This window comes from Streptomyces sp. NPDC017993 (genome assembly GCF_044328065.1).
Lineage (GTDB): Bacteria > Actinomycetota > Actinomycetes > Streptomycetales > Streptomycetaceae > Streptomyces.
In genome coordinates, this window is record NZ_JBIRGO010000027.1 from 55,403 (window position 1) to 98,255 (window position 42,853).

Annotated in this window: 34 protein-coding genes and 1 pseudogene (1 of these 35 only partly in view); 24 read left to right on the forward strand and 11 right to left on the reverse strand. The window is 70.3% G+C overall.

Annotated elements, in window-relative coordinates:
- Positions 1-958: the 3' portion of an APC family permease gene (locus ACH4FH_RS34450; protein ID WP_398559889.1), read on the forward strand. Its footprint begins 512 nt before the window's first position; the window shows 958 of its 1,470 coding nt (coding positions 513-1,470); the start codon falls outside the window, past its left edge; it ends in the stop codon at positions 956-958.
- 225 nt (positions 959-1,183) lie between these two features.
- Here ACH4FH_RS34450 and ACH4FH_RS34455 read toward each other — a convergent pair whose 3' ends face one another.
- A complete protein-coding gene (locus ACH4FH_RS34455) occupies positions 1,184-1,555 on the reverse strand; it encodes a hypothetical protein (protein WP_398559890.1) in 372 nt (123 codons plus the stop codon).
- Between the two features lie 519 nt (positions 1,556-2,074).
- Between ACH4FH_RS34455 and ACH4FH_RS34460 the strand changes: the two genes are divergently transcribed.
- The 5 genes from ACH4FH_RS34460 to proP all read left to right on the forward strand — a co-directional run bounded on the left by ACH4FH_RS34460 (position 2,075) and on the right by proP (position 9,082).
- Positions 2,075-4,765: a SpoIIE family protein phosphatase gene (locus ACH4FH_RS34460; RefSeq protein WP_398559891.1), complete on the forward strand. Its 2,691-nt coding sequence runs from the start codon at positions 2,075-2,077 to the stop codon at positions 4,763-4,765.
- A gap of 352 nt (positions 4,766-5,117) precedes the next feature.
- A complete protein-coding gene (locus tag ACH4FH_RS34465; RefSeq protein ID WP_398559892.1) occupies positions 5,118-5,981 on the forward strand; it encodes an oxaloacetate decarboxylase in 864 nt (287 codons plus the stop codon).
- 56 nt (positions 5,982-6,037) lie between these two features.
- On the forward strand, positions 6,038-6,334 hold the full coding sequence (locus ACH4FH_RS34470; protein WP_398559893.1) for a hypothetical protein: 297 nt from the start codon (positions 6,038-6,040) through the stop codon (positions 6,332-6,334).
- Positions 6,335-6,545: 211 nt separating this feature from the next.
- The gene (locus tag ACH4FH_RS34475; RefSeq protein ID WP_398559894.1) at positions 6,546-7,271 is read left to right on the forward strand and encodes a Mut7-C RNAse domain-containing protein; all 726 of its coding nucleotides are present in this window, start codon (positions 6,546-6,548) and stop codon (positions 7,269-7,271) included.
- A gap of 218 nt (positions 7,272-7,489) precedes the next feature.
- A complete protein-coding gene (proP, locus tag ACH4FH_RS34480) occupies positions 7,490-9,082 on the forward strand; it encodes a glycine betaine/L-proline transporter ProP (RefSeq protein WP_398559895.1) in 1,593 nt (530 codons plus the stop codon).
- 338 nt (positions 9,083-9,420) lie between these two features.
- Here the strand turns inward: proP and ACH4FH_RS34485 are convergent, their stop codons facing one another.
- Positions 9,421-9,603 (reverse strand): hypothetical protein, encoded by a 183-nt coding sequence (locus tag ACH4FH_RS34485; RefSeq protein WP_398559896.1) that lies wholly within the window; start codon positions 9,601-9,603, stop codon positions 9,421-9,423.
- A 424-nt stretch (positions 9,604-10,027) separates the two neighbouring features.
- Positions 10,028-11,262: pseudogene (locus ACH4FH_RS34490) on the reverse strand (MFS transporter).
- Positions 11,263-11,322: 60 nt separating this feature from the next.
- Between ACH4FH_RS34490 and ACH4FH_RS34495 the strand changes: the two are divergent.
- The 4 genes from ACH4FH_RS34495 to ACH4FH_RS34510 all read left to right on the forward strand — a co-directional run bounded on the left by ACH4FH_RS34495 (position 11,323) and on the right by ACH4FH_RS34510 (position 16,634).
- A complete protein-coding gene (locus ACH4FH_RS34495) occupies positions 11,323-12,330 on the forward strand; it encodes an ArsR/SmtB family transcription factor (RefSeq protein WP_398559897.1) in 1,008 nt (335 codons plus the stop codon).
- A 605-nt stretch (positions 12,331-12,935) separates the two neighbouring features.
- Positions 12,936-14,405, forward strand: coding sequence for a UDP-N-acetylmuramoyl-L-alanyl-D-glutamate--2,6-diaminopimelate ligase (locus tag ACH4FH_RS34500; RefSeq protein ID WP_398559898.1), 1,470 nt, complete (start codon positions 12,936-12,938; stop codon positions 14,403-14,405).
- Between the two features lie 208 nt (positions 14,406-14,613).
- The gene (locus ACH4FH_RS34505) at positions 14,614-15,354 is read left to right on the forward strand and encodes a TetR/AcrR family transcriptional regulator (protein ID WP_398559899.1); all 741 of its coding nucleotides are present in this window, start codon (positions 14,614-14,616) and stop codon (positions 15,352-15,354) included.
- Positions 15,351-16,634, forward strand: coding sequence for a cytochrome P450 (locus ACH4FH_RS34510; RefSeq protein ID WP_398559900.1), 1,284 nt, complete (start codon positions 15,351-15,353; stop codon positions 16,632-16,634). The genes ACH4FH_RS34505 and ACH4FH_RS34510 overlap by 4 nt, the downstream gene beginning before the upstream one ends.
- Before the next feature lie 310 nt (positions 16,635-16,944).
- On the opposite strand, the gene ACH4FH_RS34515 is transcribed toward ACH4FH_RS34510, so the two are convergent.
- Positions 16,945-17,022 carry a 50S ribosomal protein bL37 gene (locus tag ACH4FH_RS34515; RefSeq protein ID WP_370443954.1) on the reverse strand — a complete coding sequence of 26 codons (78 nt, stop codon included), beginning with the start codon at positions 17,020-17,022 and terminating at the stop codon, positions 16,945-16,947.
- 381 nt (positions 17,023-17,403) lie between these two features.
- On the opposite strand from ACH4FH_RS34515, the gene ACH4FH_RS34520 reads away from it, so the two are divergent.
- The 3 genes from ACH4FH_RS34520 (at position 17,404) to ACH4FH_RS34530 (ending at position 22,467) form a co-directional block, all read left to right on the forward strand.
- Positions 17,404-18,237, forward strand: a complete 834-nt coding sequence (locus tag ACH4FH_RS34520; protein ID WP_398559901.1) for an NmrA family NAD(P)-binding protein — start codon at positions 17,404-17,406, stop codon at positions 18,235-18,237.
- A gap of 242 nt (positions 18,238-18,479) precedes the next feature.
- Positions 18,480-19,703, forward strand: coding sequence for a beta-ketoacyl-[acyl-carrier-protein] synthase family protein (locus ACH4FH_RS34525; protein WP_398559902.1), 1,224 nt, complete (start codon positions 18,480-18,482; stop codon positions 19,701-19,703).
- 250 nt (positions 19,704-19,953) lie between these two features.
- Positions 19,954-22,467: a SpoIIE family protein phosphatase gene (locus tag ACH4FH_RS34530; protein WP_398559903.1), complete on the forward strand. Its 2,514-nt coding sequence runs from the start codon at positions 19,954-19,956 to the stop codon at positions 22,465-22,467.
- Positions 22,468-22,607: 140 nt separating this feature from the next.
- Here the strand turns inward: ACH4FH_RS34530 and ACH4FH_RS34535 are convergent, their stop codons facing one another.
- Complete coding sequence (locus ACH4FH_RS34535) at positions 22,608-23,255, reverse strand: DUF5701 family protein (protein WP_398559904.1); 648 nt, start codon at positions 23,253-23,255, stop codon at positions 22,608-22,610.
- Between the two features lie 106 nt (positions 23,256-23,361).
- Between ACH4FH_RS34535 and ACH4FH_RS34540 the strand changes: the two genes are divergently transcribed.
- Complete coding sequence (locus tag ACH4FH_RS34540) at positions 23,362-24,000, forward strand: TetR/AcrR family transcriptional regulator (protein WP_398559905.1); 639 nt, start codon at positions 23,362-23,364, stop codon at positions 23,998-24,000.
- A 213-nt stretch (positions 24,001-24,213) separates the two neighbouring features.
- Entirely contained in the window at positions 24,214-24,918 is a 705-nt protein-coding gene (locus ACH4FH_RS34545; protein WP_398559906.1) for a hypothetical protein, read from the forward strand.
- Positions 24,919-25,102: 184 nt separating this feature from the next.
- Here ACH4FH_RS34545 and ACH4FH_RS34550 read toward each other — a convergent pair whose 3' ends face one another.
- Positions 25,103-25,480 carry a hypothetical protein gene (locus ACH4FH_RS34550; protein ID WP_398559907.1) on the reverse strand — a complete coding sequence of 126 codons (378 nt, stop codon included), beginning with the start codon at positions 25,478-25,480 and terminating at the stop codon, positions 25,103-25,105.
- A gap of 1,071 nt (positions 25,481-26,551) precedes the next feature.
- Here ACH4FH_RS34550 and ACH4FH_RS34555 point away from each other — a divergent pair.
- The 4 genes from ACH4FH_RS34555 to ACH4FH_RS34570 all read left to right on the forward strand — a co-directional run bounded on the left by ACH4FH_RS34555 (position 26,552) and on the right by ACH4FH_RS34570 (position 30,735).
- Positions 26,552-27,061: a hypothetical protein gene (locus ACH4FH_RS34555; protein ID WP_398559908.1), complete on the forward strand. Its 510-nt coding sequence runs from the start codon at positions 26,552-26,554 to the stop codon at positions 27,059-27,061.
- Between the two features lie 242 nt (positions 27,062-27,303).
- Entirely contained in the window at positions 27,304-28,266 is a 963-nt protein-coding gene (locus tag ACH4FH_RS34560; protein WP_398559909.1) for a DMT family transporter, read from the forward strand.
- 184 nt (positions 28,267-28,450) lie between these two features.
- Positions 28,451-28,960, forward strand: coding sequence for a hypothetical protein (locus ACH4FH_RS34565; RefSeq protein WP_398559910.1), 510 nt, complete (start codon positions 28,451-28,453; stop codon positions 28,958-28,960).
- A gap of 332 nt (positions 28,961-29,292) precedes the next feature.
- Positions 29,293-30,735, forward strand: a complete 1,443-nt coding sequence (locus ACH4FH_RS34570) for a flotillin family protein (protein WP_398559911.1) — start codon at positions 29,293-29,295, stop codon at positions 30,733-30,735.
- A 280-nt stretch (positions 30,736-31,015) separates the two neighbouring features.
- Here ACH4FH_RS34570 and ACH4FH_RS34575 read toward each other — a convergent pair whose 3' ends face one another.
- Complete coding sequence (locus ACH4FH_RS34575) at positions 31,016-31,624, reverse strand: TetR/AcrR family transcriptional regulator (protein WP_398559912.1); 609 nt, start codon at positions 31,622-31,624, stop codon at positions 31,016-31,018.
- 65 nt (positions 31,625-31,689) lie between these two features.
- Here ACH4FH_RS34575 and ACH4FH_RS34580 point away from each other — a divergent pair, with 65 nt between their 5' ends.
- Positions 31,690-32,691, forward strand: a complete 1,002-nt coding sequence (locus ACH4FH_RS34580; protein WP_398559913.1) for a DMT family transporter — start codon at positions 31,690-31,692, stop codon at positions 32,689-32,691.
- Between the two features lie 145 nt (positions 32,692-32,836).
- Here the strand turns inward: ACH4FH_RS34580 and ACH4FH_RS34585 are convergent, their stop codons facing one another.
- Positions 32,837-33,454, reverse strand: coding sequence for a hypothetical protein (locus ACH4FH_RS34585; protein WP_398559914.1), 618 nt, complete (start codon positions 33,452-33,454; stop codon positions 32,837-32,839).
- Between the two features lie 111 nt (positions 33,455-33,565).
- Positions 33,566-34,708 carry a LacI family DNA-binding transcriptional regulator gene (locus tag ACH4FH_RS34590; protein ID WP_398559915.1) on the reverse strand — a complete coding sequence of 381 codons (1,143 nt, stop codon included), beginning with the start codon at positions 34,706-34,708 and terminating at the stop codon, positions 33,566-33,568.
- A gap of 241 nt (positions 34,709-34,949) precedes the next feature.
- Between ACH4FH_RS34590 and ACH4FH_RS34595 the strand changes: the two genes are divergently transcribed.
- The 4 genes from ACH4FH_RS34595 to ACH4FH_RS34610 all read left to right on the forward strand — a co-directional run bounded on the left by ACH4FH_RS34595 (position 34,950) and on the right by ACH4FH_RS34610 (position 39,975).
- Positions 34,950-36,275 (forward strand): ABC transporter substrate-binding protein, encoded by a 1,326-nt coding sequence (locus tag ACH4FH_RS34595; RefSeq protein WP_398559916.1) that lies wholly within the window; start codon positions 34,950-34,952, stop codon positions 36,273-36,275.
- Between the two features lie 71 nt (positions 36,276-36,346).
- Complete coding sequence (locus ACH4FH_RS34600; RefSeq protein ID WP_398559917.1) at positions 36,347-37,303, forward strand: carbohydrate ABC transporter permease; 957 nt, start codon at positions 36,347-36,349, stop codon at positions 37,301-37,303.
- Positions 37,300-38,154, forward strand: coding sequence for a carbohydrate ABC transporter permease (locus ACH4FH_RS34605; protein ID WP_398559918.1), 855 nt, complete (start codon positions 37,300-37,302; stop codon positions 38,152-38,154). The genes ACH4FH_RS34600 and ACH4FH_RS34605 overlap by 4 nt, the downstream gene beginning before the upstream one ends.
- 147 nt (positions 38,155-38,301) lie before the next feature.
- Positions 38,302-39,975: an alpha-amylase family glycosyl hydrolase gene (locus tag ACH4FH_RS34610; protein ID WP_398559919.1), complete on the forward strand. Its 1,674-nt coding sequence runs from the start codon at positions 38,302-38,304 to the stop codon at positions 39,973-39,975.
- A 186-nt stretch (positions 39,976-40,161) separates the two neighbouring features.
- On the opposite strand, the gene ACH4FH_RS34615 is transcribed toward ACH4FH_RS34610, so the two are convergent.
- Both ACH4FH_RS34615 and ACH4FH_RS34620 read right to left on the reverse strand, forming a co-directional pair.
- Positions 40,162-41,478 carry a glycosyltransferase gene (locus tag ACH4FH_RS34615; RefSeq protein WP_398559920.1) on the reverse strand — a complete coding sequence of 439 codons (1,317 nt, stop codon included), beginning with the start codon at positions 41,476-41,478 and terminating at the stop codon, positions 40,162-40,164.
- On the reverse strand, positions 41,475-42,275 hold the full coding sequence (locus ACH4FH_RS34620; RefSeq protein WP_398559921.1) for a MerR family transcriptional regulator: 801 nt from the start codon (positions 42,273-42,275) through the stop codon (positions 41,475-41,477). Before ACH4FH_RS34620 ends, ACH4FH_RS34615 begins: the two co-directional genes overlap by 4 nt.
- Between the last annotated feature and the right edge of the window lie 578 nt (positions 42,276-42,853).

The window sequence follows — 42,853 nt, forward strand, 5'->3', positions numbered from 1 at the left end:
CATCTTCCTCCTGCTCGAGATCGTGGCCTGCGCGGTCGTCGCCTTCCTCGGCTTCACCCACACCAACCGCTCGGCCTCCGTACTCGTCCACCCGGTGATCGACGCGGGCCACGGGCACACCACAGCCATCACCGCAGGCTTGATCGTGACCGGCCTGGCGACCGCGCTCTTCATCCTGCAGGGCTTCTCCACCGCCGTGTACCTGGCCGAGGAGATGGACAACCCGCGCCGCAACGTCTCGCGCACCGTGCTGTGGACGCTCGGCATCGGCGTGGCCGTCGTCCTCATCCCCGTCGTCGCGATCACCCTCGGCGCCCCCGACCTGGCGACCCTCGGCGCCGGCGACGTCGCGGGCATGGTGGAGTCCTGGAGCAACTCCGGCGTCGGCGCGTTCGTCAGCCTCTGCATCGCCCTGGCGATCATCAATGCCGCCATCGTGATGGTCATCCAGAACTCCCGCGTGGTCTTCTGCTCCGCACGTGACGCGGCCTGGCCGAACCCCGTCAACCGGGTCTTCTCCCACGTCGGCCGGCGCTTCGGCTCCCCGTGGGCGGCCACGCTCGGAGTGGGTGTCCCCGGAGCGGCCCTGTGCTTCGTCAACCTCGACACCCTGAGCGAGGTGACCGGCGTGGCCGTCGCCGCGATGTACGTCTTCGTCGCGCTCGGCGCCCTGGTCTCGCGCCGTGAGGCCCACAAGCACCGCCCGGCCTGGCGGATGCCGCTCTGGCCGGTGGTTCCGGCGCTGCTCGTCATGGTGCTGGCCTGGGTCCTCTTCCAGCAGAGCACCAAGAGCCTGGTGATCACCGGGGCCATCGTCGCCGGTGCCGCCGTCTACTGGGCGTGCTATCTGCGTCCGCGCCAGGACACGCACTGGGTGATCACGGTTCCCGAGGACGAGCAGGCTCCCGATGCGCGGACGGCTCGCGGTGACGAGCCTGCCGCGCCGGTGAGCGTGTAGCGAGCCTCCGGGCCAGGCCCGGCCGTGACAGGCCGGGGCTGAGCCGCCGAGGGCGTCTGCGCCCGCAGGAGACGTACAGACATACAGAGGGCCGAAGGGCTCCCGCCAGTCCGGCGGGAGCCCTTCGGCCCTCTGTATGCATGTCAGCAGGGGCGGGGAAGACGCCGAAGCGCGTGCCGCTCCGTGGAGCGCCTGGCGGACCTTCCCGAGCCTCGGGGGCGTGGGCTAGCGGCTTGCGTGCCCGGAGAGGGCGACAGCGTCCAGCAGAAGGCACACGTGGTCGATGGCGTCCCGCCCGGCGGACCCGTCGGCCACGTCCGGGTGGTCGAGCAGACCGGCGGCGGAGCGCAGCAGGCCCAGCAGCCCGTCGCCGGAGCCGGGCGCGGTCACCGGCTCCAGGGGAGCGGGGTCGTTCGTCTGCTCCGCGGTGGCGAGTGTGGACCGGATCTGCTCGCCCGAGAGGGGCATGCCGGTTTCGAGGAAACGGAAGAGCGCCATGGCCGCGCGCCGGTCAGCGGCGTGCGGCTTCCACAGCCCGAGCGCGTGGTGGTCGATGAGCGCGGCCGCCTCGGCACGGATCTCCTCTGGAACATGCATGTCCACGAACGTCTCACACCCGTTCGGCGGCATGTAGGAGGGGCAATTGGGTGCGACCCGCGCTTCCGCGCGGTCCCGGAGTGCCGCTTCGACCGGGCTGACCAGGCACGTTCCTGCTGCAGCCCGCGCCGTGCGACCGCCCGACGGGCATTTTTCGCAGATCAAACCTGTGGCAAGAGTTACATAGGAGGGCCGGGGGTGCGAGCCGGCCAGGGGGTGGTCCGGGGTGCGCCGAGGGCACAAACCTACCCGCGGGTTTGTCGGTCCTCTGGTGCACGAGGCCGGACTGGGGGAACATCGGACCATCCTTGCGGACCCACCGTGAGCGCGGCCGTCACGATCTCGACGGGGCGAGGGCGACGCCCTCGCTCGCCGGCCGAGGGCACGGGGGCCCGCGAGGACCGGTCCCGCGGCCGACCTGCCGGGCGCGCGAACCGGGTCCGGCAGGGTCGACGAACGGCTGCTGCGCTCCGCATCGTGCGGGTCGCCCACCGTATGCGGGAGGTGTAGAAAGAGGACATGGCCGGACGCTACGGCCGCCCGCGTTCGGTTCTGAGAATGCGAACTGTCGCAGGTCAGGTCTTTCTCCTGCAGGTGGCGATCGTGGTGTTGCTCGTCGCCGCCGCCATCACGGCGCTCGTTCTGCAGTCGAGGACGGACGGAGAGCGCGAGGCCACCAACAGGTCGGTCGCCGTCGCCGAGACCTTCGCCAACGCGCCCGGCATCGAAGCGGCACTCCGGAGCCCCGACCCGACCGCGGTCCTGCAACCGCGGACCGAAGCCGCCAGGAAGCTCTCCGAGGTCGACTTCATCGTCGTGCTGAACACCGACGGGATCCGCTACACCCACCCGATCCCCAACCGGATCGGCAAGAAATTCGTCGGCAATCTGGGGCCCGCGCTGGCCGGCGACATCGTCACCGAGAAGATCACCGGCACCATCGGACCGCTCGTCCAGGCCGTGGTCCCCGTCAAGGGCCGCGACGGCAGCGTCATCGGCCTGGTGTCCGCCGGCATCACCATCGACCGCGTGAGCGGCGTCGTCGACGATCAGTTCCCGCTGCTCTTCGGTTCCGCCGCGGGCGTGCTGCTGCTCACCACCGGCAGTACGGCACTGGTCAGCAGACGACTGCGCCGGCAGACCCACGGTCTGGGCCCCGCCGAGATGACGCGGATGTACGAGCATCACGACGCGGTGCTGCACGCGGTGCGCGAGGGCGTGATCATCGTCGCGGGTGACGGTCGTCTGCTCCTCGCCAACGACGAGGCGCGCCGGTTGCTCGACCTGCCGGCGGACGTGGAAGGACGCCAGGTGTCCGAACTGGGGCTGGACCCGGCCACCGGTCGTCTGCTGGCCTCCGGGCGGATCGTGACCGACGAGGTGCACCCGGTCGGGGACCGGCTGCTCGCCGTCAACCAGCGGACGACGGACCAGCACGGCGGGCCGGCGGGCAGCGTCACCACCCTGCGGGACACCACCGAGCTCCAGGCGCTCACCGGCCGGGCCGATGTGGCGCGTGGCCGGCTGAAGCTGCTCTACGACGCCGGCACCGAGATCGGCACCACCCTCGACGTGGTGCGCACCTGCGAGGAGCTGGCGGGGTTCGGCGCCGCCCGGTTCGCCGATATCGTCACCGTCGACCTGTCCGAGGCCGTACTGCGCGGCGAGGAGCCGACGTCCGCCGCCTCGGTCGCCGAGATGCGGCGCATCGCGGTCAGCGGCGACCGGGAGGGCAACCCGCTCTACCCGCTCGGCAAGCACATCACCTTCGACCTCTCCACACCGCTGGGCGAGGGACTCATCAGCGGCGAGCCGGTGCTGCAAGCAGACCTGGCGGCCTTCTCCGGCTGGCAGCAGCAGGACCCCGAGCGCGCCCGGAGGGTCGTCGAGCGCGGCATCCACTCGATGATCGCCGTTCCGCTGCGGGCCCGCGGCGTCATTCTGGGCGTCGCCCTCTTCTGGCGCGCGGAGAAACCCGAGCAGTTCGAGGAGGAGGACCTCTCCCTCGCCGAGGAGATGGTCGCCCGCGCCGCGGTGAGTGTCGACAACGCCCGCCGCTACACACGCGAGCACAACATGGCGGTGACGCTGCAGCGCAGCCTGCTGCCCCGAGGTCTGCCGGAGCAGAGCGCCGTCGAGGCGGCGTACCGGTATCTGCCCGCGCAGGCGGGCCTCGGTGGGTTCGGAGGCGTCGGTGGGGACTGGTTCGACATCATTCCGCTGCCTGGCGCCCGGGTGGCGCTCGTGGTGGGCGATGTCGTCGGCCACGGACTGCACGCCGCCGCCACCATGGGGCGGCTGCGTACGGCGGTGCACAACTTCGCCAACCTCGACCTGCCGCCCGACGAGCTGCTCTGGCACCTCGACGAACTGGTCACCAGGATCGACCAGGACGAGGCCGTCGACGACGGGGAAGGCGCGGTCACCGGGGCCACCTGTCTGTACGCGATCTACGATCCGACGTCCGGGCACTGCACCATGGCGCGCGCCGGCCACGTCCAGCCCCTTGTCCTGCGGCCGGACGGCAGCGCCGAGTACATCGAGGTGCCGGGCGGTCCGCCGCTCGGGCTCGGTGGCCTGCCCTTCGAGACGGCTGAACTGGAGCTGCCGGAGGGCAGCCGTCTGGTGCTCTACACGGACGGGCTCGTCGAGGACCGGGACCGGGACATCGACGAGGGCCTCACGCTCCTCCAGCACACGCTGACCGGCCATCCCGAGCTGACGCCGGAGGAGACCTGCGAGGCGGCGCTGCGCGTGCTGCTGCCCGATCGCCCGAGCGACGACATCGCGCTGCTCGTCGCCCGCACCCACGTCCTGGACAGCGCTCATGTGGCCGACTGGGACGTGCCGCCCGACCCCTCGGCCGTCGCCGAGGTGCGTGCCGCCGCGGTGCGCAAGCTGGCCGAGTGGGACATGTCCGAGGAAGCCTTCACGGCCGAGCTGATCCTCAGCGAGCTGGTCACCAACGCCATCCGCTACGCCTCCGGCCCCATCTGCGTACGGCTGATCCGCGACCGCTCCCTGATCTGTGAGGTCTCCGACCGCAGCAGCACCTCGCCGCACCTGCGGCAGGCGGCCACGACGGACGAGGGAGGCCGCGGCCTCTTCCTCATCGCCCAGCTCGCCGAACGGTGGGGGACCCGCTACACCGCCGGTGGCAAGGTCATCTGGACGGAACAGCCGCCGCCGGCCGACATCGCGGATGCGTGACGAGGCCGCCGGCCGCGCCGCTCGGACCTGACACGCGCGAGCAGCTCGCCTGACGCCCATCGGCCGTCGCAGTGGCCTGCCGGCGGGGTCGTGGGGACCCCGTCGATGCCCACCGCGAGCCGATCCGGGCACACCTGACGGAACACCAACAACATGCCATGCCAACGCATGAGTGAAGTAAAGGAAAAGTCATGGCGTGTTAAAGCGCACCTGTGACGCATGCCGGATAAATATGCCCCTGACCCGTTCTTCATGCGGAGGGGCGTCGCGGCGCCGGACGTGGGCCTCCCTCGGAGTGCCTCCTGACGCCGGACGGACGCCGTCCCCGCCGGTTCTCCGAGGAGGCAGCACATTGCGTTACGGACAAGCACTGCGTGACGAGGTCATGGCCCGCGGTACGACGCCCCTGATCGGCGTCTACGACATGTACTCGGCCTCGATCGCCGCCGAGCACTACAACGGCTTCTTCGTGTCCGGCTTCGGCTTCGCCGCGTCGCACTACGGACTTCCGGACATCGGGTTCATCGCCTGGCCCGACATGGTGGCCTTCGTGGAGCGCCTGCGCGGCGCGTTCCCGCACCACCACCTGCTGGTCGACATCGACGACGGCTATGTCGACCCCGAGGTCGCCTGCCACGTCGTGCGGCGACTGGAGCGGATCGGGGCCTCGGGGGTGATCCTGGAGGACCAGAAGCGACCACGAAGATGCGGACATGCGGATGGCAAGCTGGTGCTGCCGCTGGAGGACTATCTGGAAAAGCTGAACCTCGTCCTCGCCACCCGCACCGACCTGCTGGTCGTGGCCCGTACGGACGCCACCGAGGAGGCCGACATCCTGCGCCGGGCCGCGGCGCTGGCCGAGACCGACGCCGATGTGGTGCTGGTCGACGGGGTGCGCAGCGTCGACTGGATCCGCCGTATCCGTCAGGTCGTCGGGGACAAGCCGCTGCTGTTCAACCAGATCGCCGGGGGCAAGTCCCCGCGGCTCTCGCTCACCGAACTGGCGGAGCTGGGAATCGATGTGGCGATCTACAGCACGCCCTGCCTGTTCGCCGCGCACCGCGCGATGGAGACGGCGATGGCCGAGCTGAAGTTCGCCGACGGGCGGCTGCCGGCCACCGGCGACAGCGGCGAGGTCGGGGTCCGCGAGGCCACCGAGCTGCTGGCCCGGAACATCAACCGGCCGCACCCCGGGCGAGCGGCCGTCCCGGCATGAGGCGCGGGGCGGGCTCCCCTCGCGGCCGCGGCGGGCCGCGACGCCTGGGGTACCTCGTGGGCGGTGCGACAGTGGTCGCGGCGGCGATCGTCTCGGACCTCCTGGGTGCCGGCTCGACCGCGGCCGAGGCCGCCGACCGGTCCGTCGTGCTCATCGACAACTCGCACGCGGACTCCTGGCTGGAGGTGGACCGTACCAATAATCTCCAGCTCGGCAGCGGCATCGCGGGCAGCGACCTCGACGGTGCCGCGACGGACCTCACCGGTGCCCTGGTGAGCCGGACCGGTGCCCCCCAGGGCCACACCGAAGCTCTTCAGGGCGCGGCCGGGGCCCCATCGGATTCCACTCGGTGATCCCGCGCGGCGGGGTGGCGATCCAACTTCCGCCCCGCCGCGTCCACGGCCGGCCGCTACCTCCAAGTCGGCCACCGTTGCCCGGTGTTGGCGCGTGGGGCCGAGGTGGTGGCGGCGCACGGCCGCGGCGATGACACGAGCGCCCGGCACCGGCGCTCGCCGAGCCCCGGAATCCCGTCGGCCGAGGCGGCGCGATGGCATGCTGGCGGGCGTGAACGGACCCGAAATCCCCGTCAGCTTCGCTGCTGAGCTGAGTCTCTTCCTTTCGGCGGGGCGCAGCGCCGACCGCACGCCCGTGGTGACCGACGGGGTGTCCACACTCGGCCATGTCGTCGAGTCGCTCGGGGTCCCGCTCACCGAGGTCGGCAGCCTGGTCGTGGACGGCCGCGAGGTCCCCGTCTCCCACATCCCCCGGGCGGGGGAGAGCGTCGAGGTGCGGGCCGTCGAGCGCCCGCAGCGCATCCATGGCGCCCCGCTGCGCTTCCTGCTCGATGTTCATCTCGGCACCCTGGCGCGCAGGCTGCGGCTGCTCGGCGTCGACGCGGCGTACACCAACGAGGACCCCGGTGACGCGGCCCTGGCCACTCGGTCGGCGAAGGAGCGGCGGGTCATGCTCTCCCGGGACCGGGGGTTGCTGCGAAGGCGGGAGCTCTGGGCCGGCGCGTATGTCTACAGCGACCGGCCCGACGACCAACTGCGTGACGTACTGGGCCGGTTCGCGCCTGAGCTCGCCCCGTGGACCCGCTGCACCGCTTGCAACGGCCGGCTGGCGGACGCCGACAAGGACTCGGTCCAGGAGCAGCTCCGGCACGGCACGGAGCGCAGCTACGACGTCTTCGCGCAGTGCACGTCGTGCGGGCGGGTCTACTGGCGAGGCGCGCACCACGCTCACCTGGAGGCGATCGTCGAGGAGGCGCTGCGCGACAGCGCCTCGTGACGGCGGCTCGGCGGCAGGAGCTGACCTCCAGGCTCTGCTTCTCCGCCCGTGTGTCCCGCCGTGGCGGCAACCGGTGCCGGCCACGGTCGCTCATCCGGCTCGCCGTCCACCCGCGGCCCGGTCGGCAACGACACGCGGTTCCGATCGGTTGGCGACCGATAACGGACACCTGCGGGTAAATAATGAGGCACCCTATTTCGCCCTGTGGACGGGATGGAATGAGCGCTGGACGCCAAAATCCGTCGAACCCCCGGCGGGGCCGGAAACCGGTAGGTGGCCGCACCGCCGCCAATGACCGCCTGCTCCGCATTCTGCTGCGCCGCCGCGAACAGCCGCTGAGCGTCGGGGATGTGACGGTCACTAATAAACCGGAAGTGCGTCGGGCGGTATCGGCGGCCGCCCTGGGCAACACCATGGAATGGTTCGACTTCGGCGTGTACGCGTATCTCGCCGGAACCCTGGGCAAGGTGTTCTTCCCGTCCAGCTCACCCGGTGCCCAGGTCGTCTCCACCTTCGCCACCTTCGCCGCCGCATTCCTCGTCCGGCCGCTCGGCGGTCTCGTATTCGGGCCGCTCGGCGACCGCATCGGACGGAAACGCGTACTCGCCGCAACCATGATCATGATGGCGGTCAGTACATTCGCCGTCGGATTCCTGCCGAGTTATGACACCATCGGCTTCGCCGCGCCGATTCTTCTGCTCGTCTGCCGTCTGGTACAGGGATTCTCCACCGGCGGTGAATACGCCGGGGCCACCACCTATATCGCCGAATACGCACCGGACCGGCGACGCGGATTCCTCGGCAGCTGGCTCGACTTCGGCACCTTCGTCGGCTATTCCCTCGGCTCCGGCCTGGTCACCGTGCTCACGGCCGTGCTCGGCGACGGGGACATGGTGAACTGGGGCTGGCGCATCCCCTTCCTGGTGGCCGGCCCGCTTGGGCTGATCGGCCTCTACATGCGGCTGCGCCTGGAGGAGACCCCCGCCTTCCAACGCGAGGCGGAGCAGGCCCATCAGGCCGCGGAGCAAGCACGGGCCGAAGGGGGCGAGGACCCCGTCGACGTGGCACGCCAGTCCGGCAAGGGGCGGCTCAAGGAGATCTTCACCCGCCACTGGGAAGCCGTGCTGATCTGCATGGGGCTGGTGCTGCTCTACAACGTCACCAACTACATGGTGACTTCCTACCTGCCGACGTTCATGACCGAGACCCTCGGCGAGGACGCTCTCACCGCCCAACTGCTGGTGCTCGGCACCATGATTGTCGTGGTGCTCACCATCACCACGGTGGGCCGCACCTCCGACCGGTGGGGCCGCCGACCCGTCTTCATGGCGGGCAGCATCGCCATGATCATCCTCGCCGTGCCCGCGGTCCTCCTCATCCGGAACGGCGGCATTCTGCTGCCCGCCTTCGGATGCCTCATCCTGGGGCTTCTGCTCGTCTGCTTCGCGGGGACCTCGGCGTCCACGCTGCCCGCCCTCTTCCCGACCCGGCTGCGCTACGGCGCCCTGTCGATCTCCTTCAACATCTCGGTCTCCCTCTTCGGCGGCACCACGCCCCTCATCGCCTCAGCCCTCGTCGAGGCCACCGGGAGCGAGATGGTCCCCGCCTACTACCTGATGGCCGCAGGCGTCATCGGACTCATCGCCGCGTTCTTCCTCCACGAGACCGCAGCCAAGCCGCTGCGCGGCTCCGGACCCATGGTCGAGAACGAGGAGGAGGCCCAGGCTCTGGTCGCGGACAGCCGGGCCGAGGCCGGCCGGCACGCCAGGGACGTCTGGATCCGGCTACGGCACCCGTGGTCGTGGCAGTGACCCGGCGGCAGTGACCAGCGCTGATGACCCCACGGCAGTGACCCGCGGGGGAGGAGGGAGAGTGCCGGAAGCGGTGGTGTTGCCGGGGAACCGGGCATATTGGCCACGCTGGGCTGCGGTCGGAGTGAACACGCCGCGCCGCGCGCCGTTCGATGGCATCCGCCCAGCCGTCCAGTGGCACAGAGGCCGACATGGCGTGGCCCAGGCGCTGCCGAATGATCGAGGACCGGATCCGTAGGGCGTGGTGGCCTGGGTCAACACGCCCTCGGAGTGCGGGTACCGGGCCGGCTGGTCTTCACCGGCAGGCCGGCCCGTCGACCGCGGTCGACTGCGTCACGTCATCCACGGCGCGGGCGGCCGGGCGCGGTGACGCCCCGCTGGCTGCGGTTGCTGACGGCGGCGAGCGGGATCTCCTCGTCTTCCTGGTCGATGTCCTCGTACGGATCGCCCTCGGGGTAGGCGGGCTCGATGAACACCGCCGTGTAGTCGGGCTTGGCCGGGCGGGGCACGGACAGGGTCATCGGCTCTCCAGAGGTTACGGCCGCAGGGCGGCGCGGGATGTGAGGGTGTGCCGTATCGCGGCCGGCATCCTCGGAAGAGGGATGACGTCTGCGGTGCCGGCGGATGGCGCTGGGCCCCGCGATGCCGGTTGCCGGGTGTCAGGCAACGGTGCGGAACACAACTGCTGGTGAAAGAGTACGCCGGAGATCACGTCCCGCCACGCAACAAGACCGGATCCCGCTCGAAGGGCCGGGGTCGGCTTTCGCTCGGGTCGGCGGCGCGGGGCTGTCACAGCGGCGTTCCGGCGCGCGTCGCGCCCCGCGGGACGGTCCCGAAACCCGGTTCGGAAAGGCGAGAGGTTGCCGCTCCTCGGGTGCGTCGCGACGGGTGGACCGCGGCGTGGGTGAGGCGCTGGGGAGGGGCGAGCGCCTCTGGCTGTGTGGGCTAGCGCGCAGTGTCGTCCCGGGCGGGGCGGGCAGGGGCCGTGGGCGTAGGGCCAAGGACGTCATCCGGCCGGGGTGGCTCCGGCCGGAGGCGCAGCCCCGGTGCGAGGGCCAGCGTGACCACCAAGGACACGGCTGCTGTTCCGGCGATCGCCGTCGAAGCAGATGTGTGCTCGGCGAGGCCACCGGCGAAGGCGGCGCCGAGGCCCTGGAAGGTGAGCATGCCGGAGGTGTGCAGCCCCAGGGCAGCCCGCTCAGCTCGACCGGCGTCAGGAGCACCAGGCGCTCCTGGAGCAGCAGGCTCGCGGCGTATCCGATGGTGGCGAGTGCGACGGCCGCCATCGCCACCGGGAGCGAGGGGCGCAGGGCGAACAGCAGGTATGGGGCGGCGAGCAATACACACAGCGGGACGCCGAGCCGCTCGCGCAGGCGGTGCGGCAGGAAGCGGCCGGCCAGGGTGTCGCCGGCCAGCATGCCGAGCGCGCCGCACGCGAAGAGGAGCCCGGAGTTCCGGGGTGCGTAGGGGACGTAGAGGGACTCACAGCCGACGACCAGCCCATTGGGCACCCACAGAGCCAGCAGGACGTAGCGGCGGGGTCTGGAGGACCACAGGACGGCGTTGCTCCGCCAGGTGCGGGTGACCGAGGGGCGTCCGGTCGCGCGGGGCGCGCGTCCGGCGAGGCCGAATCGCGCGACGGCAGCGGCCGCGACGTACAGGGCGGCCCCGACCAGCAGCGTCCCGCGCGGTGACAGGGCCGCCATCAGCGCGCCACCGGCCGCGAAGCCACAGGTCTGCAGGGCGCCGACGGACATGTTGAGCACGGAGCGGCCGAGCAGATAACCCTCGGGGGAGAGAAGCTCGTTGAGCAGCCCGTAGCGCACACCGCCGACCGGCGAAGCCGGCACCCCGAGCGCAAGCAGAAGGGCGAAGGCCGCCATCACCGGGAGTCCGGGCAGGGCCTGGGCGACGCTGCCGAGGCCCAGGAGCAGTGCCATGCCGGTCAGCGCGGCGCGTGGTGGCAACCGGTCGGCCGCCGACAGCAAGGTCGTCGCGCCGATCACCTGGGCGAGCGAGGGGCCGAACATCGCGAGGGCGGACAGCAGAGGCGAGCCCGTGGCGCCGTACATCAGCACGCTCAGCGCCAGGCCGCTGACCGTCTGACCCGCCACCTGCAATGCGGTGCACAGGAAGAGCGGTGTGAACTCCGGTGTGCGGAAGAGCTCTTGATAGCGCATGGGTGGGAGTCTCGAAGCCCCCGCCGAGGGGGCGTTACTGTTTCGCGGGGAGGCGAAACCATGGGGTGGTGGCTGGTCAGCGCGGACACCCTCGCGGGCAGCCGGTTCGTCGTCTCCCCGCTGGCCGAGGTGACCGCGAGCCTGAAGACCCTGGAGCGGGGCACGGCCGCCCACCCGGGTGAGCGGGCATGGCTCGACGCCCATCTGCCCGCCTACCGACGCCGGCTGGCCGCCGACCCGGTCACCGCGCTGCTCATACGGGTCGGGTTGGGCCGCAGTTGGAACGCGACGTTCCTCACCCCGACGCCGCCGGGCGAGGGGGAGCAGGCGTTCGAGGAGGAGTTGGCGCGCATCCGCGGGACGGCGCCCGCCGTTGCCCGCACAGATCTGACGGTGGCGCTGAACGGCCCGCTCCCCGCGCTGCTGCGAAGGTCCGATCTGCCGCGGCGTGCCGCCGACCTGTTGGCGTGGGTCTGGACGGAGGCGGTCCTGCCCTACTGGACACGGCGGCGGCGCGTCATCGAGGCCGATGTCGTGGCGCGAACGGGGCAGTTGAGCCAGGGCGGCTGGGCCGCGGCCCTGGGCGACATGCGGCCCGAGATGCGCTGGCTGGGGGAGAGCCGGCTGCGGATCAACGCCTGCGACTACCCGCCGCTGACGCTCTCCACGGCGCGGCTGATGTTCGTCCCGGTCACACCGCGTCCGGGGTGGGTCTCCTGGGACGCACCCCCGGCTTGCGGAAGCACGCCCACCCCGCACCGGTACGCCGTGGTGTATCCCTGCTCCGGCGCGCTGGCAGAGGCGGACCGCACGCCGGTGCCGGGTGGCCTGGGGACCTTGCTCGGCCCGGCGCGGGCCGGCGTCCTCGTCCTCCTCGACACTCCCAAGAGCACCACCCAGCTGGTGGCGCTGACCGGGCAGGGGCTGGGCTCGGTCGGCCGGCACCTCAAAGTCCTGCTCGATGCCTGTCTGGTACGGCGCCGACGCGCCGGGCGTTCCGTGCTCTATTACCGGACGGACACGGGCGAAGCACTGGTACATGCCCAGCAGCCCCAGCAGGGCGGATAAGGGCACCACGACGCACCACGCAGCACGGCGACGTCCGCGGCCCCAAGGCTGAGCACATCGAGTACGCCGACGCGGGGCCCGGGGACCTGATACGTCGATGCCCTGTGCCCGGAGGCGTTGACGCATTCGGCCGCCTCCGGCCCGCGCGTGCCCCGGACCTGCCCCCTTGCGCACCGGCCGTAGACTGAGGCGGTGTCGGGCAGGTCCCTGCTCCGCCCGGCCACCTGTTCACCACCCTCCGCGGCCGGAGCGGAAAGTTCTGCCGCCCGGACACGCCGGGCCGGCGAATCGGGTCCGACCCGGATCCGGCCGCGTGCCGCAGCCGATTGCGCGGTGACAGGTAGCGATCCTCGGCCGATCCGGCCGTCCGGCCGCACGCAGATCTCCCCCCTGCGGGGCCTGCTCGTCGTCACACGTCACGCAGCCGGTGCGCCGGCTCCCCGCGCCGCATGTGCACCGCACAGCGCCGAAACGGTGAGCACCGGCCGGTCAGCACGATCCCCGGCACCGCCGGTTCATGGTCATCAACGCGGTCTTCGCTTCGCTGTCTTCCCTGTCTCCGGCCGGGCCCACAGGCGTAGCCGACCGCCTGCGAGGAGACAGTTGTGAAGCTCAGTGCCCTGCTCGACGCGTACGTCCACCACGTGGTCCAGGGGGACGCGGAAACGCAGATCACCGCCGGAATGACCTTCGACATCCCCCAGGTGAAGCCCGGGGCGCTCTACATCGCGGTACCACGGCACGAGGAGGGCGGGCCCGGAGGAATCGCCGAGGCCGTGGCGCGCGGCGCGGTGGCGGTGCTGGCGCAGGACGACACCCCGCTGCCCGAGGAGCTGCCGGACGCCGTCTGCCTGGTGCTGGTGGCTGACGTCCGCGCCGCGGCCGCCGGCGTCGCCTCCCGCTACTTCGGCGATCCCAGCGACGCCATGGACGTGGTGGCGATCACCGGAACCAACGGCAAGACCTCCGTCTCGTACATGGTCGAGTCGGCTCTGCGCATCGCCGAAGGCGCGAAGGTAGGGGTCATCGGCACCTCCGGAAGCCGGATCGGCGGAGACAGGATCCCGATGCCGCGCTCGGTGCTGAGCACTCCGGAGGCGCCGGATCTCCAGTATCTGCTCGGCCATATGCGCGACCGGCGGACGGGAAGTGTGGTGCTGGAGGCCACGTCCATGGGCCTGCTGCAGCGGCGGCTGGATCACGTCTCCGTCGACATCGGTGTCTTCACCAACCTGACCCAGGATCACCTCGACGATCACGGCACCATGGAGAACTACAAGAACGCGAAACTCAGCCTCTTCGAAGGGCGCTGCGACCGCGCGGTGGTCAACGCCGACGACCCGGTCAGTGCCGAGATCCTGGCCCGGATGCCCGGAGCGGTGACCACCTACGGCCTGGACGCACCCGCCGACTACCGGGCGACCGACCTCGTCGTGGACGCCGCGGGCAGCCGTTTCACGCTCCACCACGACGGGCGCAAGTATCCCGCGGCGATCCCCGTCCCGGGCCAGTTCTCCGTCGCGAACGCCCTGGCCACCCTGGCGGCCTGCCATCTGCTCGGGCACGACCTCCAAGGGCTCGTCGCGGCCCTGGACCGGATGCCGCCCACCCCCGGCCGGTTCGAGCGCTACCGCACCGCGCAAGGTGCCTGCGTGATCGTCGACTACGCGCACTCCCCTGACTCCCTGGAGAAGGTCCTCGCCACGATCGGCGGCTTCGCCACCGGCCGGGTGATCACCGTCTTCGGCTGCGGCGGCGACCGGGACACCACCAAACGCGCCATCATGGGCAAGATCGCGGGGGAGCGCTCCGATCTGTGTGTCCTCACCTCGGACAACCCGCGCGGCGAGGACCCGGAAGCCATCCTCGATCAGATCGTTCCCGGTCTCGTGGCCACCGGTACGCCCTTCCACCGGGAGGCCGACCGCCGCTCGGCGATCGCCTACGCCCTGTCCGCCGCGCGGCCCGACGACGTCGTGCTGGTCGCAGGGAAGGGCAGCGAGCCCCACCAGATCGTCGGTGACCAGCTGATTCCCTTCACCGACATGGCCGTGGTCCGCGAACTCTGCGCATGACCCGCTGGTGGACGCCATGGTGCGTCCACAGCTAGGCAGGCACACCGCTCGGGCACACACCGCCTCGGCACGCACACCGCCCTCCGAGCCCGAAAGCCATACGGCACAAGGCCATTGGCCGAAAAAGCCTCTTATCCGGAGGGCCCACCCGGCCTAGCGTTGACTCCGTGACCAGATCTCATAACTGGTCACGGAAACGGGGGAGCAGGTGTCGGACCAGACGGAGCGCGGTGAGCGCATCCTGGCAGCGGCGGGCGAGTTGCTGCTCGCCTGGGGCTACCGGCGCGTGACCATCGATGAGATAGCACGCCGCGCCAAGGTCGGCAAAGGCACGGTCTACCTGCACTGGAAGACCAAGGACTCACTGCTCCTGGCCGTCGTGCTCAGCAGCAAGACGCGCAGTCTGCGACGGCAGCTGGAGCGGATGCGCGCCGACCCGCTGGAGATCCTGCCGAGCCGGACATCGCGCGGGTACTACCGCGACTTCCTCAGCGACCCGGTGCTGCGCGCCGTGCACACCGACGACTCCGACATCCTCGGCCGGCTCAACGACAGCGCCGCCACCGAGCTGACAGAGCTGGTGACACAAGGCCACCGGACGCTGCGCCGCCACCTCGAAATCCTGCAGGCGCACGGCCTGCTGCGCGACGACACCGAGCCGGCCCACCAGCAGTACGCGCTGCTGGCGATGCTCACCGGCTTCTTCATGAGCGAGGTACTGATCGCCGACCGTGCCCCGGGCCCCGCGGACATACGGACCGACATCCTCGCGCACACCATCCGCACCGCGCTGGAGACCCCAGCGAGCTCCGCCGCCTCCGCCACCGCGCTCGCCACCGCGGCCGCGCCCGGGATCATCGCGCTCTACGAGCATCTGGAACAGCTCAGCACCTGGGAAATACGGCGGCGCTGCGTCACTGACTCTCAACCAGGAGGGAACGAACGATGACCGCAGCACCCACCAACCCGTTCACCGAACATGTCGGCAAGCACCCCGGCGAGCCGAACGTGATGGAACCGGCTCTCCTCGCCGACCCCTTCAGCGGCTACGGCACCCTGCGCGAGCAGGGACCGGTCGTCCGCGGACGCTTCTTCGACGACTCACCGGTGTGGTTCGTCACCCGCTTCGACGACGTCCGCGACGTCTTACGAGACCAGCGCTTCGTGAACAACGGGGCGACCGCACGGGGTGATTCCGTCGAGGACCCGCTGAGCCGGCTCATGGAGACGCTGGGCCTGCCCGAGCACCTCGCCGAGTACTTTCGCGGATCCATCCTCAACAACGACGCCCCCGACCACACCCGCCTCCGCCGCCTGGTGTCCCGTGCCTTCACGGCCCGCAAGATCACCGATCTGCGACCGCGTGTGGAGCAGATCACCGACGATCTGCTGGCCCGGCTCCCCGACCACGCAGAGAACGGCGTCGTCGACCTCATCGAGCACTTCGCCTACCCGCTCCCGATCACGGTCATCTGCGAGCTGGTCGGCATCCCGGAGGCGGACCGCCCGCAGTGGCGGGCATGGGGCGCCGACCTCGTCTCGATGCAACCGGACCGGCTCGGCAAGTCCTTCCCGGCTCTGGTCGAGCACATCCACGAACTGATCCGCATCCGACGCGGGGCGCTCACCGACGATCTGCTCAGCGACCTCATCCGCACGCACGACGACGACGGCAGCCGGCTCAGCGACGTCGAGATGGTCACCATGGTCCTCACCCTGGTCCTGGCCGGCCACGAGACCACCGCCCACCTCATCGGCAACGGCACGGCCGCGCTGCTCACCCACCCCGACCAGCGGCGGCTCCTGCAAGGCGACCCGGCCCTGCTCCCACGTGCCGTCCATGAGCTGATGCGCTGGTGCGGACCGGTGCACCTGACCCAGCTGCGCTTCGCTGCCGAGGATGTGGAGCTGGCCGGCACGCTCATCCGAAAGGGCGACGCCGTTCAACTCGTGCTGGTTGCCGCAAACTTCGACCCCCGCCACTACAACGAACCCGAACGCCTCGATCTGACCCGGCATCCCGCGGGCCACGCCGAGAACCACGTCGGCTTCGGTCACGGAATGCACTACTGCCTGGGCGCCACCCTCGCCCGGCAGGAGGGCGAAGTCGCCTTCGGCGCTTTGCTCACGCGCTTCCCCGATTTGTCTCTGGGAGTCCCGGCGGACCGCCTGGAGCGGGTGCCCTTGCCCGGCAGCTGGCGGTATACCGCACTGCCGGTGCGCCTGTAGGCGCGCCGCCAGTAGTCGGCCGGGGGAGGGAGGGGAGGCGGCCGTCCGGTGGCCGGACTGCCGACATGGAGTCCATCGCCGGGCCGTAGCAGGCGAGGAGAACGGGCTGTGCGGCCAAGGGTATTGCCTCTGTCCCCGCACCCCCCGGTTCCCTCTCTTCCCCCGCTTCCCCCGTTTCCTCGTTCTCTCGCCGTCCCTCGCGTCCGGCCTGACGTCCCTGCGCAACCCGAAAGGCTCCCCGCAACAGTGCGCGCGGTGCGCGCAGTGCACGGGGAGCCTTTGGGCAGAAGCCGGGCAGAGCCCGCCTCGGTCAGGACTGAGGCCGGCTACCGTGGTTGGCTCCGTTCTTACGACGTGCCTTCTTCTTACGACGTCGCTTCGACGACATGTCGTCTCCTTTCTTCGCGATGGGTTTCCCCGGATTTCTACCATTTCATAGAGGTCTGCCACCAGGCGATCTCGGGACCGGCTACCCGGACCTTGGGACGGCATTCCCGTGAAGCACGTCACGATCCGCGCGCCCACATGTGAGAGGTGAGCGCCCTTGGGGCACGTCAGGTACGGCCGACGCCCTTCGATGAGGGCGGAGAGATGCAGTGCGCCCCGTCTGAGCCGCGGGGGAGGGATCCCTTGGATCGTAACGGCCGCAGCGACGGGACCCTCATAAGTCACCCTTAATTCATGGCTGTTGGCGAATGTGAGGTGTGGTGCCCATGCCGTCGGAACGACTCCTTGACCTCAACCTGAATTGAGGTTCTACGGTCGGGCCATGACCAAGATCTTGGTGACCGGCGCGACCGGAACCGTAGGCAGTCTCGTCGTCTCCTCACTGGTGGGGGCGGGGCGGGACGTACGCGCGCTGGTGCGCGAACCGGGCAGGGCTGCGCTGCCCACGGGGGTGGAGGTCGCGCGAGGTGATCTCTCGTCCCCGCAGACGCTGGAGTCCGCGCTGGACGGGGTGGACAGCGTGTACCTGATGTGGCCGGGGCTTCCCGTGGACCCCCGTGTGGTCGAGGTGATCGCCAAGCGCGCCCGGCACGTGGTCTACCTGTCGGCCGACGTCACGGACCTCGACGACGATGAGCCGGCCACGATCTTTCACCAGGACATCGAGCGGCTGATCAGGAAGTCGGGCGCGAGCTGGACGTTCGTGCGGGCCATCGACTTCGCCACGAACACCCTCGGGTGGGTCGACCAGATCAGGCAGGGCGTCGTGCGGTGGCCGTACGGGCAGGCCGCCAGGTCGCTGATCCATGAGCGCGACATCGCGGATGTCGCCGTACACGCGCTCACCACCGAGGGGCACTACGGAGCCAGGTACGTGATCACGGGGCCCGAATCGATCACCCATGCCGAGCAGGTCAGGATCATCGGCGAGGCGGTCGGGCGCGAGGTGCGCTGGGAGGATCTGCCGGTGGAGACAGCGCGCCGGCAGCTGGTGGCGGCCTGGGGGAACCCGGCGTTCGTGGAGGCTCGGCTGGAGGCGTGGCGGGCGTTCGTGGACTCGCCGGAGCGCGTGACCGACACCGTGCAGCGGTTGCTGGGGCGGCCCGCCCGCACCTTCCGCTCATGGGCGCAGGACCACGCGGACGACTTCCGCTGAGAGAGCGGGGGCAGAGGCGGAACCTCTCGGCGGGCGCCTCCGCCCCCGCTCCGGCCGACGGATGATCACAGGCTCTCGACGAGCGCGACATGGCCGAACCCCACAAACCCAGCGACGTCGACTCCGTCGATCACGGCACCTCAACAGCTGCTATTTCCCTGGCAGAGTGAGTATCAAGTCGATCTTCCCCGCATCCAGACCGCGCGGGGGAGTTGTCTCACTACTACAAGGGGGTTGCTTCAGTGAGTGCGGAAAAAGAGGACGTGGTGATCACCGGTCTCGGAGCCACCACACCACTCGGCGGCGATGTCGCCTCGACCTGGTCGGCGATGCTGGCCGGTCAGTCGGGGATCAGCGCGATCGAGGAGGAGTGGGCGGCCGATCTGCCGGTGCGTATCGCGGGCCGGCTCAAGGTCGAACCCACCGAGGTCCTGGACCGGGTGCAGGCCCGCCGTATGGACCGCTGCGAGCAGGTCGCGCTGGTGGCCGCCCGAGAGGCGTGGGCCGACGCGGACACGCCCGACGTCGACCCGGACCGGCTTGCCGTGGTGATCGGTACCGGCACCGGGGGTGCCCTCACCATGCTCGGCCAGGACGACGTGCTCGAAGCCTCCGGTGTGCGGCGGGTGTCACCGCACACCGTCCCGATGCTGATGGCGAACGGCCCCGCCGCCTGGGTCAGCATCGAACTGGGGGCCCGTGGGGGTGCCCACACCCCCGTCAGTGCCTGCGCGTCCGGGGCCGAGGCCATCGCCATGGGCCTGGACCTGATCCGCCTCGGCCGGGCCGACGTGGTCGTCGCCGGTGGCGCCGAAGCCTGCATCCACCCGCTGCCGCTGGCCGGGTTCGCACAGGCCAAGGCGCACTCGACGCGCAATGACGCGCCCCAGCGGGCATCGCGCCCCTTCGACGTCGACCGTGACGGCTTCGTCATCGGCGAGGGGGCCGCCGTGGTCATCCTGGAGCGCGCCGGATTCGCCGCGGCCCGAACCGCCCGCGTACACGCGAGACTCGCCGGAGCCGGTGTCACCTCCGACGCCCACCACATCACCGCCGCCCACGCCGACGGCCAAGTACGGGCGATACGCCGTGCCCTGGCATCCGCCGGACTCTCCCCGCTCGCGATCGAACACGTCCACGCGCATGCGACGTCCACCCCCAAGGGAGACCTCGTCGAAACCCGGTCGATCGCCGAGGCCATCGGTCTCCATCCGGCCGTCACCGCCACCAAGTCGATGACCGGACATCTCTTCGGCGCGGCCGGAGCGCTCGGCGCACTCGCAGCGATCCTCGCGGTACGCGACGGGGTCGTCCCCGCGACGCAGAATCTCGACGCCCTGGACCCGGACGTGAAGCTGGACGTCGTCGCCGGCCGGCCCAGGGAGGGCGCCCTGACGGCGGCCCTGGCCAACTCCTTCGGCTTTGGTGGCCACAACGCCTCACTGGTGTTCACACCAGGTTCCTGACCTGGTGTGACCCCCGCCTGCCCGGGCATCGGGGCCCTCGGGCGGCCGGGCTCGGCTCCGCCGCAGTGGCTCACCGGCCTGCGGCGGGGCCGCGGCGCCTCGGCCGCGTTCCCGGCCCCTTTGCCCACCCCCACGTGCAGGGCCCGCTCCGCGGCCGGAGAGTACCGTGGTACTGGCTGGTGACGCGTGGTAGGCGGGCACGGCAGTGGGCTCGCCGGCGTCTGTGGTGCCGGCAAATTGGATGGGTCGTATGGGCACCTCGCAAGACAGCCGCCTCTCCGGAGACGGGTTCTTCGATCTCACCCGGACCGCTGTGATGATGGTCGATCCCGACGGGGTGGTGCGGGGCTGGACTCGGGGCGCCGAGAGCCTCCTCGGCCACCAGGCGTCGCAGGCCCTCGGCCGGTCGGTGGAGGAACTCTTCCCCGCGACCGAGTCCCGGCCGGGGCAGGACGGGAGGTGGACCGCCCGGCTCGCGGAGGCCGGTGGCTGGAGCGGACTGGAGGCGGTGCGTCGCCAGGACGGGCACCGCCTCGACCTGGAGCTTCGGATCCTGCCGGTCCTGGACTCAGATGCGCGTTCCGGTCGCCTCGTCATGGCCGCAGAAATCTCGCAAACACCCTGGTCAGGGGTCAATCAGTCGCTGCTGGACGGGATGTTCGGCCTGTCGCCCGTGGGCGTGGGCATGCTGAACACCGAGCTGCGGTACGTGTGGATGAACGACACCTTGGAGCGGATGGGCGGCACTCCCCGTGAGGAGCGGCTGGGGAAGCGTCTGGGCGAGGTACAGCCCGGGCTCGCAGTGGAGTCCATCGAGGCGGAGATGCACCGTGTGCTCGACACGGGGGCGCCGTCCGCCGGCTTCGAGTATCTAGGCCGCCCCCAGTCCGATCCTGATCGCGAGCACGCGTACTCCACCTATTTCTTCCGCCTGGAAGACGCGTCCGGTCACCCTCTCGGAATCTGCTACATGACCCTCGACGTCACGGAGAGCTATCGCGCGCGGCAGCGGCTGGCCCTGCTGAACCGTGCCGGTGAGCGCATCGGCAGGTCCCTTGACGTCCTGCAGACCGCACAGGAACTCGCGGATGTGGCAGTGCCGGATCTCGCCGACTTCGTGACGGTCGACCTCTTCGGCTCGGTGCTCGGCGGCGCCGAGCAGGCTCCCGGCCCGGTCGACGCCGGCGATCTGCTCACCCTGCGCCGCGCGGGGCAGAAGTCCGTCCGCGAGGGCTGCCCGGAAGCGGTGGTCGCCGTCGGGGAGTTGGCCGGTTATTCCCCGTCGTCCCCTGTCGTCCTCGGCCTCACCGACGGCAATGCCTCACTGGACTCGCACCTCGATCTCTCCGAGGGCGACTGGGCGGAGGAAGACCCCGAGCGGTCCGCGCATCTGCGCGGACTCGGCTTCCATTCCCTGATGGTGGTGCCGCTGCAGGCGCGGGGGATCTTCCTGGGCGCGGCGGCGTTCGCCCGGTGGCAGGCCCTGGGGCCGTTTCAGGCCGACGACCTCGTCCTCGCCGAGGAGTTCGTCACCCGCGCCGCCGTCTCCATCGACAACGCCCGCAGGTATACGCGCGAGCACGCCGCCGCTCTGACCCTCCAGCGCAGCCTGCTGCCGCGCGAACTGCCGGAGCAGGTCGCGGTGGACGCCGCCTACCGCTATCTTCCCGCCGATTCGCGCAGCGGTGTCGGGGGCGACTGGTTCGACGTGATTCCGCTTTCCGGCGCCCGGGTCGCCCTCGTCGTCGGCGACGTGGTCGGCCACGGGCTGCACGCCGCGGCCACCATGGGCCGGCTGCGGGCCGCGGTGCAGGCGTTGGCGGGCATGGATCTGTCTCCGGAAGAGGTGCTCGCGCATCTGGACGACATGGTCAACCGGGTGGCCAGCGACACGCACGCCGACGACAGCGTGATCGGCGCAACCTGCCTCTATGCGGTGTACGACCCGGTCCGCTGCTGCTGCACCTTGGCGCGTGCCGGCCATCCACCGCCGGTGGTGGTCAGCCCGGCGGGCGCTTCCCGGGTCCTGGACCTCCCCGCGGGCCCGCCGCTCGGGTTGGGCGGCATCCCCTTCGAATCCACGGAACTCGCCCTGCCCGAAGGCAGCCTGCTCGCGCTCTACACGAACGGGCTCTTGCTGGGGAAAGCACTCGATGTCGACGGAGGCATCACCCGGCTGCGCACCGCCCTGGCGGCTCCGCAGGCCGCGTTGGACGACGTGTGCCAGGCGGTCGTCAGCGGCTTGCCGGGTGCCCGCCCGATCGACGACGTGGCCCTGCTGGTGGCTCGCACCCGGGCCCTGCCGCAGGCGCAGGTGGCGACATGGGACATCCCCGCGGACCCCTCCGCGGTGTCCGAGGCACGGCGGAAGGCCGCCGGGAAGCTCGCCGAGTGGGGTCTTGAAGAGCTCAGCTACTCCGTGGAACTGATCGTCAGTGAGCTGGTCACCAACGCCATCCGGCACGCGTCCACCCCGATCAGTCTCCGGATCATCCGGGCGCGCGACCTGATCTGTGAGGTGTCGGACCACAGCAGCACCGCGCCGCACCTGCGTCATGCACTGGCTACCGACGAGGGAGGCCGCGGACTGTTCCTCATCGCCCAGTTCGCCCAACGGTGGGGTACGCGTTACACCGCCGATGGCAAGATCATTTCTGCTGAGCTGCCGCTTCAGGCCGTGGCGGACGTCGAGGGGACGGAAAACCTGGACGACCTGATGGAACGCTTCGGCGAGCCGGCTCCCCTCAGCGACCCTGACACGTGATGCCACCCGGCCGCGTGCGGGGGGGGGGGGGGGCAGGAGCCAGCAGGAGCAATGTCCTTCGCCATGACAGGACTTCGGCCCCCTGGCCGGACTTCCGGACCATGGCGGGTTCCGGACCATGGCAGGGCTACCGGCCCACCTCAGTGGCTTCGGTCGCCCGCCGAGGCCATGCCCAGCCAGGTGTGCGGATTGCCCTCCCAGCACCAACCAAGCTTCGGGGCACCCTTGCTGATCCACAGGGCCGGGACCCGGCGGTCCCCGAGGCGGGTGCCGCCGAGCGAGAAACACTTGTTCTTGGCCAGTGCGTGCGGGAATTGAGTGAGGAAGGCAATGCCCTCCTCGATGGTGAGTGGGGTGCGCTTCCGCTCCGCGAGGGTCGCCAGGGCATCCGCCGGGACGACACCGCAGAATTCCTCGCCCCGCTCGACATCGAAGGCGACGTACACCTCACCCTCGGGGAGCGCCAGTTCCTTGAGCGAGACGAAGCGTTCCAGCTCGCCCGGGGCGTAGAAGCGCTCGATGACGCCGGGGCCGCGCTTGCCCGCGAGCGTGGTCAGCGGCACCGCTTCCTCCAGGGGGACGAGCACCCTGGTGACCACCAAGAGGAACGGCGCCCGGCCCTCGCTCGGCGAGCCCGGCGTCGCCGCCCGGGCGAGCACCGGCTCGCGCAGCGGCTCGACGAGTGTGCGGAACGCGGTCTCCGTCATCCCGGCAAGGCCCGGATACCCGCCGGCGACCAGGGTGTTGACCTGGCGGTCGAACTCCTCGCGGGCGTCGAATGCAGTCATGGGGACCCTTCCGTGGCGGCGAGGTCAAACTTACTATCGACGTAAATTTACATCGAATGCGCATTCCGCGTCAAGGGTAAACTTACGTCGGGTGTAAGGTTGCCCCATGGGTATCGAACCGACCGGGCTTCGCGAATCCAAGAAGCAAGAGACCAGGCAGCTCATCTCCGACTGCGCGACCAGGCTGTTCATCGAGAAGGGCTTCGAGTCCACGACGATCGCCGACATCGCGGCCGCCTCCCGCGTCGCCAAGAAGACGGTCACCAACTACTACGCCCGCAAGGAGGACTTGGCCTTCGACCGCCAGGAGGAGTTCATCTCCGGCCTCGCCACCGCTGTCTCACGCCGCGCCGAAGGTGAGTCCGCGCTCGAGGCGTTGCTTCGCGAGTTTCTCGCCGGGGTGGAGCGGCGCGATCCGGTGATCGGGTTCTCCGGAGAGGAGTTCGCCCGGATGATCGCGGACAGCCCCACGTTGCTCGCCCGCCTGCGCGACATGCACGATCAGCGGGAGGCCGCGCTCGCCGCGCTCCTCGCCGCCGAGACCGGCGCAGCTCCCGACGACATCACGCCCCGGGCGGCCGCCGCCCAACTGGGCGGCGCCCACCGGATCCTGTTCCAGCAGATACTGGAGCTGACCCTGGACGGCCGGAGCGACGAGCGGATCGCGGAGACGGTGACCGGGGCCGCCCACCGTGTCTTCGCGTTGCTGGCCGGCGGCCCGCTCGCCGACTATGCCGCGAAATGAGGGCGGCGCGACCCACGGTTGCCCGTAGTGCCGGAGCGGATGCCGCCGCCGCGGGGGTGCGTCCGAGATAGCCACAACACCCCGTGCGGCGCGAAGATTTGGCATCTGCGGACAACTATGAAACGCCCGTGAACGTGACACCAGGCGTCGCCGTATTGCCCCTCGACCGACCCCGGGCCCCTGGGGGTTCACGATCGAGGACAGGAGTGGTGGATGTCCCGGAAGAGAAGAGTTGGTCGGACCCAGAAGATCATCGTGGGAGTCAGTGCCGCCGCGCTGGTCGGCGGTGTCGCCATCACGATGACGGGCACCAGCCACGCGTCGGCGGCCTGCGAAGGACTGGCTGCGGCGCTGAGCCGCAACGAGCAGTTCGTCGCCGCCCAGCAGGCCGATCCGGATGCCCAGTCGGCTGCCCGTATCGCCAACCGCAAGGCGGTGATCGCGCAGATCGGTGAGCAGCAGAAGGCAGCGGGTTGTTCGGGAGGAGAAGGTGACGAGGCCGCCGCACCGCCGACCAACGGCACACCACCCGCATCGGCGGAACCCTCCGCATCGGCGGAGCCGCCCGCATCGGCGGAACCTTCGGCGTCGGCCGGGCCGCCCGGTCAAGGCGGTGCGGACGCGTCCGCCGGGCCGGACGACCAAGCGCAGGACCCGGCGCAGCCCTCCGCCGACGTCGTCTGCAAGGGTTCGACGGTGACGCTCTCCGGCGAGGGCGGCGCACCGGCGGCCTCCAGTGACCAGTTCCCCACGGGGACCGAACTGAAGGTGACGAACCTGGACAACAACAAGTCGACGACGGTGACCGTCACTTCGGCGTCGGGGAGCTGCGCGCTCCTCAACAACGCCGCATTCGAGCAGGTGCGGGAACCAGGCAAATTCCTCATCCGCCGTGCCCTGATCGAGCGGGTGGAGTAGGCGGGACGATGAGGGCCCCGGCCGGGAGGCGGCCGGGGCCCGTTCACCCGGCGGCGTCCGACTCGGCACGGAGCCGGTAAGCACGCCTATGGGTAAAGCACGCACCCGGTAAGACGCAGAAGGTAAGACGTAGTCGGTAAGACGCAGCCGGTACGGGCGTGGGCCGGGAGGCGCGACGCAGGGCTCAGCGGTCGGAGTAGCTGAAGTCGCCCACCGTCCACGCGCTGACATCTACCAGGGCGACGCGGTACATCCCGCCGGTCTCGGGAATCCCGACCGCTCCCTGAAGAATGCGCGCGACATGGAAATGCAGGTGAGTGGGCGGCGTCTCGGGGTCTGCGGAGGGGGTGTCCTTGCTGCCCGAGGTGAAAAGGGCGGAGAACGAACCGAGTCGCTCCGATTCCTTCAGCACCTCAGCCACGCGTTGCCTCCACACGGACTCCGGTGCCAGGCGTCCGGTGAGGACGGTGCCGTGGACAACCACAGTGAGGGACATCTGATTGCTCTGCTCCGACTCCACCCTGGTGGCGATGTCGACGAGCAGCTCATCGGGCTTCGACATGACCGCAGAGTTTACTACGCAGGGGTGTCGCGAAGGACTCCGCCGGGCGCACTTCGGCCGCCGGCCCGGGAGTGGCTCCGCCACCGGGGAGCCGGCCTGCGCCCCGGCTCCCGCTGCTCACCCGGAACGGGACGTACGGCGCCGACGTGTACCGCGGCAGGCGCAGCCGGCGGCGCCGTCGCGGATCTGACGGTAGGTGGGATTGACGGCGCGGCCGCAGTGCGCGCAGCGGCAGGGCCAGGGATCGTAGGCGCCCGGACACGGCACAAGGGGGATCAGACCGGCGGTATGCATCAGACGCTCCGCGACGGTGCCGGGGCCGGCTCCGGCGGGAGGCTGGGCCGGCTGCCGGGGGAGCGGCGGCGCGGGTGCGGGCGCCGCCTGCGTCCGCCGCTGCGCCGGCGCCCGGAGCTGAGCCTGTGGTTGAAGCTGAGCCTGGGGCTGGGGCTGTGCATGGGGCTGTGCATGGGGCTGTGCATGGGGCGTGTGCTGTGCGGGGATCTGCGGCTCCCGTGCGGGCGGAGGCGCCGAAGGGCGCGGAGCCGGCACCGGCGGGGCGTAGTCGCTTGCGTGCCATTGATGCAGGCAGTCGGCGCACCACCACAGTAATTCGCCCCCACCGTAGACGCCCTCGTCCTCCCACAGGAGGTCTTTGCCGCCGCACGAGGGGCAGGGGGCCTCGGGAACGCGGCGTCGGCGCAAGGGGAAGTTCATGAGGGGGACCTGGTCATCGTTCTCCGACTTCGTCTGCTCGGTGTCGTCGTTGCAAAGGATCCTTCGTCGGGCGGCGCCCGGTCGGCACATGGTCCAGCCGGCCCGTCGTACGGACTTGTGGCATTAAGGCACTCATTCCCCGTTCGTGGCCAGGCCACCGCCTGACGGAGGGGCGGCGTGCGAGGGGGAGGGGCCGATGCGCACCGCTGCCCCGCCCGGCTGCCCCTCTGGGCCACACGCCGCCAGGGTCACCCGTAAGAGGGGCGGGACGTGTTGTCCGGGTGACCCCTCACATTGCGTATGACCACATCGGGTACATCGAGAGCCCCATAGGCGGCTCAGCGAAGAGGAGACTTCATGCGCCTCGCACTCGCCACATCAGTTGTCGTCGTTCTTACGGGCGTCCTGGCTGCGGCAGCTCCCGTGGCGCTCGCCGACTCCGTGTCACCCGGGGCGGTCGGTCCGGGTGACACCGTCACCGTCACCGTCAGCTGCGCACCCGTCGGAGTGGTCACCAGCACGATCTCGGGTAACAGCCAGGCCCTGGCCCAGGGCCGCTTCGTCCTGCACAGGACCAGCGACAAGGGCAATGCCACCTATCGTGGCCAAGCCAAGATCGCCTCCCGGGCGGCGGGCGGGCAGTACCACATCGACGGCACCTGCCCGGACGACAGGACATGGTCCGTCAAGGTCAACGTCAAGCCCCGCAAGCAGACCGAATCCGCCCGTCCGACGACCGTCACGAGGCCCCCCAACGCCGGACCTCGCACCCACACGGGCGGCCCCGGTGGCACCACCGAGCCCGGCAGCGCCACGCTGTCCGACGCCGCCAAGCCTGCGCTGGCCCCGGCAAGCTACGTCGTGTGAGCCCCTCGCTCGGGGCCGCCCCGCGCGCCCCCGTCCTCTGACCTCAACAACGCGGGTTCGGGCACGGCGATTCCCTTCCCGCAACCAGCGCCCCCGCTCCCAGCCGCTGGCGGCCCGGGAGACAGTGCGACCCCCGCTTCGTGGGTGCGGTCGTGGTGCGTCAGGCGGGTGGTGAGGGAGAGACCGGTCGAGGGCGAATGCTGCCGATCCCGCGCTGACGAGGAGGTAGAAGGGGCAGGTCCATGACCGCTTGGCTGTCTGTCGTCTTCGCGCTGCTCGCGGCGCTCAGCAATGCGCTGGCCACGGTGTTGCAGCGACGCGCCGCACGGACGCTGCCGGTATCGGCCAAGTTGCGTCTCGGTCTGCTCGTCGATCTGCTGCACCGGGTCGTGTGGCTGGGCGGCATGCTCGCGGTCATCGCTGCCGCCTGCTTCCAGGCGCTGGCGTTGTCGGAGGGCGCGCTGTCGGTGGTGCAGCCCCTCTTCATCCTCGAACTGCCGCTCGCCCTGCTCATCGGGCGGGTGCTGCTGGGCGGAAGGATCTCTCGCGGTGGCTGGGTGGGCGTCGGGCTGATCGTGGTCGGGCTGGGCTCGGCGCTGACGGCTGCCGCGCCCACCATCGGCAACAACCATGCACCGGTCAGCCGTTGGGTGCCCGCGCTCGTGGTGTGCGCTGTGGTGATCGCGGTGGTGGTCGGTGCGGCGCTGCGCCGAGGGGCCGGGGGAGTGCGGGCAGCATGCTTCGGAGCGGCCACGGCAATCGCCTACGCGCTCACCGCGGCTCTGATGAAGGACGCCACGTACGCCTGGCAGACCGGGGGCCCTGCCGAGTTCTTCCTTTCCTGGCAGACCTACGGCTTCGCGCTCGTCGGCGTCCTGGCGCTCTTCCTCCTGGAGAACGCCATGCAGTCGGGCCCGCTGACCGCCTCGCAGCCGGTCCTCACCCTCGGGGACGCGCTGGTGAGCCTGTCCTTGGGCGTCACCCTGTACGACGAACGCGTACGGACCGGCTGGTGGCTGCTCATCGAGGGCGCGGGTGTGGGGCTGATCCTGTGGGGCGCCGTCCTGCTCTCCCGTGTCGCACTGGCACGGGACTTGGTGGGTGGCGAGGGCGGCACACCCACCGAGGAACGCGCGGCCGGGTCCAACCCCGGCCCCGCGGAATGTGAGCGCGCGTCATGGAAGGGGCGTGATACGCCGATCTGACGCAGGTCGAATGATCTGCCGCACTTCCCCCTGTACGTCCTCCCGTACGTCACAGCGGTCCCGGCAGCGTAACGCGGCATCAAAAGCGCATAAAGATTGCCGGGATCAGGCAATATGCATGTCCGGCTGCGTATGAGACGCTCCTTCTGTTCACGCGATTGTTGAAACGGGGGAGGGCAGCCGGGTGAACTGGTTTCTTGGGCTCGGCATCGCGGGGGTCGCGCTCCTGCTTTTCGCGCTGGTCTTCGACGGAATCCTCGAAGGGCTCTTCGGCGGCTTTCTGGGCGGGTTCTTCGACGGGCTGCTGTCGCTCCCGGTCGTCGCGGGCTTCCTGTCGATGTTCGGTTTCAGCGGCGCGATCGTATGGGGCGGTACCGGGCTCGGGTTGGGAGCGGCCGTCGGGGTGGGCACGGCGGCCGGTGTTGCCGCGGGGTGGCTGGCGTGGAAATTCAGCCGCGTCCTGATGCGCGATCAGACCGACCCCGTGCCCCGGCACGAGGATCTGGTCGGCACCGCGGGGTCGGTGGTGACCGCCATTCCCGCCGACGGTTACGGAGAAGTGCTGCTGCGACTCGCGGGACATCCCGTGAAGCTGGCGGCCAAGAGCGAGCACCCCGTCGCCCGGGGCGCCGAGATCTGGGTGGAGGCGTCACTGTCGTCCACCTCGGTCGCAGTCCGCCCCGTGGAGCGCTGACCGGCCTTCCGGACGCACCCTCACCGTCCGTGGGCCCCCGCCGCGTCGGCCGCAGCCGGGCGGCTCACCGGGCGACCGGAAGGCCGGGAATCGGGTCACGGCTACCGCCCGTTGCTCCGCACCGTGGTTCGCGGTCGTCCGCCCTCACCGCCCGCTGCGGCCCGCGCCGGCGTCCGCCCGTACCCACCGCGGCCAATGCCACATGACCGCCTGCCACCACTCGTCACGACTCTCACCATCAGCCCCCGACCACTCGTCCGCATCACCACTCAACGCAGACCACCACCGCCCACCTTCCAATTGCCTCCGTCGAGAGGCACGGGGGAACCACTATGAACTCAGTAGTTGTCGCCGTCGTAGGGGTCGTCGTACTCCTCGTCCTGCTCGCCCTTGCGGTGATCACTCGCTACAAGGTCGCGGGCCCCAACGAGGCTTTCATCATCACCGGCCGCCGCGGCAAGAAGTCCACCGATCCGGCGACCGGGCGCGTCAGCATCGACAACAGCGGCCAGAAGGTCGTCGTCGGTGGTGGCGTGTTCGTCGTCCCGTTCGTCCAGCAGCGGTTCTCCCTGGACCTGTCGAGCCGGCACATCCCGGTCGCCGTCAGGGGCGCCGTCACGCTGCGCGGTGTGAAGGCCAACCTCGATGGCGTCGCGATCGTGAAGGTCGGCGGCAGCGAGGACGCCATCCGGGCCGCGGCCCAGCGCTTCCTCCAGCAGCAGAAAGGCATCGTCGGCTTCACCCAGGAAGTGCTCTCGGGTGCGCTGCGCGCCATCGTCGGCCGGATGTCGGTCGAGGACATCATTCGGGACCGCGCTGCATTCGCCGGCCAGGTGGCCGAGGAAGCGGAGGCCAGCCTCTCCGGGCAGGGCCTGATTCTGGACGCCTTCCAGATCCAGGACATCACCACCGAGGGCTCCTACCTCGAGGACCTGGGGCGCCCCGAGGCCGCCCGTGCCCGGCAGGAGGCCGACATCGCCGAGGCCAACGCCAAGCGGGCCTCGGAGCAGGCCAGGCTGAAGGCGGCCGAGGAGATCGCCATCGCCGAGCGGACCTTCTACCTGAAGCAGGCCGAGATCAGGGTGGAGACCGAGGCGGCAGCGGCCCAGGCCGACGCGGCGGGCCCGCTCGCCGAGGCCGCACGTCGGCAGGAGATCCTCTCCGAGCAGGAGAAGGTGGCCGAGCGCCAGGCGGCGCTGACCGACCGCGAGCTCGACACCAAGGTCCGAAAGCCGGCCGACGCCGCTCGTTACCAGGCCGAGCAGGAGGCCGAGGCCCGCCGTATCGCCCAGGTCAAGGAGGCCGAGGCGGAGGCGCAGCGGTCCCGGCTCACCGGTGAGGGTGAGAAGCTGCACCGCGCGGCGCTCGCCGAGGCCGTACGGATCGAGGGTGAGGCCGAAGCCGCCGCGATGGCCGCGAAGGGCGCGGCCGAGGCGGCGGCGATGCAGAAGAAGGCCGACGCCTTTGCGCAGTACGGTGACGCGGCCATCCTTCAGATGCTGGTCGAGGTACTTCCGCAGGTCGTCGCGAAGGCGTCCGAGCCGCTGAGCGCCGTGGACAAGATGACCGTGATCTCCACGGACGGTGCGAGCCAGCTGTCCCGAACGGTCGCCGACAACGTCGCCCAGGGCATGGAACTGCTCAACTCCACCACGGGCGTCGACCTGGCCGAGCTGCTCAAGGGCATCACGCAGCGTGGCTCCGCCTCCGCGGCCGCCACCGCGCCCACCACCGAAGGCGCGCACCTCAACGGGCAGATTCCGATCACGGACTGAGGCCTGACGGCCCGAGGGCATACCGGAATTGCGGAACAGCGGAACAGCGTAATGGCGGAGTGAGGGTGTGACGGACTGAAGGGCCGGCGACGGTCCCACGGTCCGGCGCGAATCATGGGAGTCCGGTCGGCGGTGGTGGCGCCGGCCGGACTCCTTGCATGGAGGCACTCCGCTCGCATCGCGGTACGCCGTCGCCCGTGCGGGCCGCGCTTCTCGCACAGCCTTGGTCAGCCCAGCCCAGCCCCCCAGCCGGCCACGCCGTGCGGCTCCTCAATCCTGCTCAGCCCTGCCGTGCCGTCCCGGAGGCGGTGGCAAGGAGAGCCTGTGCCTGGTCGCGCGCGTGGGTGATGGGGTCGGGGAAGACGGCCAGGCCGTGGGCGACGAGAGCGCCCTCGTGCAGCAGCATCAGCGACCTGGCCAGGTCACCGGCTTGCTTCGGGCGGATCTCCTCGGCGAGTTCGGTGAAGAGGGCGAGCATCCATGCCTTCTGCCCGACGATGATCGGGTGGGCGGGGTGCGAGGGATCGCTGATCTCGGCGTGTGCGTTGACCATGCTGCACCCCTTGGTGCTGTGCTCCTCCGACCACGCCCGTGAGGCGTCGAAGACGGCCAGGATGCGCGCCACCGGCTCCTGGCCGGCGGTGTCCAGGCGCTCGGTGAGGAAGGCCCGCCAGCGTTCGTCGCGGTCGGCGAGGTACTCCACGACGACCTGCTCCTTGGAGCCGAAGCGGTCGTAGATCGTCTTCTTTGTCACCCCGGCCTCCGAGGCGATCAGATCCACCCCGACGGCGTGGATGCCCCGCTCGTAGAAAAGCCTCGCGGCTGCCTCCACGACGCGGGCCGCGGCGGGCGTCATCGTGATCCGCCGGGGTGTCTGTGCGGTGCCCATGGCCCCAGTGTATACCGATCTGTATAGTGGACTGGTATACCGATCTGTTTACTGGAGGGCGCGACATGAACTTCCTGCTCTCGATCGCCTTCGTCGTCTGCTGGAGCTCGGGTTTCATCGGCGCCAAGCTCGGCGCCGGCACCGCCTCCGCGGTCACGATCCTGATGTGGCGGTTCCTGCCGCTGGCCGTCGTACTGCTCGTCGTCTCCGCCTGCTTCGCCCGAGCGTCCTGGCGAGGTCTCACCGGGCGGGCGGTGGCCCGGCAGATGGTCGTCGGCCTGCTCTCGCAGAGCGGCTATCTGCTCACCGTCTACTACGCGATCCAGCTCGGCGTCTCCAGCGGCACCACCGCCCTGATCGACGGGACCCAGCCGCTCGTCGCCGGGGCGCTCGCGGGGCCGCTGCTGCGGCAGTACGTCTCGCGCCGTCAGTGGCTCGGCCTGTCCCTCGGAGTGACCGGAGTGGTCATCGTCACCACGGCCGACGCCGCGGCGGCCGCCGGCGTGGCGTGGTGGGCCTACCTCGTGCCGTTCCTCGGTATGGCCTCCCTGGTGGCGGCCACATTCGTCGAGAGCCGCTCCCGTGTGAGGGTCGCGCCCAGCGTGGCGATGACGGTGCACTGTGCGACAAGTGCCGTCGTTTTCACCGTACTTGCGACGGTGGCCGGGGCGGCCGGACCGCCCGCCGAGCTGTCCTTCTGGGCGGCCATCGGCTGGCTCGTGGCCCTCTCCACCTTCGGCGGTTACGGGCTCTACTGGCTCATCCTGAGGCGTTCCGGGGTCACCAAGGTGAACACGCTCATGTTCCTCATGGCTCCTGTCACGGCGCTGTGGGGCGCCATGATGTTCGGTGAACCCTTCGGTCCACAGACCGCCATCGGGCTCGCTGTCGGCCTCGCGGCCGTCGTCATCGTCCACCGCGGTGACCCGCCACGTCGCGACGCGCCGGCACTTCGGTCGAGGGTTCGGGGGGCCGTTGCATCGGAGGCCGATGAGCCAGGGTCCGCTGAGCCGGACGCGGTTGAGTCAGAGGTCGTTCAGGCGCCCCGCCGTGACCACGTCTCGTGAAGCGGGAGATGCCGAGGTCCCATGGCTCGGGGGAATCAGGTCAGTTGACCGCCCCCGCCGAGTAACCGGTGCCGGGCACCGTGCCGTTCGCGGCTGACGAGTGCGGGCGGCGGGCCTTCCTCATCAGCCGCTGACGATGGCGGACTCAGCTGAAGAGGTCCTGTACGCGGAGGTAGCCCGACGACCGCTCGTGCTCCCCGAACCAGAGGGGACCGGCACCGGAGCGGGCCGCATCGATGAGCTTCGGGCCGTACACGCGGAGGGCGAACGCCGGGATACCAATGCGGTAGCGACGGTCGGCCACGCCCGGAAGGTTGGGCTCGTCATGGACGATGAGCGGGGACAGTGCCGGGTCGCGCTCATCCACCCCGCCGGCGGGGCACAGTTCGAGGCTCACCAGCCGTTTCCCCGATCCCTCCCCCTGGGGGCACCAGAACAGGCCGGCTGCTTCGAGCGAGGCCCACGGTATGACGGCGTGCGCCGTCTGCTTGTGCAGCCAGACGCCGGTCGCGTCGAAGGCCAGGTACGCGTGGCGGTCGGCCCAGCCTGCCCAGGCCATGGCTGCCCCCACCGCGCCGAGGACAAGGAACCAGATCACCGCGAACACCCAGGTGCCGAACCCGTATTGATGGACGACGCCGGCGATCGGCACCGCGAGGGCCAGGACGAACGCAGCGATCGCGCCGCGCATGGTCGCGCGCATCCGCCGCTTGCCGAAGTTGAACAGGGCGGCGTCAGGGGCAGGAGAGGAGCCGTTGATCATGCGGCGGAGTGTACGGAACGAAGGTGAGCCGTTCCACGGCGACCAGGCGCGGCCCGGAGCGGAGCCGGTGCGGGGCCGGGCGCGGCAGCGTCGGGACGGCCCGCCGACCCCTCACCGGGCGGCGCCGCGTCCGGTTCCGGAGGAACGACCGGCCGTGGGGCCCTGCTTCCTGGCCGGGAGGGACCGCCCCGTCGCCTTCGGCTTCCTGGGACGGCCTGCCGGTGTGGTGTCGGGGGCGGCCAGCGGCGCCGTACTCCCGCGCAGGATGAGTCGGGTGGGCAGTACCACCTGCCGGGCGTCGTCCGCCTCGTCGTTCTCCAAGATCGAGCGCACCAACTTGCCCGCGGCCCGGCCGAGCTCGTCGGGTGACTGCGCGACGGTACTCAGGTCGAACAGCTCGGCCATCTCGTGGTTGTCGAAGCCGAGCACCGATACGGCCTCCGGCACCTGGATCCGCGAGGTGCGAAGGGCTTGCAGCACACCGATGGCGACCTCGTCGCTCTCCGCGAAGACGGCCGTGGGCGGCTGCGGCGCGCTCAGCAGGTGCGCCACCGCGTCCGCGCCCGCGCGCCGGCCCGTACCGCCACGGAACACAAGGCTCTCGTCCACCGGGATCCCCGACTCCGCGAGCACTTTGCGGTACCCCTCGACGCGGTCCTGGGCACTGAACGAGAAGCCCTTGCCGCTGTCCGTCTGCACGAAGGCGATCCGACGGTGGCCGACGTTGACCAAATACTGGGTGCCGTGCCGCGCTCCTTCGACGTCGTCGACGCGTACCCCGGCTCGCCCCGGCATCTGCTGGCTGACGAAGACCACCGGCATGCCCAGTTCGTCGAGCCGTTCACGCTCCGTCCCGGAGAGGTCGAACGAGGCGACCAGCAGGGCGTCGGCGTTGCGCCGGGCGGGCAGCCGCTCGAAGAAGGCGGCCCGTTCGGCCATGCTCGGTACGTCGTAGATCAGCAGGTCGAGGTCGGCGGCCCGCAGGACCGAGCTGAGTCCGGCCAGCATCGAGCCCATGAACCAGCTCTGCAGCGTGGGGACCATCACCGCGACCCGGCCGGTGCGGCCGGTGACCAGGCTGGAGGCGCTGCGGGAAATGCTGAACGACAGTTCCTTGGCGGCCTGTTCGACCCTGCGCCGGGTCGCGGGGGAGACCGTGGGCAGGCCCCGCAGCGTGCGCGAGACCGTCGACACCGACACACCCGCTCGCCGGGCCACGTCGGGCATGGTGGCGGGACTCTGACTGGGGCGCATGCGCTCAACGTACCCCACCGTCACAGCGGTGGGCAGGGGCTCGGCGTCCTTCTCCAATGGTCGGGAAGAGGGAAGAAATGACAGCGCTCCCATTCTTTGTCCGTCTGGCTGTGGTCGCTCGAAGTGCTGGCGTCCGCTGATATGCGAGGGCGACGAATCTTGTCACCACGGTTGACGCGGCCGTCTGCCCTCCCTAGCTTGCAAACGCTGTCATTCAGGCGTCAGCAGTCAAGGAGGACCTATGACGTTGAGCCGCCGTTCCCTGCTCGCCGGGAGCCTCGGCGGGGTCACGGCCGCCGCGCTCACCGCGTGTGGAAGCGAAGTGACGAACCCCGTGGCCGGACAGAGCGCCGCGATGCCCACCGAGCCCACCACCATCACCTGGTGGTGCCACAGCCTGACCGACCGTCGTAACGGGGAGCTCGCGCCGTTGCTGATCGCGGCGTTCGAACGACGGCACCCGCAGGTCCGGGTCAGATTGCTCAAGGCGCCGTCCGACACGGACACCAACCGCGCCACCCTCACCACGCAGATCGCCAGTGGGTCGCCGTCGCCCGACGTCTACCTGGGAGACGTCGTCTGGCCGGGCCAGTTCGCGTACAACAGCCTGGCGCTCCCGCTGGATCCCTATGTGCCGCAGGGCCATTGGAAGAAGTATCCGAAGCCACTGGTCGACGCCTGTTCTGCGGAGGGCGGCGTGTACGCGTTGCCCTTCTTCATCGATGAGTCGTTCCTCTACTACCGGAAGGATCTGCTGGCCAAGCACGGTCTGCGGGTGCCGCACAGCTGGGAGGAGCTGGCGCACACCGCGGCGAAGGTCCGCCGGAGCGGTGACGTCGGCTACGGCTTCGTCTGGCAGGGGTCGGTCTACGAGGGAATGACGGTGAACTTCACCGAGTTCCTGGCCGACGCCGGAGGCTCGGTCGTCGGCCCCGACGGAACCTCCGTCACCGTGGACGGATCCGCAGGGACGCGGGCCCTGTCCTTCATGCGGGAGTTGGTGGCCTCGAAGGTCAGCCCGTCGGCGGTCACCACCTACATCGAGCAGGACACGCTGGACGCCTTTCTCAGCGGGCGCTCCTTGTTCCTTCGGAACTGGGCCTACGCCTGGGGCGCGTCGAACGCCGAAGGGACGAAGACCGCGGGCAGGGTCGGTGTCGTCCCGCGGCCGGGATTCGAAGGCCGGGCGAGCGCCGGGTACAGCGGCCTCGGAGGCTGGAGTGTCTTCGTCAACCCGCACACCCGCGAGCTGGGTGGCGCCCTCGCCTTCGCGCGCTTCCTCTCCGAGGAGGGGCAGCAGGTGTTGCTGCGGGAGAGCAGCTACATCCCCGCGCTCACTTCTGCGTTGAACAGCCGGACCGCACGGCGGCTGGAGAGCCCGGTCCTCGACAACGCCCGCACGTTGGAGCTGGTTGCCCGGCCGTCGGGCACGCCGTACTACCCCAAAGTCAGCAAGGCCCTCTATACCCGCGCCAATTCCGCCGTCGGTGGTTCGGCTTCCGTGGGGGAGGCCCTGTCCGCCATGGAATCCGAGGTGCGGGCGGCACTGAAGGGAGGGGTGCTGTGAGCAACGGAACCGGGGGAAGCGGAGCTGTGCGAAGCAGCGCGGTGCGAGGTGGTGTGCCAAGGGACGGTGCGGTGCGAGGCGGGCCGGTCGGACGCTTCCGGCACTTCCGGCGCATCCGGGCCGACGACGGGCCCGGAAGCACACGCCGCCGCCGCGCCCGGGTGGGCTGGGGCTACACCGCTCCGACGCTTCTCGTCGTCGGCGCGGTCACCATCTTCCCGATCCTGTTCTCCATGGTGCTCAGCTTCACCACCGTGCGGATCACCTACGACGGCTTCCGCGTCGAGTCCTTCACGACCGCCAACTATGCGGCCCTGCTGCACAGTTCGGAATGGCGCGAGGCGTTGCTCTTCACCCTCTTCTACACGGTCGTCACGGTGCTGGTGGAACTGGTGCTGGGAACGCTGGCCGCGCTGGTGCTGGAGAGACTGGGAGCGGGGCGGGGCTGGATCATGGCGCTGCTGCTCGTTCCCTGGTCGCTGATCACGGTGGTCTCCGCCCAGCTGTGGGGCTATCTCTACGACGCCTCGTACGGGCTGGCCACGTGGTTCTGCGAACTCTTCCTCGGTCACTCCCCGGTCATCCTCGGCACACCCGCCACGGCCGTCGGCGGCATGATGGTCGCCGACATCTGGAAGACCACCCCCTTCGTGGCGATCATCGTCCTCGGCGGTCTGGTGATGCTGCCGCGGGACGTCTTCGAAGCGGCCGAGATCGACGGCCTGAACGCCTGGTCCACCTTCTGGCGCGTCACCCTGCCCCAACTGCGGCCGGTCATCGGGATCGCCGTACTGTTCCGCATCCTGCAGGCATTCGGCATCTTCGACCTGCCGTTCGTCCTGACGCAGGGCGGCCCCGGCACCGCCACCCAGTCGCTGGCCATCCTCGGCTACAAGACCCTTTTCCAGGACCTGAACATGGGGCCCGGCGCCGCGATCGCCACCACCACCGCTCTGTTGGTGCTGATCTGCTGCCTGGTCTTTCTGCGGGCGTTCACGTCCCAGGCGTCGGAAGGAGAGCTGCGATGAGGCAGCTGACGCAAGCGCGCGGCCGGGGCCGGCGGCGCTGGCTCAACCCGGTGAATCTGGGGGCGCTCGTCCTCGTCGTCCTCACCGCGATGCCCCTGTACTGGATGGCCTCGGCGTCCTTCAAGGATCAACGCGACATCGGCGCGAACCCCCCGAGCGTCTTCCCGTCCGACCCCACCTTCGCGAACTACTCCGACGCCTTCGGCGGCAACAGCCTGGGCCACTACCTGCTCAACAGCACCTTGGTGGCGGTCGTTTCCACCACCGTCGTCCTCGGCCTCGCGCTCTTCGCGGGCTACGCGCTGGCCCGGCTGCCGATGCGCGGCCACGGCACGATCATGGTCGCGCTGCTGATGATCTCGGTCTTCCCGGCCATCGCCGTGGTCACCCCGCTCTATCTCGTCGAACGCTCCCTGGGGCTGCTCAACAGTCATCTCGGCCTGATCATCCCGTACGTGGCGTTCCATCTGCCGTTCGCCGTCTGGATCATGCGCAACTCCCTGCTGGGGCTTCCCCGCGGCCTGGAGGAGGCCGCCGAGATCGACGGCGCCTCGGTCACCCGCACCCTGCTGTCGGTGATCCTGCCGCCGGCCCGGCCCGGACTGTTCACGGCGGGGGTGTTCACCTTCACCGCCACCTGGACGGAGTTCCTGATGGCACTCACCTTCAACAGCGAGGACTCCGCCCGCACGGTGCCCGTCGGCATCGCGCTCTTCGGCAGCCAGTACACCGTTCCCTACGGCACGATCTTCGCCGGGGCGATGTCCGCCACCGTGCCCATCGCCATCCTCGTCCTGGCCTTCCGACGCTCGATCACCTCCGGCCTGACCGCCGGGGCGGTCAAGGGGTGAGCCGATGACACCCGCGGCATACCCCGGTGCCCGCGGACCACCACCGCCCCCACCGGCCCGTGCGGATCGGCCGACGCCTTCCCGCCCGGTCGATCCGGCCCTCACCCGCAGACCGCAGACCCCACACCGCAGACATGGAGAGCCCCTGTGAGCACCCCGCACTCCGCGGACCCGGCGACCTGTGACCCGAACTGGTGGCGCCAGGCCACCGTCTACCAGATCTATCCGCGCAGCTTCGCCGACCACGACGGCGACGGCATCGGGGACCTCCCCGGTATCACCGCCCGGCTGCCCTACCTCGCCGACCTCGGCGTGGACGCCGTCTGGCTGAGCCCCTTCTACCCCTCGGCGCTGGCGGACGGCGGATACGACGTCGACGACTACCGCGACGTCGACCCGCGCCTGGGCACCCTGGCCGACTTCGACGCCCTGGTCCAAGAGGCGCACGGGCTCGGCATGAAGGTCGTGGTGGACATCGTCCCCAACCACACCTCGGACCGGCACATGTGGTTCCAGGAGGCCCTTCGCGCCCCGCGCGGCTCACGTGAGCGCGACCGCTACATCTTCCGCGACGGCCGTGGCGAGAACGGCGACGAGCCGCCCTCGGACTGGGAGTCCAACTTCGGCGGCCGCGCCTGGACCCGGCTCCCGGACGGACAGTGGTACCTGCACCTGTTCACCCCCGAGCAGCCGGACGTGAACTGGGACAACCCCGAGGTCAGGGCCGACTTCCTGACGACGCTGCGCTTCTGGTCCGACCGTGGTGTCGACGGTTTCCGTGTCGACGTGGCCCACGGCCTGGCCAAGGACCTGGCCGAGCCGCTGCGCGACCTCGGCAACGGCCAGGGCCGCCCCCTGGGCAAGCTCCCCCTCGACGGCAGCCACCCGCTGTACGACCGCGAGGAGGTGCACGAGATCTTCCGCGAGTGGCGCCAGGTGTTCAACGAGTACGACCCGCCGCGCACCGCGGTGGCCGAGGCGTGGGTGGCGAACGCCCGCCGGACGCTGTACGCCCGGCCCGACGAACTCGGCCAGGCATTCAACTTCGAGTTCCTCGAATGCCCGTGGAGCGCCCTGGAGTTCCGCACCGTCATCGACACCTCGCTGGTCACGGCGCGCGCCGCCGGGGCATCGGCGACCTGGGTGCTCTCCAATCACGATGTGGTGCGGCACGCCTCCCGCTACGCCCTGCCCGTCGGTATGAGCCGTACCGACCTGGACTCCTGGCTGCTCAGCGACGGCCGCGAGCCGGCCCCCGACGGGGCGGCCGGGCTGCGGCGGGCCCGCGCGGCGACGCTGCTGATGCTGGCACTGCCCGGCTCGTCCTACCTCTACCAGGGTGAGGAACTCGGCCTGCCCGAGGTCGCCGACCTGGCACGGGAATCCTTGCAGGACCCGGTGTGGGAGCGGACCGGGCACCAACGCAAGGGAAGGGACGGCTGCCGCGTGCCGCTGCCCTGGACGGTGGACGGCCCGTCCTTCGGCTTCAGCACGGGCACGCCGTGGCTGCCCCAGCCGGAGACCTTCGGCAGCTACTCCCTCCAGGCGCAGGACGGAGCCGAGGGCTCGACCCTGGAGCTGTACCGGGCCGGGCTGCGGCTGCGGCGCAAGATGATGGGCGACGAGAGCCTGGAGTGGGTCGGCGCCGACGATGCCACCGTCGGCGGTGTTCTCCACTTCCGCCGCAGCAGCGGATGGCACAGCGTCACCAACTTCTCCGAGAGCCCGGTGCCCGTCCCGCCGGGCGAGGTGCTGCTGGCCAGCGGTCCGCTGAGCGACGGCCGGCTTCCGCCGGACACGACCGTCTGGCTCCAGAACTGACCCACCGGGCCGGCGGAGCGCCGCACCTGGTGGCACGGGATCTGGTGGCACGGGACTTGATGGGCACGGGACCTGTTGGCACAGGGCCTGTTGGTACGGCGCTCTCCTCCACCGCCGGCCCCGAGGAGGACTCCCTTGGGGCCGGGGGGCCGCAAGGCTGCCGCCACGCCTCCCGCAGCCCCCTCCCTACGGGCGCACAACGGGAGTTCGATGTGACGCACCGTCACCACCGACTCCACCGTCACCACCACCATGGTCCTGGGCCTGCCCTCCGCTCCTTGGCCGAAGCACCTTCCCGGTCATCCGCTGGATGGTCTTGAGGGCCTGCCCCGTTCCGTCCCCCGTGGCCATGTGGCGCGCGGCGGCTTCGGCGGCTCGTGTGAAGGACGGTTGCTCGGCGACCTGGCCGATTGCGTCGGCAAGCCGTTCGGAGGTGAGGGCCCGGAAGGGGATCGGGGCGGGGGCGGCGCCGATCGCGGCGAGCCGCGCTGCCCAGAACGGCTGGTCCGCGGTCACCGGTACGGTGACCGCGGGCACCGCGGCGCGCAGTGCGGCCGCCGAGGTGCCGGCCCCGGCGTGGTGAACCACCGCGGCCAGCCGTGGGAACAGCAGGGCGTGCGGTACGTCCTCGACGGTGAGGATGTCGTCCCCGTCGGCGGCGAGCCCGGCGCTTCCGGACTGCAGGATCCCGCGCAGCCCGGCACGCCGCAGCGCCCGTACGGCGATCTCGCTCAGTCGCTCGCCGTCTCCGGCCGCCATGCTCCCGAAGCCGATCAGGACGGGACGGGGCCCGGCCGTGAGGAAGTCCTCCAGGTCCGTGGGCAACCGTTCGGCGGCGTCGAGGTGCGGCCACCAGGTGCCGCCGACCTCCATACCGGGACGCCAGTCGGAAGGCCGCGGCACCAGTGCCGTGCTGAAGCCGTGCAGAACGGGCCAGTTGGCCTCCTCCTGCCGTCGGCGCATCGCGGAGGCGGAGAGCGGAGGCAGTTGGAGGCGATGGCGCAGCTCCGAAACCGCCGGCTCGTAGACGCGGTCGGCCATGCGGAGTGCGAAGCGCCCCGCCGCGCGGTTGCCCGGGCGGCCCAGCGAACGGGAGCCCGTGATGACGGGTGGGAAGTCGCCGGTCGGTGCGGTGGGCTGGAGATAGACGCCGAGGCTCCGTATGCCCGTGGCCTCGGAGAGGTGCCAGCCGAGCGGGGCCGTGGTGGCCGACAGCAGGAGCAGATCCGTGCCCTCGGCCACCGCGCCGACGAATCCCTGGCCCAGTTCGGTGAGGAACGTGGCAGCGGCGCGCATCAGTTCACGTCTGCCCCGCACACCTGCGTGTGGGCGGGTGTCGGCGGGGAGACGGCGGAATTCCAGCCCGGCATCACGTACGAGGGGTGCGAAGGAGTCGGTGGTGGCCAGGGCGACGTCGTACCCGGCGCGGCGCAGTTCGCCGCCCAGGCCGGTGTACGGCGCGACATCGCCGCGCGAGCCGGCAGTGGCGATCATGATTCTCATCGGTCTTCCTCGGGTTCGGTTCGCGAACCGGCGCTGCGGGACGCGTTGGCATGGACGGCCTTGCACAAGTAGGCCGCGAGGTCCGGGCGTTGTTGTGACGGCGGTATGACCAGGGCGAAGGCGCGCGGGTCGGCGGCGAAGTCGTCCGCGATGCGCCGGTGCATGTCGGGCGGGCAGGGGGTGAACCAGCGCGCGAGGTGCCGGCGGTGCTCCTCGGCGAGGTCCATGGCCCGATCGCCGTCGCAGGGCTCCCCGTCGTCGAAGACCGCGATCAGCTCCGCGCGCCAGACGGCGGCCTCGCCCATGAGCTGCTGCCAGTCCTCCTTGGTGTGGGCCGCGGCGCGCGCCATCGCCTCGCGATGTCCGGCCGAGTTCCGCCACTTCAGCTCTGCCTCCGTGGCGTAACTGAGGTCGAAGGTGATCTCGCCGAAGACATCGAAGCGTTCCTGGGGAGTCAGGGGCACCCCGGTCTGCTGGACCTCGATGGCTCGTTCCGCCACCTCTGCCAGCCGCTGAAGTCTGCTGATCTCCTCGCTCAACTGCTGCTGCCGGGCTCGTAGTCGCTCCAGCGCGTTCGCCTGCGGATCCTTGAGGATGGCGGCGATCTCATCGAGGGGGAAACGGAGTTCGCGGTAGAAGAGGATCTGCTGGAGGCGCGCCAGATCGGTGTCGCTGTAGAGGCGGTAACCGGCGTGACTGCGGACGCTGGGTGAGAGCAACCCCGCCCGGTCGTAGTGGTGCAGCGTACGCACCGTCACCCCGGCAAAAGCCGCGACCTGCCCTACGGAGTAACTCATGCACCCGCCCTCTCGTCGGTATACAGCCTCAAGCCTGACGTAAGGGGAGGGTCAACCCGCTCTCGCGGGCGGCTTTCCTCACGAGCGGCGCCCCTTCATCGACGCGGAGGAGGCCCGGGTTCACCGAGTCGCAAAAGGTGAAGGCCCTGAGCCGGGCAGAGTCAGGGCCTTCGCGGCGCGTCTCCCGTGGGGGGAAGGATGCACGCGCCAATGGTGCTAACGAACTGGGGCGGTGCGAGGTCACGACGGTTGCGCGCGTTCGTCGCGGCTGCCCTCGAATTCCCGGCTGTCGAGGCGGAGATAAAAATTCGTGGCTGCGGCGCGACCGGGTATTGCTGGTCTCCGCTCATGCCCAGCCCCGAGGCATCAAGACGCCGGCCATCGGTTGTCCGGTGGCCAAGTGTGATGTCGCGCGCAGCCCGTGGCCCATGAGGCCTAGGGCGTGTCCGCAAAGTCGGTTAGTCGTTGCTCCGTTCGTGGTGCGTCGTCATGAACTGTCTGATCAGGCATGGGCTGTGATCAAGCCGTTGCTGGCCCCGCCTCGGATGGGGCGTCCGGTGCGGGATCGGCGGCAGGTC

What these genes read in the sequence shown, in the direction of transcription:
- ACH4FH_RS34460 (WP_398559891.1), top strand. Translation starts at nt 2,075, where the DNA reads ATGGCCGGACGCTACGGCCGCCCGCGTTCGGTTCTGAGAATGCGAACT.
- ACH4FH_RS34540 (WP_398559905.1), top strand. Translation starts at nt 23,362, where the DNA reads ATGGGTATCGAACCGACCGGGCTTCGCGAATCCAAGAAGCAAGAGACC.
- ACH4FH_RS34495 (WP_398559897.1), top strand. Translation starts at nt 11,323, where the DNA reads ATGGGGTGGTGGCTGGTCAGCGCGGACACCCTCGCGGGCAGCCGGTTC.
- ACH4FH_RS34550 (WP_398559907.1), bottom strand. Translation starts at nt 25,480, where the DNA reads ATGTCGAAGCCCGATGAGCTGCTCGTCGACATCGCCACCAGGGTGGAG.
- ACH4FH_RS34455 (WP_398559890.1), bottom strand. Translation starts at nt 1,555, where the DNA reads ATGCATGTTCCAGAGGAGATCCGTGCCGAGGCGGCCGCGCTCATCGAC.
- ACH4FH_RS34575 (WP_398559912.1), bottom strand. Translation starts at nt 31,624, where the DNA reads ATGGGCACCGCACAGACACCCCGGCGGATCACGATGACGCCCGCCGCG.
- ACH4FH_RS34535 (WP_398559904.1), bottom strand. Translation starts at nt 23,255, where the DNA reads ATGACTGCATTCGACGCCCGCGAGGAGTTCGACCGCCAGGTCAACACC.
- ACH4FH_RS34585 (WP_398559914.1), bottom strand. Translation starts at nt 33,454, where the DNA reads ATGATCAACGGCTCCTCTCCTGCCCCTGACGCCGCCCTGTTCAACTTC.
- ACH4FH_RS34570 (WP_398559911.1), top strand. Translation starts at nt 29,293, where the DNA reads ATGAACTCAGTAGTTGTCGCCGTCGTAGGGGTCGTCGTACTCCTCGTC.
- ACH4FH_RS34510 (WP_398559900.1), top strand. Translation starts at nt 15,351, where the DNA reads ATGACCGCAGCACCCACCAACCCGTTCACCGAACATGTCGGCAAGCAC.
- ACH4FH_RS34615 (WP_398559920.1), bottom strand. Translation starts at nt 41,478, where the DNA reads ATGAGAATCATGATCGCCACTGCCGGCTCGCGCGGCGATGTCGCGCCG.
- ACH4FH_RS34520 (WP_398559901.1), top strand. Translation starts at nt 17,404, where the DNA reads ATGACCAAGATCTTGGTGACCGGCGCGACCGGAACCGTAGGCAGTCTC.
- ACH4FH_RS34545 (WP_398559906.1), top strand. Translation starts at nt 24,214, where the DNA reads ATGTCCCGGAAGAGAAGAGTTGGTCGGACCCAGAAGATCATCGTGGGA.
- ACH4FH_RS34590 (WP_398559915.1), bottom strand. Translation starts at nt 34,708, where the DNA reads ATGCGCCCCAGTCAGAGTCCCGCCACCATGCCCGACGTGGCCCGGCGA.
- ACH4FH_RS34560 (WP_398559909.1), top strand. Translation starts at nt 27,304, where the DNA reads ATGACCGCTTGGCTGTCTGTCGTCTTCGCGCTGCTCGCGGCGCTCAGC.
- ACH4FH_RS34530 (WP_398559903.1), top strand. Translation starts at nt 19,954, where the DNA reads ATGGGCACCTCGCAAGACAGCCGCCTCTCCGGAGACGGGTTCTTCGAT.
- ACH4FH_RS34555 (WP_398559908.1), top strand. Translation starts at nt 26,552, where the DNA reads ATGCGCCTCGCACTCGCCACATCAGTTGTCGTCGTTCTTACGGGCGTC.
- ACH4FH_RS34620 (WP_398559921.1), bottom strand. Translation starts at nt 42,275, where the DNA reads ATGAGTTACTCCGTAGGGCAGGTCGCGGCTTTTGCCGGGGTGACGGTG.
- proP (WP_398559895.1), top strand. Translation starts at nt 7,490, where the DNA reads ATGAGCGCTGGACGCCAAAATCCGTCGAACCCCCGGCGGGGCCGGAAA.
- ACH4FH_RS34485 (WP_398559896.1), bottom strand. Translation starts at nt 9,603, where the DNA reads ATGACCCTGTCCGTGCCCCGCCCGGCCAAGCCCGACTACACGGCGGTG.
- ACH4FH_RS34595 (WP_398559916.1), top strand. Translation starts at nt 34,950, where the DNA reads ATGACGTTGAGCCGCCGTTCCCTGCTCGCCGGGAGCCTCGGCGGGGTC.
- ACH4FH_RS34580 (WP_398559913.1), top strand. Translation starts at nt 31,690, where the DNA reads ATGAACTTCCTGCTCTCGATCGCCTTCGTCGTCTGCTGGAGCTCGGGT.
- ACH4FH_RS34515 (WP_370443954.1), bottom strand. Translation starts at nt 17,022, where the DNA reads ATGTCGTCGAAGCGACGTCGTAAGAAGAAGGCACGTCGTAAGAACGGA.
- ACH4FH_RS34605 (WP_398559918.1), top strand. Translation starts at nt 37,300, where the DNA reads ATGAGGCAGCTGACGCAAGCGCGCGGCCGGGGCCGGCGGCGCTGGCTC.